46 protein-coding genes, 1 tRNA gene and 2 pseudogenes (1 of these 49 running past the window's edge) are annotated in these 57,671 nt (G+C 59.0%); 24 read left to right on the top strand and 25 right to left on the bottom strand.

All coding sequences use genetic code 11. From position 1 onward, the window contains the following. Positions 1-1,282 (top strand): annotated as a pseudogene (locus FHS09_RS02895) (IS3 family transposase) (it extends 273 nt beyond the left edge of the window). A 299-nt stretch (positions 1,283-1,581) separates the two neighbouring features. Here FHS09_RS02895 and FHS09_RS02890 read toward each other — a convergent pair. The 5 genes from FHS09_RS02890 to FHS09_RS23045 all read right to left on the bottom strand — a co-directional run bounded on the left by FHS09_RS02890 (position 1,582) and on the right by FHS09_RS23045 (position 6,936). Beyond that, positions 1,582-1,965 (bottom strand): hypothetical protein, encoded by a 384-nt coding sequence (locus FHS09_RS02890; protein WP_221191760.1) that lies wholly within the window; start codon positions 1,963-1,965, stop codon positions 1,582-1,584. Between the two features lie 31 nt (positions 1,966-1,996). Continuing rightward, positions 1,997-2,389 (bottom strand): hypothetical protein, encoded by a 393-nt coding sequence (locus tag FHS09_RS02885; protein ID WP_183456508.1) that lies wholly within the window; start codon positions 2,387-2,389, stop codon positions 1,997-1,999. A 2-nt stretch (positions 2,390-2,391) separates the two neighbouring features. Then, positions 2,392-4,038 (bottom strand): DNA/RNA non-specific endonuclease, encoded by a 1,647-nt coding sequence (locus tag FHS09_RS02880; RefSeq protein ID WP_183456506.1) that lies wholly within the window; start codon positions 4,036-4,038, stop codon positions 2,392-2,394. A gap of 1,010 nt (positions 4,039-5,048) precedes the next feature. Next, positions 5,049-6,038: a transposase gene (locus FHS09_RS02875; protein WP_183456504.1), complete on the bottom strand. Its 990-nt coding sequence runs from the start codon at positions 6,036-6,038 to the stop codon at positions 5,049-5,051. A gap of 769 nt (positions 6,039-6,807) precedes the next feature. Then, positions 6,808-6,936: a hypothetical protein gene (locus FHS09_RS23045; protein ID WP_281383056.1), complete on the bottom strand. Its 129-nt coding sequence runs from the start codon at positions 6,934-6,936 to the stop codon at positions 6,808-6,810. A gap of 685 nt (positions 6,937-7,621) precedes the next feature. Between FHS09_RS23045 and FHS09_RS02870 the strand changes: the two genes are divergently transcribed. Continuing rightward, entirely contained in the window at positions 7,622-8,104 is a 483-nt protein-coding gene (locus FHS09_RS02870) for a hypothetical protein (protein ID WP_183456503.1), read from the top strand. A 1-nt stretch (position 8,105) separates the two neighbouring features. Here FHS09_RS02870 and FHS09_RS02865 read toward each other — a convergent pair whose 3' ends face one another. The 4 genes from FHS09_RS02865 to FHS09_RS02850 all read right to left on the bottom strand — a co-directional run bounded on the left by FHS09_RS02865 (position 8,106) and on the right by FHS09_RS02850 (position 15,458). Further along, entirely contained in the window at positions 8,106-10,634 is a 2,529-nt protein-coding gene (locus tag FHS09_RS02865) for a serine/threonine-protein kinase (RefSeq protein WP_183456501.1), read from the bottom strand. Between the two features lie 210 nt (positions 10,635-10,844). Next, complete coding sequence (locus FHS09_RS02860; protein WP_183456499.1) at positions 10,845-13,463, bottom strand: serine/threonine-protein kinase; 2,619 nt, start codon at positions 13,461-13,463, stop codon at positions 10,845-10,847. A gap of 60 nt (positions 13,464-13,523) precedes the next feature. Further along, on the bottom strand, positions 13,524-14,510 hold the full coding sequence (locus FHS09_RS02855) for an FHA domain-containing protein (RefSeq protein ID WP_246394336.1): 987 nt from the start codon (positions 14,508-14,510) through the stop codon (positions 13,524-13,526). Positions 14,511-14,936: 426 nt separating this feature from the next. Further along, positions 14,937-15,458 (bottom strand): MarR family winged helix-turn-helix transcriptional regulator, encoded by a 522-nt coding sequence (locus FHS09_RS02850; protein ID WP_183456759.1) that lies wholly within the window; start codon positions 15,456-15,458, stop codon positions 14,937-14,939. 333 nt (positions 15,459-15,791) lie between these two features. On the opposite strand from FHS09_RS02850, the gene ectA reads away from it, so the two are divergent. The 5 genes from ectA to FHS09_RS02825 all read left to right on the top strand — a co-directional run bounded on the left by ectA (position 15,792) and on the right by FHS09_RS02825 (position 21,470). Beyond that, positions 15,792-16,436 carry a diaminobutyrate acetyltransferase gene (gene ectA / locus FHS09_RS02845; protein WP_246394334.1) on the top strand — a complete coding sequence of 215 codons (645 nt, stop codon included), beginning with the start codon at positions 15,792-15,794 and terminating at the stop codon, positions 16,434-16,436. A gap of 55 nt (positions 16,437-16,491) precedes the next feature. Beyond that, positions 16,492-17,829, top strand: coding sequence for a diaminobutyrate--2-oxoglutarate transaminase (gene ectB, locus FHS09_RS02840; RefSeq protein ID WP_183456497.1), 1,338 nt, complete (start codon positions 16,492-16,494; stop codon positions 17,827-17,829). A gap of 131 nt (positions 17,830-17,960) precedes the next feature. After that, positions 17,961-18,365, top strand: coding sequence for an ectoine synthase (locus tag FHS09_RS02835; protein WP_183456495.1), 405 nt, complete (start codon positions 17,961-17,963; stop codon positions 18,363-18,365). An 81-nt stretch (positions 18,366-18,446) separates the two neighbouring features. Then, complete coding sequence (locus FHS09_RS02830) at positions 18,447-19,892, top strand: aspartate kinase (RefSeq protein WP_183456493.1); 1,446 nt, start codon at positions 18,447-18,449, stop codon at positions 19,890-19,892. Positions 19,893-20,009: 117 nt separating this feature from the next. Beyond that, on the top strand, positions 20,010-21,470 hold the full coding sequence (locus tag FHS09_RS02825; protein WP_183456491.1) for a sodium/proline symporter: 1,461 nt from the start codon (positions 20,010-20,012) through the stop codon (positions 21,468-21,470). A 342-nt stretch (positions 21,471-21,812) separates the two neighbouring features. On the opposite strand, the gene FHS09_RS02820 is transcribed toward FHS09_RS02825, so the two are convergent. The 3 genes from FHS09_RS02820 to FHS09_RS02810 all read right to left on the bottom strand — a co-directional run bounded on the left by FHS09_RS02820 (position 21,813) and on the right by FHS09_RS02810 (position 23,939). Continuing rightward, positions 21,813-22,379: a YceI family protein gene (locus tag FHS09_RS02820; protein WP_183456489.1), complete on the bottom strand. Its 567-nt coding sequence runs from the start codon at positions 22,377-22,379 to the stop codon at positions 21,813-21,815. A gap of 11 nt (positions 22,380-22,390) precedes the next feature. Next, positions 22,391-22,975, bottom strand: coding sequence for a cytochrome b/b6 domain-containing protein (locus FHS09_RS02815; protein ID WP_183456487.1), 585 nt, complete (start codon positions 22,973-22,975; stop codon positions 22,391-22,393). A gap of 301 nt (positions 22,976-23,276) precedes the next feature. Next, positions 23,277-23,939: a hypothetical protein gene (locus FHS09_RS02810; protein WP_183456485.1), complete on the bottom strand. Its 663-nt coding sequence runs from the start codon at positions 23,937-23,939 to the stop codon at positions 23,277-23,279. Between the two features lie 151 nt (positions 23,940-24,090). Here FHS09_RS02810 and FHS09_RS02805 point away from each other — a divergent pair, with 151 nt between their 5' ends. Further along, complete coding sequence (locus tag FHS09_RS02805; protein WP_343057387.1) at positions 24,091-25,602, top strand: dipeptidase; 1,512 nt, start codon at positions 24,091-24,093, stop codon at positions 25,600-25,602. Between the two features lie 258 nt (positions 25,603-25,860). Here the strand turns inward: FHS09_RS02805 and corA are convergent, their stop codons facing one another. Then, positions 25,861-26,814, bottom strand: a complete 954-nt coding sequence (corA, locus tag FHS09_RS02800) for a magnesium/cobalt transporter CorA (RefSeq protein WP_183456483.1) — start codon at positions 26,812-26,814, stop codon at positions 25,861-25,863. Between the two features lie 81 nt (positions 26,815-26,895). Continuing rightward, positions 26,896-27,333, bottom strand: coding sequence for a host attachment protein (locus tag FHS09_RS02795; protein ID WP_183456481.1), 438 nt, complete (start codon positions 27,331-27,333; stop codon positions 26,896-26,898). A 380-nt stretch (positions 27,334-27,713) separates the two neighbouring features. On the opposite strand from FHS09_RS02795, the gene FHS09_RS02790 reads away from it, so the two are divergent. After that, positions 27,714-28,142: an Hsp20/alpha crystallin family protein gene (locus FHS09_RS02790; RefSeq protein ID WP_183456479.1), complete on the top strand. Its 429-nt coding sequence runs from the start codon at positions 27,714-27,716 to the stop codon at positions 28,140-28,142. 87 nt (positions 28,143-28,229) lie between these two features. Continuing rightward, positions 28,230-28,646 (top strand): CBS domain-containing protein, encoded by a 417-nt coding sequence (locus FHS09_RS02785; protein ID WP_183456477.1) that lies wholly within the window; start codon positions 28,230-28,232, stop codon positions 28,644-28,646. Positions 28,647-28,819: 173 nt separating this feature from the next. Here FHS09_RS02785 and FHS09_RS02780 read toward each other — a convergent pair whose 3' ends face one another. Next, positions 28,820-30,340, bottom strand: a complete 1,521-nt coding sequence (locus tag FHS09_RS02780) for a phospholipase D-like domain-containing protein (protein WP_183456475.1) — start codon at positions 30,338-30,340, stop codon at positions 28,820-28,822. 49 nt (positions 30,341-30,389) lie between these two features. Continuing rightward, positions 30,390-31,340 (bottom strand): helix-turn-helix transcriptional regulator, encoded by a 951-nt coding sequence (locus tag FHS09_RS02775; protein WP_183456473.1) that lies wholly within the window; start codon positions 31,338-31,340, stop codon positions 30,390-30,392. Between the two features lie 116 nt (positions 31,341-31,456). On the opposite strand from FHS09_RS02775, the gene FHS09_RS02770 reads away from it, so the two are divergent. Then, positions 31,457-31,861: a GFA family protein gene (locus FHS09_RS02770; RefSeq protein WP_183456471.1), complete on the top strand. Its 405-nt coding sequence runs from the start codon at positions 31,457-31,459 to the stop codon at positions 31,859-31,861. A 339-nt stretch (positions 31,862-32,200) separates the two neighbouring features. Here the strand turns inward: FHS09_RS02770 and FHS09_RS02765 are convergent, their stop codons facing one another. Continuing rightward, the gene (locus FHS09_RS02765) at positions 32,201-32,560 is read right to left on the bottom strand and encodes a hypothetical protein (RefSeq protein ID WP_183456469.1); all 360 of its coding nucleotides are present in this window, start codon (positions 32,558-32,560) and stop codon (positions 32,201-32,203) included. 433 nt (positions 32,561-32,993) lie between these two features. On the opposite strand from FHS09_RS02765, the gene FHS09_RS02760 reads away from it, so the two are divergent. The 5 genes from FHS09_RS02760 to FHS09_RS02740 all read left to right on the top strand — a co-directional run bounded on the left by FHS09_RS02760 (position 32,994) and on the right by FHS09_RS02740 (position 39,956). After that, positions 32,994-34,124: an S-(hydroxymethyl)glutathione dehydrogenase/class III alcohol dehydrogenase gene (locus FHS09_RS02760; protein ID WP_183456467.1), complete on the top strand. Its 1,131-nt coding sequence runs from the start codon at positions 32,994-32,996 to the stop codon at positions 34,122-34,124. A 12-nt stretch (positions 34,125-34,136) separates the two neighbouring features. Then, the gene (gene fghA, locus FHS09_RS02755) at positions 34,137-34,979 is read left to right on the top strand and encodes an S-formylglutathione hydrolase (protein ID WP_183456465.1); all 843 of its coding nucleotides are present in this window, start codon (positions 34,137-34,139) and stop codon (positions 34,977-34,979) included. Between the two features lie 362 nt (positions 34,980-35,341). Continuing rightward, positions 35,342-37,558 (top strand): S9 family peptidase, encoded by a 2,217-nt coding sequence (locus FHS09_RS02750; RefSeq protein ID WP_183456463.1) that lies wholly within the window; start codon positions 35,342-35,344, stop codon positions 37,556-37,558. 363 nt (positions 37,559-37,921) lie between these two features. Next, positions 37,922-39,319, top strand: a complete 1,398-nt coding sequence (locus FHS09_RS02745) for a selenium-binding protein SBP56-related protein (RefSeq protein ID WP_183456461.1) — start codon at positions 37,922-37,924, stop codon at positions 39,317-39,319. A 22-nt stretch (positions 39,320-39,341) separates the two neighbouring features. Then, positions 39,342-39,956 carry a hypothetical protein gene (locus FHS09_RS02740; protein ID WP_183456459.1) on the top strand — a complete coding sequence of 205 codons (615 nt, stop codon included), beginning with the start codon at positions 39,342-39,344 and terminating at the stop codon, positions 39,954-39,956. Positions 39,957-40,139: 183 nt separating this feature from the next. Here FHS09_RS02740 and FHS09_RS02735 read toward each other — a convergent pair whose 3' ends face one another. Next, positions 40,140-40,598 (bottom strand): hypothetical protein, encoded by a 459-nt coding sequence (locus FHS09_RS02735; protein WP_183456457.1) that lies wholly within the window; start codon positions 40,596-40,598, stop codon positions 40,140-40,142. A gap of 74 nt (positions 40,599-40,672) precedes the next feature. On the opposite strand from FHS09_RS02735, the gene FHS09_RS02730 reads away from it, so the two are divergent. The 4 genes from FHS09_RS02730 (at position 40,673) to pelA (ending at position 45,480) form a co-directional block, all read left to right on the top strand. Continuing rightward, positions 40,673-40,746: transfer RNA gene (locus FHS09_RS02730), tRNA-OTHER, on the top strand. Positions 40,747-41,120: 374 nt separating this feature from the next. Beyond that, on the top strand, positions 41,121-42,269 hold the full coding sequence (locus FHS09_RS02725) for a slipin family protein (protein WP_183456455.1): 1,149 nt from the start codon (positions 41,121-41,123) through the stop codon (positions 42,267-42,269). A 166-nt stretch (positions 42,270-42,435) separates the two neighbouring features. After that, positions 42,436-44,166: an NPCBM/NEW2 domain-containing protein gene (locus FHS09_RS02720; RefSeq protein WP_183456453.1), complete on the top strand. Its 1,731-nt coding sequence runs from the start codon at positions 42,436-42,438 to the stop codon at positions 44,164-44,166. Between the two features lie 129 nt (positions 44,167-44,295). Further along, the gene (gene pelA / locus FHS09_RS02715; RefSeq protein ID WP_183456451.1) at positions 44,296-45,480 is read left to right on the top strand and encodes a pectate lyase; all 1,185 of its coding nucleotides are present in this window, start codon (positions 44,296-44,298) and stop codon (positions 45,478-45,480) included. A 122-nt stretch (positions 45,481-45,602) separates the two neighbouring features. On the opposite strand, the gene FHS09_RS02710 is transcribed toward pelA, so the two are convergent. Next, on the bottom strand, positions 45,603-46,205 hold the full coding sequence (locus FHS09_RS02710; protein ID WP_183456449.1) for a glutathione S-transferase family protein: 603 nt from the start codon (positions 46,203-46,205) through the stop codon (positions 45,603-45,605). Between the two features lie 174 nt (positions 46,206-46,379). On the opposite strand from FHS09_RS02710, the gene FHS09_RS02705 reads away from it, so the two are divergent. After that, entirely contained in the window at positions 46,380-47,003 is a 624-nt protein-coding gene (locus FHS09_RS02705; RefSeq protein WP_183456447.1) for a glutathione S-transferase family protein, read from the top strand. A gap of 100 nt (positions 47,004-47,103) precedes the next feature. On the opposite strand, the gene FHS09_RS02700 is transcribed toward FHS09_RS02705, so the two are convergent. The 5 genes from FHS09_RS02700 to FHS09_RS02680 form a co-directional block, all read right to left on the bottom strand. Further along, positions 47,104-47,364, bottom strand: a complete 261-nt coding sequence (locus tag FHS09_RS02700) for an HP1242/YdcH family protein (RefSeq protein ID WP_183456445.1) — start codon at positions 47,362-47,364, stop codon at positions 47,104-47,106. 277 nt (positions 47,365-47,641) lie between these two features. After that, positions 47,642-48,655 (bottom strand): cytochrome d ubiquinol oxidase subunit II, encoded by a 1,014-nt coding sequence (locus FHS09_RS02695; protein WP_183456443.1) that lies wholly within the window; start codon positions 48,653-48,655, stop codon positions 47,642-47,644. Then, a complete protein-coding gene (locus FHS09_RS02690) occupies positions 48,652-50,031 on the bottom strand; it encodes a cytochrome ubiquinol oxidase subunit I (protein WP_183456441.1) in 1,380 nt (459 codons plus the stop codon). The genes FHS09_RS02695 and FHS09_RS02690 overlap by 4 nt, the downstream gene beginning before the upstream one ends. A gap of 93 nt (positions 50,032-50,124) precedes the next feature. Then, on the bottom strand, positions 50,125-50,661 hold the full coding sequence (locus FHS09_RS02685; RefSeq protein ID WP_183456439.1) for a GbsR/MarR family transcriptional regulator: 537 nt from the start codon (positions 50,659-50,661) through the stop codon (positions 50,125-50,127). A 71-nt stretch (positions 50,662-50,732) separates the two neighbouring features. Further along, entirely contained in the window at positions 50,733-51,605 is an 873-nt protein-coding gene (locus FHS09_RS02680; protein WP_183456437.1) for a DUF1853 family protein, read from the bottom strand. A gap of 117 nt (positions 51,606-51,722) precedes the next feature. Here FHS09_RS02680 and FHS09_RS02675 point away from each other — a divergent pair, with 117 nt between their 5' ends. Beyond that, positions 51,723-52,616, top strand: coding sequence for a bile acid:sodium symporter (locus FHS09_RS02675; RefSeq protein ID WP_183456435.1), 894 nt, complete (start codon positions 51,723-51,725; stop codon positions 52,614-52,616). A 325-nt stretch (positions 52,617-52,941) separates the two neighbouring features. Here the strand turns inward: FHS09_RS02675 and FHS09_RS02670 are convergent, their stop codons facing one another. Then, positions 52,942-54,231 carry an MFS transporter gene (locus FHS09_RS02670; protein WP_183456433.1) on the bottom strand — a complete coding sequence of 430 codons (1,290 nt, stop codon included), beginning with the start codon at positions 54,229-54,231 and terminating at the stop codon, positions 52,942-52,944. Positions 54,232-54,376: 145 nt separating this feature from the next. Here FHS09_RS02670 and FHS09_RS02665 point away from each other — a divergent pair, with 145 nt between their 5' ends. Both FHS09_RS02665 and FHS09_RS02660 read left to right on the top strand, forming a co-directional pair. Continuing rightward, the gene (locus tag FHS09_RS02665) at positions 54,377-55,555 is read left to right on the top strand and encodes a S8 family peptidase (RefSeq protein WP_221191759.1); all 1,179 of its coding nucleotides are present in this window, start codon (positions 54,377-54,379) and stop codon (positions 55,553-55,555) included. 511 nt (positions 55,556-56,066) lie between these two features. Continuing rightward, positions 56,067-57,671 (top strand): annotated as a pseudogene (locus tag FHS09_RS02660) (hypothetical protein); the annotation flags it as partial.

Here is a 57,671-nt window from a genome sequence, read left to right as displayed (position 1 = left end):
TACCCGGAGCAGGTACAGGCCTGGAGAGCGGCCTGTATCCAGGGCACACTGACCGATGCCGAGCGTCGCAAACAGGAGCGGGAAGAGGCCCGGCGGGCCAAGAAGCGCATCAAGGAGTTGGAGAAGGATCTTCACCGAAAGGAGAAGGCCCTCGCGGAAATGACAGCGCTGCTGGTGTTGAGAAAAAAGCTGAATGCCCTTTGGGGAGAGGACAGCGGGGAAGAATGACCCCGGCCCCGGAGCGGCGACAACTGATTGGATGGATAGAGGAAGCCGTGGCTGCGGGTGCTCGCAAAGCCCCGACCTGCGCGGAAGTGGGCATCAGCCTGCGTACCCTGCAGCGCTGGACTGCGGAAGGGGCGTCGCAAGAAGACCAGCGCCCCGGTGCACAGAGACCAGAGGCACAGAACAAGCTGGCGGAAGAGGAACGGCAGACGATTCTGGATATGTGCAACAGACCGGAGTTCGCCAGCAAGCCGCCGGGCCAGATAGTGCCCACGCTGGCGGACCGCGGCGAGTATATCGCCTCAGAATCGAGCTTCTATCGGACTTTAAAGGATGCGGACCAACTGCATCATCGCGGACGATCGAAGTCCAAGAAGAAGCGCAAGGCTCCCGCCACCTTTGTGGCCGAGGCGCCCAACCAGGTGTGGACCTGGGACATCACCTATTTGCCGTCATCGGTGAAGGGACTGTATTACTACCTGTATCTGGTGGAAGACATCTATAGCCGCAAGGGCGTGGTCTGGGAGGTGCACGAGAGCGAGTCCGGCGAACATGCGGCGGTGCTGATACAACGGGCCATGCTGCGGGAGCAGTGTTTTTGCAGTCCTCCGGTATTGCACTCCGATAACGGCGCGCCGATGAAGTCGCAGACCTTGCAGGCCAAGCTGTACGATCTGGGCATCCAAGCCTCGCACAGTCGCCCGCGGGTGAGCAACGATAACCCCTACTCGGAATCGTTGTTCCGCACGGTGAAATACTGTCCACGCTGGCCCTCGGAGGGCTTTGCTTCACTGGACGAGGCGAGGCAGTGGGTAGAGAGATTTATGCACTGGTACAACCACGAGCATCTGCATAGTGGCATCAAGTATGTCACCCCGGCGGACAGACATGACGGCAAGGACGTGGCCCTATTATCCGGGCGGGAGAAAGTCTACAAGCTGGCGAGAGAGAGAGAAATCCATCGCGCTGGTCTGGAGAGACAAGGGACTGGACACCGGTAGGGTCCGTGGCATTGAATCCACAGAAAGAAGAGTCAGAAAGCGAAGTCGCAGCGTAACGAAAAAAGGCGACAACTATCTTGAAAAACGCCGGCTCTTCTCCGTCGGGGGGATTTTCCTCGATGATCAGGCGCTGTTGGGCCAGGGCGAGGTAGATTTTTTTCCCGGGGCCGCTGAAGAAGGCCGGCGCACCTGCGTAGGGATCGAACTTTCAAGCTGGCGCCGGTAATGGGGAACGGTAGGATCGGGGAACTGTTGCTCGAAGGAAAGAGCATGTCCGTGTCTGAAGTTGTGTTTGGTGATGGGTCGCTCCTACAAAAAGAGAGAAGTAGCTAAGCTTTTAATAGCGGGTGAAGACTTAATCAAATTTGATTTTGCATTCTGATAATAAAACTTTATTGCGGTCACTAAGTATGAGCTTATCATGAGAAATTTCTGCTACTAACAATCCTAAAGCGTCAGCTCCTCGTTCAATCTGTTGGCGCCACCCACTAATGTCGCCTTTGTAAGAAACGGCAAAGTAACACTCTCCAGAAGGTAAAGTTATTCTGCAGTCTTCATTTATTATACCGCCGCTTTTAGCAATCTGAGGGATTATTTTTCGAACGACTTTCATAAATAAGGCTGCTATATCCATCTTGCCGTTGCAGATTATATATTTGTACTCCCTGCCTTCTGTAATAGACGTTCCAGGTATATTTCTTTCTTTGTCGATGAAGCCTAAGTCTAGAACTTTTTCCATTTTCTTGGTGAAATCCTCGATCGTGTCAGATTTATGAAAAATTCGGTCGCAGTGCCTCGCGCATTTCTTTTAGTTTTCTAGGCACGATCTTCCAGCGATCGGGATTGTCGAACTCAAAATCTATTTTTATCTTCTGCCTCTCGTTTTCCATCTGAATTAAAATCTGCTTAAACTTGCTGCCGCATTGATCGGCTACGGCAGATTGGAACTCATAGATCTTGTTATCCAGGAGTAGGGGATTGTTCTCTATGCTTAGAGAAATTGGCCTCACCTTTTCTCCATTATATAAAAATCCAGAATTTGCTATATGGCCTTCTGAAACGTCAAACACAACTGAGAGTTCTGTCCATTCGTTCTCAAGTACCTTTTTACAATTGAGAACTAGTGACCCTATGTCTTCAATATATTTTTTATCAAGGTTCATGGCTATTCCCCATAGAATTGCATATCTGCTTTGGGTATTCTGTCAAAGGCTTCTCCGGCTGAGTTCGAAAAGTTATGTCGTCGGTCAAATACAATATCGCCTGTTTTTGGGTCAATCACTTCATATTCTGAAATAATGTTTGTAGGGCGTTCGGCCCCGGGCGGCTCTAAGCTGACCTTCAGTTTAACTTCGAACCCTTCATTGGTCCAATCCGCCCACTCGTTCTCCATTTTTTTGTAGGCGCCGCGGTTGAGGTTTGAATTTTGAGGGAACAAGTTTTTCTCACCTTGATCCGACATAAAGCGATGGCCAATAATATGACCTCCCTCATCGCTGTCTAAGCGTGTGTCCCCTCCGACTTCCTGTTGTAATTTTGTTTCTGCGGAAGAGCGCACACCGCCTTTCTCCGATTTGGACAAAGTCGCTTCGACAGATGTCGGTCGTCCCTGCTCATCAATTGTCCATTCGGCTTCATTACCATTATAAGTCTCCTTAACCTTTCTTATCCTTGAGGTAGAGGTGGCTGAAGAGCTATTGCTAGTGGGTTTTGAATCCACGATTTCTTCAACTTCTAGGTCGCTATAAGACGCAGTTCTGTCCTTATCCCCGGGGTTGCTGCGTTTCAGTCGTTGCCTTACTTTCTTGAGGTGCTCGGCAAACTCCATCAACAAGTCACCCACCTTGCGGAATTTGGCAAGGTGCCTGGCTTGGCTGGCGGCGCTGGCTGCGAGGCCGGCGCCGGCGGTGACGGCGGCCAGGACGATGGTGAACAGGATCTCGAAGGCGGCGCTGCCGGAGAGGTTGGTGAGCTCTATGGCGTGCTGGGCGTTGACGTAGTCCTTGGCAAAACGAATGAGATCTGCCCGCAGGGCCGGACTTTCCCAAACCAGATCGGCGATTTCCATTGCCTGATCGAATTGTTCCCGGGTAATGGCGCTGGGATCGAAGCCTAGGGCTTGCACCAGCTCGCGCTTTTCCCCCTTCAGGTGTTCATCGACATAGGCGGTGAGGATGTTCTCGCCGTTTTCCCGGTTGCGCTGCAGGGCACGGTGGCTGGCGTGGATGCTGCGCAGGAGGTGCTGGGTGGGGCTAACGACGTCGCTGACCTCTTTGACCCACTTCGCGAGGTCGACGCCGGCGTTCCAGAGGCCGTTGAAAAAGGCGCCGGTGTAGATGAGGGCGCGGTTGACGTGGGATTCCTGGGCCAGCCTCTGCGTATGTTGGGCGGCCTCAGCCCTTTCCTGGGCGATGATCTGCCGGAGGGCCATGCGTATCTTTTGCAGCAGTTGGGATTGCTGTTCGGCCAGCTCTTCTTCGCCGGGGGGATTTTCCTCGATGATCAGGCGCTGTTGGGTCAGGGCGAGGTAGATTCTTTTCCCCGGGTCGCTGAAAAAGGCCGGCGCACCCGCGTAGGGATCGAGCAGGGGGGTACTTTCAAACTGGCGCCGGTAATGGGGATTGGTAGGGTCGGGGAGCTCTTGGGCGAAGCCGAGAAACTTTTGGCAGACCTGCTCAAGTACCGCATCGTCGAAACTCTGCAGCAATGGCAGGTCGACAAAATGCTCAGTGAAGCCCTGAGGGAGATGCGGCGGATAGTACCATCCTTCTCTTACGCGAAAGCGTACCCCCTGCCGATTCTCAATGTTCAAGTACGACATGTCCGTGTCTTATGGTTGCTCTGGTTGATGGCGATGGTAAGGCAAAGTTTGTGGCTCGATCAATCGAACTTGGTCTCAGAATGGAAGTTGTGGGTGTTGGGGGAGGTCGATCGCGGCCAACGGCCGCTCCTACAGAGGAGGGGTGGTTGAAAATTCGCCAAACCTGTAATGGCGTGTAATGGCGTGTGATCGACCTGTTATCGGTTTATCCGTAGAGTAGCGCCCGGGTTGAGGAGTACAGCGTCGCTCAGTTGTTCAGGCGACCGGTCTATGGATGGACTCTCCTCGACACCGCATCCGATGGACCGGATGCCGTGCCGCACAGGCGCGGCCCGGGTAGGAAGCCATTCAGCGCCAGCTGAATTGCCAGGCCGGCTGGGTATACACAGAGCCTACGTCTGCCCAGCTTGGGATTGGGCCTGGCCGCGGAGCATGGATGCTCCTTCGCTCTTGATAATGTTGTTGTAACCGTCCGATGGTTGGGACCATCATTTTGAGCCGGCAGTGATTTGTTCACTGTCGGCATTTTTCATTCGGGCAATGGCTCGCCACATCCCTGTGGCTCGGCCTTCGGCCAACTGAAGCTGCCCAAATCTGATCCTGCGGATTTGTCCATGGCCCTCGCCCTGCGGGCAGCCTCCGGCTGTGCAAAACGGCTGTCCTGCCGTTTTCTCTTTTTGGCCGAAGCCGAGTTAGAAGCTGATAGGGTGCTGCGCTGGCAAAGATCGGGTTTGAAGCGGAGTGGCAAAACTGATAATTCGCAAGTTCACAGCACCCCCACCATTCACCGAAGTTCACCTCACCGTATACCCACAGTCCGTCTCGGATACCCAGGGTTCGTCTCACAGTTCGGAAAATAGATTGGAAGCTACCGTTGTCCGGGTTCCGTGAATCATGGGGGCCGGTCAGGCTTTGCGCAGTGGTATCAAATAACATCGTCGAGATGCTGCGAAGCCTAGCAGTGAACCTGGAAAGACGTTCTTTACAGGAAAAACAAAAGCTCAGGGAACGGTAGGTGGAGAGAAATAGCGTTCACAGTCTCGGACTCCCTGTGCCCAACACTTGCCGAGCTGTGCACAGGCGCGGCGAAGGGCATGGGCGGAACCCACCAGCGTCTTGAAACGGCTCTCAAAGTTACGGTTGAGATAGAGCCAGTGCTGGGGATCTATCTGCAATCTATCGAGAATCGGCGGCAACTGTTCGGGGATGGCCCCGCGCTTATCTTCGCGCAGGCATCGCCCGGTCCAATCCACCAGCTCCAGATAGTCTTGTAGCCTGAAGGGTAGCCCCGCTGGCATGGGCTCTCGGGGGTTGCCAACAAACGGAAACAGCGCCTGCGGTTGTCGGCGGAATTCTGCGGCTTTGATGCGCTGCTGGACGGAAGTGTGGTCCGATGTCTCCGGCGATTCGGCCATCATCGCGCGAATCGGGTTCAGATCGACATAGGCCAGGCAGGCAGCCAGAGCCCGCTCGTCCAGCAGTGCCTGGGACTTGAAGCGGCCTTCCCAAAAACGGCCGGTGCACCGATCCTCCCGATTAGCCTCGCGGGCGATGGACTCGTTCAGCATACGCATAAACCAGCTGATATCCATGAGTCGTGCCCGCCAGACCTCCGCCAACTCCGTAAGCCTGGCTCGTTCGGCGGCATCCAGGGCCTCATTGCGGGCGAAGCGGTTGGAAAGGGGGGAGCCCTTGCACAGCTGGTGCCAACGCTTCACTACCTCGCGGAGTTCCCAGGCAGCAGCCTGCGCCGCGTCCACGTGGAGTACCACATGGTAGTGATTGCTCATCACCGCATAGGCACCGATGTCCAAGGCGAATATCTGGGACAATTCCAACAACTTGTCTTCGATCCATTGACGGCGGTGCTCGAAGCATTGCCCTGTGCGCTCGTCCCGCCCGCACAGAAAGGCGCGGCGCACGCAGCGGGAGACGCAGTGGTAGTAAGGAGTGGCTTCAAGAGATATCAGTGCTTTGCGTGGGAGTCCCATAGGTGGCTATCTATGTAGGTGGATGGATAACCAGTATTTTGCGTAGATCCGGACAGGGTGCAATAGGGCTGGCGCCATATGCTTTTTGTTTGGTGGGTGTCCAGAATCTGGGTGTTGTCCAGAATCTGGGTGTTGTCCAGAATCTGGGTGTTGTCCAGAATCTGGGTGTTGTTTGGTGGGTGTCCAGAATCTGCATTTCAATAGGGCTGGCGCCATATGCTTTTTGTTTGGTGGGTGTCCAGAATCTGAGAATTTTTTGATGGGTGTCCAGAATTGCTTTGGTTCAGAATCTGGTTTGGTGGGTGTCCAGAATCTGCAGGAAGGGGCTAATATGCCGGAAAGTCTGTGGAGGTGTGGAGGATGGGGTTGAGACGATCCGGCAACTGCCGGACCATCTCTTCAATAGCCGGTCTGGAACGGTGCTTAATACGGCTCTACTTCTACATTCGGGCCAGCTTTTACCTGAGATTTGGCTTTCATGGCAATTTTCCTTTTCTTTGAGATTCAGGGTTCAGTGGTTGCGCAGCGGCTGCACCTATAGCGGATCTATTTCTACAGCTGGGCCGGCTTTCACCTGAGACTTGGCTTTCATAGCACTGCTCCTTTTATTCTGGGTTTGCGGTTTGGATAGATATCTGAGCTGCCCGTGCTCCCTGAAAACAGGGGTTGCCGGCGCGCTCACCATAAAAGACTACCTGCTTTGCCCGGCCGAGTCACCCCTGCACGCCGCAAAAAAAATAAAACTGTGAAATGGTCCCTGTGGCCTCTGTCAATCAGGGGATACGCAATCACTGGCGGAAGCGTGCGTGCTTAATCCAACCATCGCCAGGCGCAGGGTTTCCTGGTAGCTCAGCACCACCAGTTCGGCACCCTGCGGCAGCGCGCTGGCGATATACAAGCAGCTCCTTGTTAATGGGGTAAAGCGAAAGCGTGTCGATAGTCCTGGGTCGGGGCCACTGATGGGCACGCTTCGCTTTGCCCATCCTACAAAAGATCGTTCGCCGGCTGAGAGTGGTTAAAAAGCCACCAAACCTGTAATGGCGTGTAATGGCGTGTGATCGACCTGTTATCGGTTTATCCGTAAAGTAGCGCCTCGGGTTGAGGGCCACAGCGCCGCCGGGTTGTGCAGACGGCCGGTCTATGGCACTCCTCAATACCGCACCCGATGGACCGGATGCCGTGCCGTGTATGGCGCGGCTCGGGTAGGAAGCCCTTCAGTGCCAGCTGAATTGCCAGGCCGGCTGGGTATACACAGAGTCTACGTCTCCCAGCTTGGGAATGGGCCTGGCCGCGGGGCACGGATGCTCCCTTCGCTCTTGATAGTGTTGTTGTAACCGTCTGATGGTTGGGACCATCATTTTGAGCCGGCAGTAACGCGATTGCTGCCGGCGTTTTTTGATTCGGGGCCATCTGTGGGGCCCCCGCCCTGAGGGGGGCCTCGGCTGTCCAAAACGGCGTGTCCGGCCGCTCCTGCCCCAGGTTGGCGACTTTGGTCCTGCCGTTTTGTCCTCTGACAGGGCACAATAAACACAAGCGCGCTCCCGGTGCGCGAAAATAATATTGATACTAGGGAGGAATGCCTGATGCTGAATCCAGCACAAACAAAAACCATTGATGTGAATAGTGGGGAACTGGTGACCTATGAGTTTACCGTCAAGCCAGTGGCGGATGAGGGGAAGGTCTGGGTGATTGAGGATGCCGGCGGCAACCAGATCGATGATATTGTGGCAGTGTTCAAGAGTATCGACGGATCAGGGCATGGCTACGGCTGCGCGGAGCTGAAGTTTACCCTGGAAGGAGTTGGTTGGGAGTGGGATTGGAAGGCTTGTGGGTGGGGCTACCGCCTGCCCGGTATCCAGTTCTGTGAGCGGCCGAAGCATCGGCGCTGTTTCTCCGAATTTCAGTCCTATATCGGTGATGAGAATGCACAGGTTTTGTATGTGCTTCTTGACCCGAAGCACAAGGAAGATGGGTGCAGGCGTAAATATAAGTATTGTTGGGTGGCCAGATACAATGGCCAAAAATACAAATCTGCTGACCCGGCAGTAGAAGTTGAACCGGAATAAATCAGTGACAGAGGGCTTTTGTCACTTTTTTTGAGGTTGCTGGTTGGGTGCAGAGCTTGTGGAAGACTGGCAGGGAAAACCAATCTGCACCCATTCCCTGCTCTAACAGCTGTTCTATATATATACTGGCAGAGTGAGGCTCTCCAGCTAAAGAAAATATTTGTGCCGAAAAGTACTTTATTAAAGTGTCATCTTTTATTTCTTGATTTAGATGGTGAGCTAGAGAAATAGCTTCTTGAATTCTTCCTAGGTAAGCCAGCGCTATTGACCGATACTTTTTATCCCTAATTCCAGTCTTTTCTTCTGTAATCTGGCTGATTTTTCTGAAGTGCTTCTCTGCTTGATTTTCCTTTCCTAGGATGAGGTATATTTCTGCTATGTTGTATAAAGGTAATACATTGTCCGGTGCCATTCTCAGTGCATTAGTGTACGCATCTAGAGCTAATTCATAGCGACCTTGTAGAAAATAAGATACTCCCAAATTGGAGTGGGTTCTCCAGTTGCGAAAAGGTGGTGGAATACTGTTTATGGTCGATTCTGCAGCTGTATATTTCCCCATTTCTACATGGATAGCACCCAGCGTGGCATAGGATGTCCAATGCTCAGGATGGCTTGCGATGCTGTTGGTCAAGGTTTTCTCTGCCTCTTGGTAGTTGCCGCTCCCAAATTGGTTTAAGGCGATCAGGTAGAGGTTCTCAGCGGAGGGGTTTAGTTCGGCAGCCTTGCTAGAATATTTAATTCCGTCTTGATACTCTCCCTGTATATACAAAAACCGAGCATATTTGTTAATCAATTGTGCAGGAGGGAAATTTAAAGCTTGTAGTTTACTTAGAAGCTGATCAAAAGCCTCTCGGTTGCCATCGTAACTGCGTAGCCAAAGTTCAAGCTCTAAGACCACAATCTTATCGATGTTATGTGTCCGGGCACGTTCAAGCATCGCGAGTCCAGATTGGATGTGCGAGAAATTATCTGATGCCACATATAGCTTGGCAGCCGCGCTAGCATGTGCTCGATAGAGGTTAATATTATCTGGGTAGCGTAGAATCAATTCTCCTAGTACCTTAAGATCATTTTCCTTTAGGTCCTTATTATCTAGTCGTGCTGCTATCTTTAGATAACGTTGATAATCGTCATCACTCATCAGGCCTTGTTCTGCCTCATGCTTGAGATAGGCCTGCTCAAACAAATGCGCCCCAGCCTCACTAATCTGATACTCAGACTCCTGCCGCTTCTGCGGCAAAAAGGCAAAGCTGGTCTGGTTCCTGATCAGACTGTCGGCAGCGTCCAATAGCTGTATTTCAATTTCACACCGGGTCCGCGCGCATTCCAAGCTCGGGACCAGCACATCAGTCACCCCCTTCTCCCGCAAGGATTTAATCTGCGCTTCCAAACTTTCCTCAGGCCTCGGCGTAAACGCCACCAGTGCACTACTTTTCAAATGCCCCACAGAACTGGACAGCGCCTGCCGCACCAGCGTATCAGTAAGCTCCGGCGCCTCCCCCTCAATCTGCGCGGGCAGCACGGCAATATACTGCGGCTCTAGCCGATTCAGATAGCTCCAGCCCCAAACACCACCCGCGATTACAACAACCGCCACGGCAAACGCGGCAACCTTACGCCAGTGATTATTGCGCGGCTTGCTGAGCAGCTGGGTGATAGTGGCCGAGAACTCCTCGGTATCCGCATCCGGTTCTCCCACGCGATACATAAATTCCAAGGCATCGTAAACCAGCTGGGCACTCTCCGGGCGCTGGGTGGGGTCCTTGTGTAACAGTTTGTCCAGCAGCACCGCCAGCGGTTCGGGGATTTTCGACCAGGCCTGTTGCGGCGCGGTATGGGGTTCGTTGATCACCCGGCCGGCCAGGGCCAGGAAGTTCCCCTCGCCGGTGTCGAAGGGTTTGGTGCCGCACAGGAGTTCGTAGGCGATGGTGCCCAGGCTGAACAGGTCGCTGCGCAGGTCCAGGGGTTTCCCCTGGATCTGTTCCGGGGACATGGCGCCCAGAGTGCCGGCCACGTGATCTTCCTTGGTGAGGTTGAGGTCCTGCTGGTCCTGGGATTTGGCGATGCCGAAGTCGGTGATCTTGGCTACGCCGTTATTGGTGATCAGGATATTGTCGGGCTTGAGGTCGCGGTGGATGATACCCAGGGCGTGGGCCTCGCCCAGGCCATCGCAGATCTGCATCAGCAGGCCGATCTTTTCCCGCAGCGGGGCGATATGTTCGCGCATCCACTCGCGCAGGGTGGTGCCCTCCACGTATTCCATCACCAGGGCGATGCCGTCGTCCTCCTCCAGCACGTCGTAAAGCTGGACGATATTGCTGTGGTTGAGTTTGGCCAGCAATTGGGCCTCGGACTGGATGCGGCCGCGGGCGGACGCGCTGGTGGCGTCGCGGCGCAGCTTTTTGATGGCCACCGGGCGGTCCAGTTTGGTGTCCTGCGCCAGGTAGACCACGCCCATGCCGCCGGCACCGAGGGTGCGGCCCAGCCGGTAGCGGCCTAACTGTATCTGTTCCGGTTCGGCGGTTTCCATGGGTGTTTATTCTTGTTTCGGGGCTTTGGTGGGCTGCCTGTCCCGCGTTGTTTTACTTCGGAGGAGCCTGCTTGCGGCGCGTATTGTCGCACTTCGCCCGGATTTTTGCATTTGCCGAGCGCATCTCTGTGGTCGGCCCTTCGGGCAGCTTCGCTGCGCTGCGCTAAATCGCTCCGGGCGATTTGTTCGCCTGCAAGCAGGCTCCTACAGTCATATTTTCTGTTGTCTTGCTATCTGGGTGTTTTGTATTCCCTCTGGGCACAGGGCAGGGTATTCCTTGTACAGATCGGCAAAGCCGCTATGGGTACAGACCTTCGCGAAGCGGCTGGTGTGGTACCAGATGGGCGATTGTCCCAATTCCAGGGTTTTACGGATATGGGCCTTGGTGGAGACCAGGTCCTCCGTGGTGATGTAAATCTGCGCGCGTATGTGGTTGACGTAGATATCGTCGGGGGCGTCGCGGCGGATCTTGAACAGGGTTTCCACCGCGCGTTCCGGTTGTCCCAACTGGGCGTAGGCCAGTGCCAATATCAGCTGGTTGTCCCAGCCCTCGCGGTCCCTGTTCAGTTCCACGACGCGCTCGCTCAGCTGTCGGGCTTTTTCGGGTTGTTGTAGTTCCCGGGCAATTTCCGCGCGGTAGAGCAGCGGCTCTACATCGCTGGGGAGGGCGATGTAGAGTTCGTCGAAGCAGTGGTCGGCCTCGACGTAGTTTTTTTCCAGGTAGTGAGCGGTGCACAGGTTGTAGAGGTCCAGGGCGCTCAGGCGGTCGGGGCTGACGGTGCCGAGCAGGCGGATGGTCTCCCCCGTGCGGCCCATGTCCAGTTCGTTGGCGGCGAGCAGGGAGGTCGCGTCGGTATAGTCGCCGTCAATTTCCAGAATTTGCTGCAGGTAGGGTATGGCCGCCGCCATATCGCCGGCGTAGCTGAGCGTCAGCGCTTTTTGCATCAGATGGGTGATACTGGTGCGCATGGCGAGGGCTTTGTCCACGGCATTCAGCGCATGGTCGTAGTCGCCGCGAAGGTGGTGGTAGACGGCTTCCATATAGTAGTAGCGGGCCGGGTCCGGCATGATCATTTTCAGCTGTGCCAGGACCTGCCCGGCTTCCTGCCAGTCGTAGCGCGCATTGGCCAGGAACAACCGTGCCCCAAGTACTTCCGTTGTGCCGGCGATCTGCCCCGGCGCCTTGGCGAGGAACTTGTCCAACCGCTCGATGGAGTCCGTGTTGCGATTGGTATAGCGGTGGTCGTAGGCCAGCTTGCCGTAGAGTTCATAGATGGGGGGGAAGAGCGGGGCCTTTTCCCGCAGCTCTTCCAGGGCATCCAGGGTTTCCTCGGTGACTTCGGCGGTGCGGTAATCGAAACTGTTCGTTTCCAGTTCCAGGTAGCGGCGGTAGTCCTCTTCCCCGATGCTGAGGTTCGGATCCCTGTCGCGAGGGGGGAATTTAGGCAGCAGGTAGTTGACCTGTTGCAACGTCTGCTCGAAGCCTCCCTTGATGCCATTCAGGTTCAGCGAAAGGCTGCGGTGGGCCACGACAAACAGCCCTTCGCTGTCGATCAGCTCCAGGGAGAGATCGCAGAGGGTGGGACCGCAGGAGAAGTCCGGGTTGAGCAGCAATTGTGCGTTGAGCGCCTGGGCCTGGCGCTCCAAGGGCTGGCCGCGCAATGCCTGGGATTCCGAATAGGGCACCAGGTAGAGGCCGTCCCGGTTGGAGAGCCCGTGTTTGATGGCGTTGAGCGCGCTCTGCACCAATAAGCGCGCTTCCCGGCTCTGTTCGGGCATGGTTGCCGGGGATACCAGGGCTATATATTTCCCTTCACTGGTTGAAGAGATCTTCGGCAGCAGAAGGGCGAGTGCGGCGGCGGTAAGCAGCAGGCCGGCGACGGCCGCCGCGATACCGATCCAGGCCCTGCCGGTGGCCGGCTTGCGTTGCCGGCGGCGGTGGAAATCCTCGGCGGTGATGGTCACCGTACGGCTGCCACTGAAACCGGACCTGCGGTTTTCCAGGCTCGCCGCAATGGCCTCCAGTTCCGCAGCCACCGAGGCGGCATTCAGGGGGCGCTGGGCCTGGTCCTTGGCCAGCAGCCGATCCAGCAGTTGACTCAGGGCCCCGGGCAGTTCGGGGTTGAGTTTCGATGCCGGCGGGTGCTGGCTGTTGACGATGCGGTCGACGAGCACATAGGGGCTTTCGCAGTCGCCGAAGGGGTTCTGTTCGCACAGCAGCTGGTAGGCGAGCACGCCCAGGGAGAAGAGGTCGCTGCGGTTGTCCAGCGGTTTGCCCTGGGCCTGTTCCGGCGACATGGCGCCCCAGCTGCCGGCGATGTGCTGTTCGCGGGTGAGGTCGCTGGTTTCGCGCCAGTTCTTGGCGATGCCGAAGTCGCCGATCTTGGCGGTATTGTCGCTGTCGATCAGGATGTTGTCGGCTTTCAGGTCGCGGTGAATGATGCCGATACTGTGGGCCCGGGAGAGGCCGCTACAGATCTGCTTGAGCAGCCGGACTTTCTGGATCAGACCCGGTTTGCGCTCGCGCTGCCAGTAGGTGAGCGAGCAGCCATCCACATACTCCATTACCAGCGCCACGTCGTTCCGCTCTTCCACCACATCGTAGATCTGCACGATGTTGCTGTGGTTGAGCTGTGCCAGCAGCAGGGCTTCCTGGCGAATCCTGAGGTGCGCGGAGCTGCTGCTGGGATTCTTCACCAGTCGCTTGATGGCCACCTGGCGGCCCAGGCGCTCGTCCGTGGCCAGGTAGACCACGCCCATGCCGCCGGAGCCGAGACGGCCGGTGACCAGGTAGCGTCCGATGTAGAAAGGTGGTTGTTCTGTTGGCATGGCGGTTGTCAGTGACCAATGATCAGTTATCGATAGAGTTGCTCTTACTGTTCATGCTGATCACTGTTCATTGACTGTCTCCGCCCCGCTCGTGTGAGCTTCCAGTTGGGACCCCTTATAGATCTCAAACTGGTCGCAGCCCAGGCGGATTTCCCAGGCCCGCCGCTCTACCAGGGACGAGGTGTCGATGGCGTCCGGCAGGGATTCGGCGATCTGCTTACGCGCGCGGAAGAGCTGCATATTCATGCTGTTTGGGGTGAGGCCCAGTTCCTGGGTGGCCACCTGGATGGGAATCCAACCCTGGAATTCCGGGTCCAGCCCCCTGTTTATGTCCCTGATGCGCGCGCGGGCCAGATAGAGGAGCAGGTAGTGGTGGGAGCGGCCGGGCAGCGGGACTTTCACTTTCTCCCGGATCAGCTGCATCTGCACGTGTTCTTCGTGGTAGCTGGAGATGAAGCGCAGTTTGAAGTCGGCGATCGACAACTGCTCCAGGGACAGTTCCTTGGTGGTGCCCTGATTGTCGGCGAGAAACAGTTGCCAGCCGTGGCGGCCGCAGTCGATGCGGTCGCCGTGTTTGACGACGCGGGCGTTTTCGCTGCCGTTGGAATTGCCGGTGAGTTCGTACAGCCACTGGCCGGTGACGGGGTTCAGATGCAGGGTGGCCAGCGGGTCCCGTTCGTCGGGCAACAGGTGATACCGCTCCAGGTATTGCGCTTCGCCGGTGCGCAGGTCGATCAGCAGATTTTCGGGCGCGTCCAGGTTTTCCACTGTCCACAGCGGATTGTCGGCGCGGCCGAAGGCGATTTTGTCCCCTAACTGGAGCTGGTAATTTTTTGCCGGAATCAGCTGCTGGTCATTGACCCAGGTGCCGTTGCGGCTCAGGTCGCGAATATTCCAGTGGGTGCCGGTCCACTGGATGGCGGCGTGGATACCGGAAATTTCCGCGCTGGTTATCCGCGTGTCCACGGCGCCCTGGCGCCGGCCGATGGTGTGGTGTGCCATCAGGTAGACGGGCTGCTCCCTGTCAGGGTGTTGCAGGCATGCCATGTTGTCGGTCCCTTCGCCCCAGTTTTTTATCGAAACAGACAGGTGGTGCAATGGCGGGAGGCGGGCGGTTGCCGCAGGCTAACCGTCGGGAGCCGATAGTGGCTATCGGTTGTTTTTCGCCAGGCGTCTTCCGCGCGCGCTAAACCACTGCCCAGGCCCCATGCAGTGAAGCGTAGTTAGCAGCGCTTTGTGGTGTTGTTATTGCGCCCTGTCTTGAATAGTGAGCGCTAACTCTATGGTTGGCGGTCACTTTTAGTGTTGTTCGTCCATTTATACCGAAGTTCCGGTCGATTGCAACGATTGAGTGCTGAGCGGGGGAATTTTGCCGGAAACTTGCGCTGGCGCGCAAATCATTGTGTGCGATTTCGGATATTCCCCTTGCCGGGACCGGCAACCGTTCGGAAAGTCAATTCCCTGGATTGGGGGTCAATTTCCTTCGTCGGCCTCTTCTTTTTCCGACGGCAACTGGCGGCTGTCCTTGCGGTCCAGGTCGCCGACATCCAGCACCGGTGAGGCGTCGATATGCTCCGCGTCCATCATCAGCGCCACTCGCTGCAGGGATGAGATGATCATCGACTGCTCCCAGTCGCGCAGGTCGCGAAACTGGCGCACGAAGTGCTCCTGCAAGGGGGTGGGGGCGTCGCGAATGATATCCGCGCCCTTATCGGTGAGGTAGGCGTGGACCTTGCGCTTGTCCTCCGAAGAGCGCTCCCGGTACACCAGTTCGCGCTTCTCCAGGCGGTCTAGAATGGTAGTGACCGTCGCCTGGCTGAGACTGATTTCCTTGGCCAGGGCGCCGATGGTGACCTGGCCCTTCTCGCGGATCGCCTGCAGCAGCAGCAATTGCGGGGCGGTGAGGCCGGCGGTTTTCACCAGTTGCTTGGAGTGGAGGTCGGTGGCGCGAATCAGCCGACGCAGGGTAATCAGTACTTCTTCAATTTTGTCCATTAATAGCAGGCTCTGCAGGTCGCGGCGGGAGAATCGCCTGTGGCCGACTTTAGGGGCCTGGTCGCGATTGTCAATTGTCTCGTCCCGCGACCGCCCTTGGGCGCTGCTTTCAGCAGCGTTGCCCGAGGGGGTCAATCTGCGTGACTTGTGATCAGTTTGCATGGAACTCCGTCTTGCGATTTGGTCGTTAGTTAGAGTACTATGCAAAAAATTATTTAGAGTAGTAAATAGTTTTATGTATTAAAGGCCAAATATGACCTAAAAAGTGGGATTTGGACGGAAAAATCTACTTTTTGGCCTTTAAATAAACATTTGACAACTAAAGGTATCGATTTGAGCGCCAACAGCAAAGCGAGAGCTATCGGCCAAACGAGAGCCGTCAGCCAAACAACAGCCACCAGCCAGGCGAGGGAAGAACGGGCTGAAGGAGAAGCCACGGAAGGAGAGGTCCAGGCGCGGCGCAGCGCCAAAGGAGCAGAGCCCCTGCTGCGCCGGCCCCTCAGTGAAGACGGCGCCGCGGTCCACGCACTTATCGGCCGCTGCCCACCCCTGGATGAAAATTCCATCTACTGCAACCTGCTACAGGCCAGCCATTTCGCCGACACCAGCGTCGCCGCTGAGCTGGATGGCAACCTGGTCGGTTTCGTCTCCGGCTACCGGGTGCCCGAGCGCCCGGACACCCTGTTTATCTGGCAGGTGGCGGTCGCCGCCGAGGCCCGCGGACTCGGTCTCGCCGGCCGTATGGTCCGGGAGATCCTGGGCCGCCCCTGCTGCGCCGAAGTGCGCTTCCTGGAAACCACCATCACCCCCGATAACCGCGCTTCCTGGGCGCTGTTCCGCGGCCTCGCGCGCAAACTCGGCGCCGAGTGCGACGAGTCCGTGCTGTTCGATCGCGATCGCCATTTCCGCGGCCGTCACGACAGCGAAACCCTGCTGCGCATAGGCCCATTCACCGGCGCGGCCAAGGGCGCCGGGTGATCCCCTGCCCCTATACCTATTCAATCCTCCAAACTCACCAACAAGGATTGCCATCATGAAAGTTTTTGACGAGATCGAATCGGAAGTACAGAGTTACGCGCGTGCCTTTCCGCGCATTTTCAACCGCGCCCAGGGCGAGTACCTGTACGACGAGGAGGGTAACCAGTACCTGGATTTCCTCGCCGGTGCCGGCACACTCAACTACGGCCACAACAACCCGGTCTTCAAGAAGGCGCTGCTGGAATATATCGAGCGCGACGGCATCACCCACGGCCTGGATCTGCACACCGCGGCCAAGCGCGATTTCCTGGAGACCTTCTACGAGAAGATCCTGCAGCCCCGCGGCCTGAGCTACGTCATGCAGTTCACCGGCCCCACCGGCACCAACGCGGTGGAGGCGGCGATGAAAATCGCGCGCAAGTACAAGGGGCGCGAGAACATCATCTCCTTTACCAACGGCTTCCACGGCGTTACCGCCGGGTCCCTGGCCGCCACCGGCAACTCCCACCACCGCGGTGCCGCCGGCGTGAGCATGGCCGGTGTGACCCGCATGCCTTACGACGGCTACCTGGGTGAAGATATCGACACCACTGCTTACCTGGACAAGGTGTTGTCCGACTCCTCCAGCGGCGTCGACCACCCGGCGGCGGTGATTGTCGAAACCGTGCAGGGTGAGGGCGGTATCAACGCGGCCACCACCACCTGGCTGCGCAATCTTTCCGAAGTGTGCAAGAAACACGACGTGCTGCTGATCATCGACGATATCCAGGCGGGCTGCGGCCGTACCGGCAGCTACTTCAGCTTCGAGGAGTCCGGGGTGGTGCCGGATATTGTCACCCTGTCCAAATCCCTCAGCGGCTACGGCCTGCCCTTCGCTGTCGTGCTGATGCGACCGGAGCTGGACCAGTGGAAACCGGGCGAGCACAACGGCACCTTCCGCGGCAACAACCTGGCCTTTGTCACCGCCACGGCGGCGATCGACCACTACTGGAGCGACGACAAGTTCGCTGCCGAAGTGCTCCGTAAGGGCGACTATATCGAGAAGCGCCTGGAAAAAATCGTGGACAACTACGGCGACGGCAACCTCACCACCCGCGGCCGCGGTATGTTCCGCGGGCTAAACTGCGTAAATGGCGACCTGGCCGGACAAATCACCCGCGAGGCCTTCCGGCACGGACTGGTGATCGAGACCAGCGGCGCCGACGACCACGTGGTGAAAACCCTGTGCCCGCTGACGATCAGTGACGACAACCTGAAAAAGGCGCTGGATATTGTCGAGGCTGCGGTGGCCAAGGTTCTGAAGGGCCAGGACGTACCGGAGGAACACGATTTCTTTGCCGAGGACGGCGGCGAAAACAGTGAGAAAAAAGACGAACTGGCCGGCGCGGCCTGATTCGGCAGAGCACCGGATGGTCACTAAAATTTGGTCATCTCCGAAAGGGGAATAGTAAGTGGGTGCGCCGTGCGTGCGCGGCGCACCCTACGCAGTTTTCCATTGCTATTGAAGTTTGAGAGAGCAGAGTAATGATTGTCAGGAATTTACAGGACGCAGAAAAAACAGCCCGCCGTGTGGTTTCCGAAGGTTGGGAGAGCACGCGGCTGCTGCTGAAGAACGACAATATGGGATTCTCTTTCCATATCACCACCATCTATGAAGGTGCCGAGCTGAATCTGCATTACCAGAACCACCTGGAATCGGTGTACTGCATTTCCGGCGAGGGCGAGGTGGAGACGGTAGTGGATGGAGAGGTCTACCCCATCCAGCCGGGGACTATCTATATCCTGGATAAAAACGACAAGCATATCCTGCGCGCCAAAACGGAAATGAAGATGGCCTGTGTCTTCAACCCGCCGTTGCACGGCAAGGAAGTGCACAATGCCAGCGGCGCCTACGAACTGGAAGCTGAAGAAATCTCCGACAAAAAATGACAGATGTTGCATAGCCCGGGCCGCCCGCTGGCGGCCCGCCTCGACACGAGAGTTCGAAACGACATCCTTGACAGGGAAACCATGAAACTACACACGGTGGAAAAAATCGGCGGCACGTCCATGAGTGACTATGCCGCAGTTCGCGACAACATCATTCTGAAGAACGGCGGGGCGGATCGCGAGGGGGTTTACCAGCGTATCTTCGTGGTCTCCGCCTACGGCGGCATCACCGACATGCTGCTGGAACACAAGAAATCCGGGCGCCCGGGAGTCTTTGCCCTGTTCGCCGGTGCCGAGGAGGAGCGCAGCTGGTCGGAAGCCGTGCACGGCCTCCGCGAGCGCATGGAGGAAATCAACGCCGCGCTGTTTGAAGATCCGGCACTGCGCGGCAAGGCCAATGAGTTTATCGGCGAGCGCCTGGAAGACACGCAGCGCTGCCTCGCGGATCTGGAGCGGCTCTGCCAGCACGGCCACTTTGCCCTCGAGGGCCATCTCGATACCGTCAGCGAGATGCTCGCCAGCCTGGGTGAGACGCACAGCGCCTGGAACACGGCACAGCTGTTGCGCCAGGAGGGCATCGAGGCGCGCTTCGTCGACCTCACCGGCTGGCGGGACAGCGACCACTTGACCCTGGACGAGCGCATCGAGCGCGCCTTCCGCGATATCGATCTCGCCAGGGAACTGCCCATTGTCACCGGCTATGCACATACCCGCGAGGGACTGATGAAAACCTTCGCCCGCGGCTATAGCGAGATGACCTTCAGCCGCATCGCGGTGATCACCGGTGCGCGCGAGGCGATCATTCACAAGGAATACCACCTGAGTAGCGCCGATCCGCGACTGGTGGGGGAAAACCAGGCGGTGCCCATCGGCCGCACCAACTACGACGTGGCGGACCAACTGGCCAACCTGGGCATGGAAGCCATCCACCCCCGCGCCGCCAAGGGGCTGCGTCAGCAGGAAATCCCGCTGCGGGTAATGAACACCTTTGAGCCGGAACACCGCGGCACCCTGGTGACCGGCGACTATGTCAGCGAAACCCCCTGCGTGGAGATTATTGCCGGGCGCAAGAATATCTATGCGGTGGAATGTTTCGACCAGGACATGATGGGCAGTATGACGGCCTATGATCGCACCATCAACGAAATCATCGGGCGCTTTAAAGGCAGCGTGGTTACCAAGGACACCAACGCCAATACCATTACGCATTTTCTGGCCAACAACCTGAAAACTGTAAAGCGTATTCGCAGTGCTATCTGTGAGCAATATCCGGACTGCGATATCCAGGTGCGCAAGGTGGCAGTGGTCTCCGCAATCGGCAGCGATATGAAGGTGCCCGGTATGCTCGCGCGCGCGGTGGCCGCGTTGGCACAATCCGGTATCAGTATTCTTGCGGTGCACCAGTCCATGCGGCAGGTGGATATGCAGTTTGTGGTGAATGAAAGCGATTATGAAGTCGCAGTGAAAAGCCTGCACCACGCGCTGGTGGAGGTTTATGAACACGGCGATGCAATATGCGCGGCCTAAGTCCTCGCCCTAGGTGGTATCCTGGCGCGGAAACATTTTAAAAATAATTAAAACCTTTGCCCGGCACCCCGTGTTTCGGGGTGCCGGTGAGGTTTGATGTCCGAGGGGTGCTATTCCATGCTGCTTGCCAGTTTTCTCGGTTTCCTGTTGATCTTCCTCCTGATCGGCTTTTCGTCGGTGCTGGTCCGCTCCAAGAAGCAGTCCGACTACCTGCTCGCCGGCAGTTCCGTGCCGCCTTCGCTCACCGGTCTTTCCGCGGTGGCCACCAACAATTCCGGCTTTATGTTCATCGGGGTGATCGGCTACACCTACGCCACCGGTTTGCCGGCGTTCACCATGATGGTGGGTTGGATCCTGGGGGACTGGATGGCCGCTACCATGGTGACGCGCAAGGTGCGGCAGATGACCGAGCAACGCGGTACCCTCACCATCCCGGAGCTGTTGTCCCGCTGGGGCGGGGAAAATTTCCAGCTTCTCAAGGTGGTGGCCGCACTGATCGCCGTGGCGTTGCTGGGCGTTTACGCTGCCGCCCAGTTCAAGGCCGGCGGCAAGGCCCTGCAGGCCCTGTTCGGCTGGGATCTGCGCACCGGCGCGATTATCGGCGCGGTGATGGTGCTCTGTTACGGTTTTTCCGGCGGCTTGCGGGCCTCGGTGTGGACCGATGCCGCACAGTCGGTGGTGATGATCGTCGCCATGACGGTGATGCTGGTTGCGGCGGTGTCCACCGTCGGTGGTTGGCAGCCGGCCTGGACCGGTCTGCACGAGGTTTCGCCCAGTTTCTTTCAGTTTTTCCCCGCCGAGTCCGCCGCCAGCGGTTTGAACGGTGCCCTGCTGTTCCTGATTGGCTGGACCTTCGCCGGGGCGGCGGTGATCGGCCAGCCCCATGTGATGGTGCGCTTTATGGCCTGCAATGATGTGAAAAGCATTCGCCGGGCGCGCATCTATTACTATCTTTGGTTCGTGGCCTTCTACACCCTGGCGGTGAGCGTGGGCATGATGGCGCGTCTGCTGATGGACCAGGGGGCGGTGAACCCGTCCCTGGTGATGAACGGCGGTGAGCTGGACGCGGAACTGGCCCTGCCGGTGATGGCGGAGGTGCTGCTGCATCCGGCGGCCACCGGACTGGTGCTGGCGGGGCTTTTTGCGGCCACTATTTCCACTGTGGATTCGTTGATACTAAGCTGCAGCGCCTGCCTGTCCCGGGACCTGATGCCCTCGCGCTGGCACGGCTACGGTACCGCCCGCGTCGCCACGCTGGTGGTGGTTGGCGGGTCTCTGCTGATCGCCCTGTTCGCCAAGGAGAATGTGTTCAACCTGGTGCTGTTCGCCTGGGGTGTGCTGGGCTCTGCCTTCGGTGGTCTATTGGTGGTCTATGCGCTGGGCGGGCGGCCCCGCGAGTCGCTGACCATCGCGATGGTACTGGTGGCTAGCGCGGTGGCCATTGGCTGGCGCATGTCGGGGCTCAATGCGACCATCTTCGAAGTTTTGCCGGCGGTGGTGAGCACCTGGTTGGTATACGGCGTGGGTCGGCTCTGCGGCCTGTCCGGTCCGGCGAAATTATCGAGCGTCGGGGCGTAGGGTGGAATGATGAATGCGGAATGCGGAATGCGGAATGCGGAATGCGGAATGCGGAATGCGGAATGCAGAGTGCGGAGTGCGGAGTGCGGACAAATCTGCCGGGAGCAGATTTACACAGCCGAAGGCTGCCCGCGAAGCGGGTGAAGTGCAGGGACGCACTTCATGAATGATGAATGCAGGAGTGGCCGTTGGCCGTGATTGAAGCAAGAAAAAAGCCCGGCATTGTGCCGGGCTTTTTCGTTGGGGCTTCGCCCCGGAAGGGTTGGTCGCGGCCATGGGCCGCTCCTACGGCATGATGTCAGATCGCGTATTCATTCCGCATTCCGCATTCATCACTCCGCATTAAATCTTAACGCCTTCCACATCCAAAATCATTTCCACGGTCTGTGACGCCGGTCCCAGATCATAGTCGATACCGAAGTCCTTCAGCTTGAACTCAGTGGTGCCGCTGAAACCCTGGCGCTCGCCGCCCCAGGGGTCCTTGCCGCCGCCGATGTTGGTCACATCGATGGTAATTTCCTTGGTGACGCCGTGCAGGGTCAGGTCGCCGGTCAGTTCGGCCTTGCCGTCGCCCAGGGGCTTAAAGCCGGTGCTCTTGAAGGTCGCGGTGGGGAATTTGGAGACGTTAAGGAAATCGGAGCCGCGCAGGTGCTTGTCGCGTTCGGCGTGGTTGCTGTCGAGGCTGGTGGTATCGATTTTCACCTCTACGGAAGAGGATTGCGGGTTTTCTTCGTCGTAGGAGAAGGAGCCGTCGAATTTGTCGAAGCGGCCGTACAGCCAGCTGTAACCCAGGTGCTTGATGCGGAACTGGACAAACGCATGGGCGCCGCTGGTATCGATTTTGTAATCCGCGGCCTGGGCGGTCGTGCCGATCAGCGCGGCAAACAGCAGTGCAGTGAGTTTTTTCATTGGTTGCTTCCTTATTTTGTGATTGCGGGGTTGGAGTTGGCGATTGCGACACCGCGCCCGAGCATTTTGCGCAGGGTGGCGTCGCGGTCGATAAAGTGGTGTTTCAGTGCCGCCAACGCGTGCAGGGCCACCAGGGCCATCAGGCTCCAGGCAAGCACCTCGTGCACCAGCCCGGCGATGTCCTCCTGGCTCTCGATGCCGCGGATCGTCGCCGGCACTTCGAACAGGCCGAACACGTCGATGGGACGGCCATCGGCGGTGGAAATCAGGTAACCGGATAACATGATCGCCAGCAGCAACAGATAGATGACACTGTGAGCCAGGCGCGCCAGTGTTTCCTGCCAGCGTGGGGTTCCGGCCTCCGCCGCCGGACTGGGATTCATGAACTTCCAGGCCAGGCGCACCAGCAGCAGCCCCAGCAGGATGATGCCGACGCCCTTGTGCAGTTCCGGGCCCTGGCGGTACCAGGGGTCGTAGTAGGAAAGCTGGCGCATCCACCAGCCCAGGGCGAACATCCCGATAATGGCGGGAGCCATCAGCCAGTGCAGGGCAATGGCCACCCACCCGTATTCCGTGTTGCTGTTTCTGGCCGGCACGACAGCTCCCCTATTGTCCGCAAGCCGCCCATTATAAAAACTCCGAAGCGACGGAACAGCGAAAAAACCTGAACGAACCTATCGAAAAATTGGCAGGAAAGCCAATTTCGACGCCGAAGGCGCCCGGAGGGTGAGCCACAAGGAAGTGGCGAGTCAAAAATTGGCAGGAAAGCCGATTTTTGTACCTGCTCCCCTCTCCTGCCCGCGGGAGAGGGGCTGGGGGAGAGGGGGGGCCTTCGGCCCGCGTGCGGAGCTGGAGCTCCGCGGTCCCGGGAACCGTTCCCACCAAGGGAAAAGCGGATCAGTGCGCCTGCCGCGCCCCCTCCCGCTCTGCCGCCGCCAGTACCCGCTCCACGGCACTGCGATCGATATCCCCGTTGCGGCGCGCCAGTTCACTTGCCAACCAGGCGGGGGAGAGCCCCGGCTTCGAGCCGTCCAGAGCCAACTGTTCCAGCTCCCAGATCACATTGAGCAGCAGGTGTGCTTTCAATTCACTGTCCGTTTCCTGCGGGGAGGAGAATATCTGCGGCTCCAGTTGTTCCAACTGGCTGCGCTTCACCACCAGTTCGGCAAAAGTGGGATACCAGCGGCTGCTGAAAGGCTCGGGGCGCTGGCTCCGCTCGAAGGTGATACGCAGGCGGTTGCCCTCCGCATCCTCCAGCAGTGGGGTGTCTTGTTCGTAGGCGGGCAGGGCGGGGCGGTGGCGCAATATGCCCGCGATCGCCTGCCAGTCGCTGTGGTTTTCCGGGCACAGGCGCAGGGGCGTCTCCAGTTCGCGGATACCGCGGTCGTCGGCGTAGGCGAGCAATTGGCCGGGGCGGTACCAGTAGAGATCCAGTTGATATTCCTCGGCCAGGTCGGCGAGATCCGCGCTGGTCAGCGGTTCCTCCGCCACAGCGCTCAGGTGGCTTACCGCCTGTTGTATGCTCAGCCACTGTCTGCGGTGGAAAGTTGTCTGTCCCATTGGCGGGTTCCCGGCGTGGCGCTTTTCAGGCTTATTTTAGCAGTTGAGACGGAGGGCCATGGAGCCGCGACGACCAGTGTTGCCGGCGCAGGATTTATCCACGGGTGGCGAGTAGAATCCGATTTCAATAATTTGAAATAAGGAGCCGGCTGTGAAATGCAATTCCCCTGTCTCGCGTTTTTTGCTGTTGCTGTTGATTGTGCCCCTGGCCGCCGCGGCCGATGTGTCCCGGGAGGCCCGGGATACCGCCGACTACGCAGTGCGAAAGTACGAGCCCGCGATGACCGGGACCCTGGCGGAACTGGTGCGTTTCCAGACCGTCGCCCGGGAGGATCTGGCGTTTGAGGAAAACCGGGAATTTACCGGCTTCAAGCGTGCCCTGCGTAACAAGGCTGGGGAGTTGGGCCTGGAGTATCAGGATCACGGCCATGTGGTGGTGATCGCCCTGGGTGAAGGGGAGCGGAAAATCGGCATCGTCACCCACGGCGACGTGCAGCCGGCGGATGCCTCCAAATGGGCCAGGAGCCCTTTCGAACTCGACCGCGAGAGCGAACCGGGCAAACTGATCGGCCGCGGCACCGAGGACGACAAGGGTCCCATCGCCACCGCGCTCTACGCGATGAAGGCGATCAAGGACCGGGAAGTGCCGATGAAGCGGCGTATCGAACTGCTGGTTTACCTGGCGGAGGAGTCCGACTGGGAGCCGTTGAAGGCCTTCCTGAAGGATTACGACATGCCCGAGTACAATATCACCATCGATGCCAGCTACCCGGTGGTGACCGCGGAAAAAGGCTGGAGCGAGGTGCGCGTCACGGCGGCGCCAAAAACCGTGGAGCACAGTGACCGCCCCTACCTGGACGAATTCTACGGCGGCTATTTCCGAAGCCAGGTGCCGGACGAAGCCCACGCCAGGGTGATCAACGCCACTCCTGAGCTGGTGCGGGCAATACGTGCCCGTGCGGATGGGCACCCGCAGATCCGCTACACCTTTGAATCGCCGGACGCCGCGCTGGAGATCACCGCGCGGGGCAAGGCCACTCACAGTTCCGAGCCGGAGCACGGCGTCAACGCCATCGCCTTTCTCGCCGACGCGCTAAAAGTGTACGACTGGCCCGCCAATGCCGCCGGCACCACCGTGCACTACCTGAACGATCTGGTGGGTACCGGCATCGTCGCGGAGCAGTTCGGCGATATCGCCTATACGGACGATTTTATGGGGCCGATGACCGCGGCGGTGACCATGGTCAAGAAGGACGACAGTGGATTGATCACCCATCTCAACCTGCGCCGCCCCACCGGCAAAAGCGCCGGACAACTGGACCGGGAAATACACAAGGCATTGGGTGAATGGCAGAAGCGCCGCGATATCGCGCTGGGTAAAGTGGAGGTGGACCTGGGAGAACCTTACCGGGTGGAAAACGCTCCCCATTTGGAGCCGTTGCTGACGGTGTTCCGTCACTACACGGGTATGGATGACGCGGGCCCGGTGGCCATCGGCGGCTCCACCAATGCCAAACTGCTGCCCAACGCGGTGAGTTTCGGCCCCTCCATGCCGGGGGTGGCTTACAGCGGCCACTCCGAGCACGAGTTCCTCACCGAGGAGCAGTTCCGCCTCAACCTGAAGATGTACACGGCGATGATGGTCGAGATCGCCAATCTGTGATCGAGCTGCTTATAGGTCGAACATCAAGTTAAGAGTCGGCAGGGTGATTTTTTGTAGGATGGGCAAAGCGTAGCGTGCCCATCAAGGCCGGAAAGATGGGCACGTCGCTGCGCTCCGTTGACTCGCGCCATCCATGGCGCTCGCCCGCTTCGCGGGCGCCTGCGGCGTCCAAATCGGCAATCCTGCCGATTTGTGCCCATCCTACAACTGAACTGGATACCGGCCTGCGCCGGTATGAAGAGTTCTATGCCGCCTCCATCACAACCACCCCTTTTTCTTGAAATACCAGTAGGGCGCTATCCCGGACAGTACGATCAGTACCAGAGCGAAAGGATAGCCCAGCAGCCATTTCAGCTCCGGCATGAATTCGAAGTTCATTCCATAGATGCTGGCCACGGTAGTGGGGGGCAGAAAGACCACCGCGGCAATGGAAAACATCTTGATGATGTTGGTCTGTTCGATATTGATAAACCCCTGGGTGGAGTCCATCAGAAAGTTGATCTTGTCGAACAGGAAGGTGGTGTGGGCCATCAGGGTGTCGATATCGCGGATGATGTCCCGCACCGTCTCCTGCAGTTCGTTGTCGATCTTGATATGGCGCTGTAAAAAGGTGATGGAGCGGCGGGTGTCCATCAGGCACAGGCGCACCTTACCGTTGCTGTCCTCCAGCTTGGCCAGTTGGTCGATGGCGTCCTCCAGTTCCGCGGCTTCGTCCTCCAGCACCAGGTGGCTGACCTCGCCCAACTTGAGGTGGATATCCTCCAGGGCGTCCGCCAGGTTTTCCACTTTCTGCTCGAACACCAGTACGCACAGCTCCTGGGCACTGTGCGCCTCCACCTGGCCTCGCCGGGCGCGCATGCGCAGCAGGCGGAAGTCCGCCAGGTCGCTGTCGCGCACGGTAATCAGCCGCTGTGGCTGCAGGAGAAAGGCCACGCTGGCGGTGTTGTGGCGGCCCTCGCTCTGGGTCAGGAAAAGGGAGTGTATGTGAACGCCGGCATGGTCTATGTAGTAGCGTGCCGATGCCTCGATTTCCTCGACATCCTCAGACTCCGGCAGCTCGGTGCGCAGCAGTTGTTCCAGCAGTTTGCGTTCTTCCTCCTGGGGCTCCTGCAGGTCGACCCATACGGCCTCCGTGAGCTGCTTTTCAGTGGCACCCGTGTCGGCGGGCTGCTCGGCGATAGCGCCCCGCCTGATCTCGAAGAGTCTCAGCATTGCCGTGTCCCGTAGTCCTTGTAGTCGATAGGTGGGACATATTTGCAATCCGCGGGGTACAAATCAATATTCGCGGGCCGGTCAGAGCCACGTCGGCAACTGCGCGCGGATCTCCTCCGCCTCGCAGCTCACCAGGTTCTTGCCGGTCTCGCCGGCGATGGTGGCCAGGGTGGGCGGCTTGAGGGCTTCGCGCAGGCTGCCCACCATGTGCGGTTCCGCCACTATGTAGAGTTTTTCGTAGCGCCCCTCCTGCCGCCCGCGCTCCAGGGCGTGGGCGATCTCGCGGGCGAAGGTTCGCCCCGCGCGGTTGTGCAGCTCCCGCACGTTGCCCATAGCATGGCGGCCCTCGCCGCCGCTGTCGAAGGCGCGCCCGGGGGCGTCTGTCTCGATGTCCCGGCCTTTGAGGCGCGTCTCCGGATGGATCATCGTCTCCAGTTCGGTGAGGGCGCCGGCGCGCTTCTGGGCTTCAAACAGGCGTGCGCGGGACTGATTGGCCACGATTACCCATGCAAGTGCCATGAGAATTTCCTCGGTTGTTCTCCCTTAATGCTAGCAGCCTGTCGGACTTAGGACTGCACTGAGCGCGCAGATCTCTGCGCGATCATCGTGGCCCGTGGCGCAATATCCGGGCTAGTTGAAACCGTCGTTGCCGGGAGCCATTAATGGCTGTGAACCGGGAGTTATCAGGAACGAGTTTTTTATAAGGCAATAGTCTTTGAACTGGCATCGGCCGCAGTCGCCCGCTGCGCAGATACTCTAGGAAATTTTTTCAACTTCCCGCTACCGAGTGGCGTCCATTTCTCTAGACTTATTGACGAAACACTAAATCGTGGTTTCCGGGGAATCGTGCCGGAGCCGCGGTGCGGTTTTTTTTCATTTACTCGTAGGAGATTTACACCATGAGCCTTGTACCACGCGGATCGCTATTCGACCTGGACAATATTTTCGAGCAGTTTATGTCCCCTGTGCGCACCATAGGTGAAGGCAAGGAAGGCTTTTTCTCTCCGCGTATCGACGTGCGTGAGACGAAGAAGAATTACGAGATCAGCGCCGAACTTCCCGGCGTTAGTCGCGACGATATCAATGTGACTCTGGAAAACGGTGTGCTCACTCTGGAGGCCGAGGTGCACCGCGAGGAGAAAGAGGAAAAGGAAGGCCGGGTGATTCGCCAGGAGCGGCGTTACGGCAAATTCATGCGCAGCTTCAATCTCGGCTCCGATGTCAGTGAGGACGAGATCGATGCAAATTTCAAAGATGGTGTCCTGACTCTGAAGGCACCCAAGCGCGAAGAAGCGGTACCGCGCAGCCACCGCATTGAAATCCACTGACGGTGCGGGGCTGTTCCCGCGGGGAGGTGGCGATGCTCGCCACCGACCCTACACTGCGGGTTATATAACTGAAGTAGGAGGTATGTGATGAAAGTCAAGCAAGCAATGCACAAAGGGTGCACCTGGTGCTCTCCGGACTCATCCTTGCCAGAAGTGGCAAAGATCCTGCGCGACGAGGATATCGGCTCGGTGCCGATCGGTGAAAATGACAAGCTCATCGGCATGGTGACCGACCGCGATATCTGTTGCCGCGGTGTGGCGGAGGGGCGCGATCTGTCCTCGCTGACCGCCCGGGATGTGATGACCGAGGGAGTCGCCTGGTGCTGGGAGGACGACGACCTGGATTCCGCTCTCCAGAAGATGGAGGAAAACCAGTTGCGTCGCATGCCGGTAATGAACAGCGAGAAGCGCATGGTGGGTATTCTGAGTTTGGGGGATATTACCCACTCAGCGCCTCCCCAGCAGGCCGCGGAATTCGCATCTTCGGTTTCGGCGCACCACTAGAGCCCGCATTTCTCACAAAGGTCCGTAGCGAGGCGGTTCCAGAGTGCGGCATGGCTGGCTTTCGCGACGGGAGCGGCGCGCAGGCGTACTTTGCGGTACGTTGAGCACTCCGAACGAGCGAAAACCAGCCAGGTCGTGCTCTGGGGCAGGAGGAAATGTGGGAGAAATGCGGGCTAGAGAAGATGTTCGATCGGCAGCCAGCTGCCGATTCTCGAACCCAATCTCTGCAACAAGCTGGCACCGGGATCACGGGTCAGCACCTCGCCGTCCTCCCGGTGCCAGTAGATGCTGCCATTGCGCAGCTCCAGCCGGTAGGCGTGATGGGGAATATTTTCGATAAAATTTTCCGCTACTTTGCCCGTTAGCTGTGGTGATTCAATCAGCAGGCCCAGTTCCGTGTTCAGGTAGATGGAGCGCGGGTCCAGGTTGAGCGACCCCACATAGAGCGTCTGCTTGTCCACTGCGAACGCCTTGGCGTGTAGCAGGGAACGGGAGCCCTCCCGCCAGTTGTCCAGCTTATACTTGCGCGCGTTGGACATCTCGTACAGGTGGATGCCCGCCTCCAGCAGCGGCTTGCGGTATTTGCGGTAGGCGCCGTGCACCAGCACCATATCGCTGGACGACAGCGAGGCGGTAAGGATATGAACCTCCACTCCCCGCTGTGCCGCCGCGATCAATTGTCCCAGGTAATAGGGGCCGGGCAGCACATAGGGACTGATAATGATCAGCTGCTGTTTTGCGGCGTTGATGCGCCACAGCAAGTCCCGTTCGGCGTAGCGGCCGGCTTCCGGCGGTGCCAGCGTTATCTTGTCCGGTGGATCGTAGACGGCCAGCGTTTTCCCCCAATACCAGAGTCCGTCGTCGTCACTCAGGGTGCGAATCACCGGTGAGCGTTCCAGGCTCCTGCCGTAGTCGCTGGCCAGCAGTTGCTGCGCATTGCTGTTCAACTCGTCCACGAAATCCTGCTGCTGGGCGAGTGTCGGCCGGTAGTCGATCACCGAGCTGACCGGAAAGCTGTAGCGACTGTTCCAGTAGAGGTCGAACTGGCGAGAGATGTCCGATACCACCGGACCGATGGCGAGCAGGTCCAGGTCGCCGAAGGTGATGGTCTTATCAATGCCGAAATACTGGTTGCTGAGGTTGCGCCCACCGATAAAACTGACTCGGTTGTCCGCGGTGAGGGATTTGTTGTGCATGCGCCGGTGCAGGCGGGGGAAATCCGCCAGCAGTTCCAGTGCGCGCGGCCCTTTGTGGGGAAAGGGATTGAAAAGGCGGATCTGAATATTGGGATGGAGGTCGAGCAACGCCAGCACCCTGTCCGCGTCGCCGGTGGTGAAATCGTCCAGCAGGAAGCGGATGCGCACCCCGCGATTGGCGGCCTCGATCAGTTCGCGGGTGAGCAGCAGGCCGGTTTCGTCGCGGCGAAAAATAAAATACTGGATATCGATGGAGCTCCGCGCCGAGCGAATCGCCGCCAGGCGCACCGCCAGCGCGTTCTGAGCCGAGGTCACCGGGTAGACTCCGCTCAGGCCCCGGTGCGCGGCGGTGAGGCGCCCGGTGATCCGCGCCAGGGGCGCGTCCGCGGGCGGGTCCAACTGGTAGCTGCCGGCTCTGGGCGGGGGATCGGGAAAGACCGCCTGCCCGGAACAGGCGCTCAGGCAGGTGATCAGCAGGAGCAGAGTGATGTGGCGCAAGGCGACTTCCATGTGCCCGTTGGTAACAACAGCGAGTATAGCCGCCGCCTCAAGCTTCCCCGGCGATCGCGAGCAGCTCCCGCGCCAGCGCGCCCAGCTCCTCTTTCAGTTCCTGTGGCCGCTGGATGGAAAACTTGAATGGCAGCCTGGTCAGCTGGCGCGCAAACCATTTGAGACAGCCGGTGCGCGTTTGCAGCAGCACGCCGTCGTCCATGGGGGTGAGTATTCCCATATGGCCGTCCAGTTCCGCACTGGCGGTGGGCAGATCGGTGCGCAGCAGCAGTTCCACCGGGATTGCGCGGGGGATTTCCGCCAGGCTCCGTTTCAGGTAGTCGGCGGCGTCGAAATCCCGCGGCCGCTGAAAGGGCATTTGCAGGGGCTGCAGCTTCCCCATGCGGTCCAGGCGGAAGGAGCGGATGGCGTCGCGCAGGTGGCAGTGGCCCACGGCATACCAGCGGCCGCGGCGGAACACCAGGCCGTAGGGGTTGAAGTTGCGCCGGGTTTGCCGTTCGCGGTTGTCCAGATAACTGAACTGCACACTGTGCAGCGACTGGGCCGCGGCGGCGAGGGTGGCGACCAGTTCGCTGTCGGCGATGGCCTGGGGGGAGAAGTCCAGGGTGACGGTCTCTCTCAGGGCGCGCAGGCGCTGTTTGAGATTCTGCGGCATCACCCTTTCCAGTTTCGCCTGAGCGCTTTCCGCTGCCGGCGCCGCTTCGCGGGCGCCCAATTCGCGCGCCGCCAGAAGCCCCAGGGAAATGGCCAGGGTCTCCTCGTTGGTGAACATCATCGGCGGCAGCTTGAAGCCGGCCACCAGCGAGTAGCCGCCGTAGCGGCCCCGTTCCGCGATGATCGGAATGCCCAGGTCTTCGAGGGTGGCTATATAGCGGCGCAGGGTGCGCCCGTCCACGCCCAGTTGATCCGCCAGCTCGCGACCGCTGAGCTGGCCGCGGCTCTGCAACAGTTCCAGCAGGTAAAGTACGCGGGTGGTGGGGTTTGACATGGGTTTTTGTTGCGCCTCTGGGAGATTTTTTTCCGTCTTTTAGGGCCGAATATATCCTAAATGACCACTACAGTATGCCCGCCATTGATTACATCTTGAGCCAGGGAGACCCAACGATGAAAAAGACCTATTCGGGCAGCTGTCATTGCGGTGAAGTGCAATTTGAAGTGGATCTGGATCTGAGTGCCGGAACCGGCAAGTGCAACTGTTCCATCTGCACCAAACAGCGTGGCTGGGGTGCCATCGTTGCGCCGGGGGATTTTCGCCTGCTGCGGGGAGAGACATCGCTCAGCGACTACCAGTTCGGCGGCAAGGTGGGACACCACCTGTTCTGCAAACGGTGCGGTATCAGGCCTTTCGGGCGGGGGTATGTGGAAGAGATCGGCGGCGATTATGTTTCCATCAACCTCGCCGCGCTGGACGATGTGGAACCGCGGGAACTGATCGAGGCGCCGGTAAAATACTTCGACGGGCGCAACGACAACTGGTGGTGCGAGCCGGCGGAAACCCGCCACCTGTAAGGATATGGACAGGCCCCAGCTTGCGCTTCTGAGGCTGGAAAATAAAAAGAAGTGCATCCCTGCACATCAATACGAGACCGGTGGGCGTATACATCGGTCTGCCCCCGCCCAGAGATGCCGGCTGGGGTTGGGGACCGGCCCTTCCGTGGACCGCGTTCAGCAGGTGGTGGTTTCCGGATGATTGGCAGTTAATCTAAATGCTAATCATTATCGTTAATGATATCCGGAGACATTCTGCTGTACAAGGAGAAATTTGGGGGGTCTGTTTTTTTGCGGTCGGGTGCGGGACAGGGCTGCTCAGGTCCTGGGGATCTGGTTCTGGTACACCCTCTGCCCCCTTTACATTTTTATGGGTGAAAGCCTGTGTTGCCGGAACGGATCGTGCCGCGCCGGATCCTCACCGTAGATCAGCTCGTAGATATCCTTTTGACGTGGCTCGTTCAGTTTCGGGTGTCCCCGGTACAGGCGGGGCAGGGCTTGGCCTCCGGTGAGAAAGGGCATGCCGCGTATCTCCTCGAGCTTGCCAATCAACTGCCGGGTTTCAGTGTCCGCGGATTTCGCCTTTGCCCGTCCCAGTTTTTGCTCCAGGTTGTCGTCGGAAAAGCGCAGGCAGATATCAAATTCCGCCTGCAGCCGTCTGCCCAGTCTGCGCAGAATGGTCAGCGCGTCGGAAGTCATCAGCCAGTAGTTGTTTTTCATCGCTAGGCCCCCTCCTTTACCTGGTCGCGGTTACCCCTTACCGATACAAGCAGGCAAAGTTCGGGCCAATAGTGTCCTGTCTGGTACTAAATAGTGATATCAGCGGGCCGCCTCCTTCTTGCTTGAAACAGCCCTGCATTCACCGCGAATTTCTGCAGAGCTCTATCGAAAGCCTCTTCGATCACAAACCAGCCGTGATATCGGTGATCAGGGATTCAGAAAATACCGGCGCGGCATCTTCGGAGCCGAGCTGCAGCCGGCGGCGAGCGCCGCGCAGGCGATCAGCAGAAGAGCTCTCATTATTTATTCCCGTCCTTCTATGGATTTGTCTATCAGACCACAGCCGGTGCGGGGGGCTGGGTTAAGATGCGTTAACAATTGTTAATCTGGTATGGTGGCCGGAACAGTTCGCCACTACCTGTGAGGGAAATCCATGAAGGATCAGACAATCCATTGCAAGGCCGCTGTGGCCTGGGAGGCGGGCCAGCCGCTCTCCATCGAAACCGTCGAGGTAATGCCGCCGCAAAAAGGTGAAGTGCGTATCAAACTGGTGGCCACCGGCGTGTGCCATACCGATGCCTTTACCCTGTCCGGCGAGGACCCCGAGGGAATCTTTCCGGCCATTCTCGGCCACGAGGGCGGCGGTATCGTGGAATCCGTGGGTGAGGGGGTTACCAGCGTGCAGGTGGGGGATCATGTGATTCCGCTGTACACCCCCGAGTGCGGTGAGTGCAAATTCTGCAAGTCCGGTAAAACCAATCTGTGCCAGAAAATCCGCGAAACCCAGGGCAAAGGGCTGATGCCCGACGGCACCACGCGATTTTCCATTGACGGCCAGCCCATCTATCACTACATGGGCACATCCACATTTTCCGAATATACGGTATTGCCGGAAATAGCCCTGGCCAAGGTGAATCCGCAGGCGCCGCTGAAGGAAGTCTGTCTGCTGGGCTGCGGTGTCACCACGGGCATGGGCGCGGTGATGAATACCGCGAAGGTGGAGCCGGGGGCGACGGTTGCGATATTCGGCCTCGGCGGCATCGGCCTGTCCGCGGTAATCGGGGCAACGATGGCCGGCGCCGAGCGGATTATCGGTATCGACATCAACGAATCCAAGTTTGACCTGGCGCGCAAACTCGGCGCCACCGAATGCATCAATCCCAAGCAGTACGACAAACCGATTCAGGAAGTGATCGTCGAACTGACCGACGGCGGCGTGGACTACTCCTTCGAATGTATCGGCAACGTGAATGTGATGCGCGCGGCGCTGGAGTGCTGCCACAAGGGCTGGGGAGAGTCGGTGATTATCGGCGTGGCCGGTGCCGGCCAGGAAATCTGTACCCGCCCGTTTCAGCTGGTAACTGGTCGCGTGTGGCGCGGCACCGCTTTCGGCGGTGTAAAAGGGCGCTCGGAACTACCGGACTATGTGGAGCGCTACTTGGCGGGGGAATTCAAGCTGGACGACTTTATCACCTACACCATGCCCCTGGAGGAAATTAACCAAGCCTTCGAACTGATGCACGAGGGAAAAAGTATCCGTAGCGTGATTCACTACGATTCATAAGGAAGGACGCAGATGAAACTCGAAGCTGTCAGCAGCACCAAGTCTTTCGACGGCTGGCAAAAACAGTTCCGTCACTATTCGGAAACCCTGCAGTGCGACATGCGCTTTGCGGTCTACCTGCCTCCGCAGATCGAGAAGGGCACCCGTTTCCCGGTGCTCTACTGGCTGTCCGGCCTCACCTGCACCGATGAAAACTTTATGCAGAAGGCCTGCGCCCAGCGCATGGCCGCGGAACTGGGCATTGTGCTCGTGGCCCCGGACACCAGCCCCCGGGGCGAGGACGTGCCGGACGATCCAGGGTACGACCTGGGGCAGGGCGCGGGCTTTTATGTCAACGCCACCCAGGAGCCCTGGAAGCAGCACTACCGCATGTACGACTATGTACTGAAAGAACTGCCCGAACTGGTGGAACAGTACTTTCCGGTGAACGACCGTCGCGCCCTCGCCGGCCACTCCATGGGCGGGCACGGCGCACTGGTGATCGGCCTGAAAAATATGGAGCGCTACACGTCGATTTCGGCGTTCAGCCCCATCTGCAATCCCATCGCCTGTCCCTGGGGAGAAAAGGCTTTTGCCGCCTACCTGGGAGCGGACAAATCCCTGTGGGAAGAGTACGACGCGACGGTGCTGCTAAGCCGCGCCAGGGAGCGGATTCCCATGCTGGTTTCCCAGGGTGATGCGGACGAATTTCTGGAAGAGCAATTGAAACCCCACGCACTGCAGAGCGCAGCGGAAGCCAGCGGCTATCCGCTGAAGGTCGAGCACCACGCCGGTTACGATCACAGCTACTACTTTATTGCCAGCTTTATTGAACAGCATCTTCGCTTTCACGCGGATTTTCTGCTCAGGGGTTGAGTCAGGTCGCCGGATTCAGATTTTCGTCTGGCGAGCTGAGTAAAAAATTATTCCAGAAAAAATAATCCGCTAGAGGGGATAACGCTGCTCACTTGAGCGCTGCTCGTGATGCGAAGGCTCTGCTACGGGTATTACCTTGCGAGACTGTCTGCGAGAGGGACCTCGCGGACAAGCCTACAGGGATGTATTTACGGCGTGTCTCGCAAGGTAATACCCGTAGCTGGGCCGCCCACGACTACGAACCAGCGACTGGGCAATCCCGCCTCAGCGTCAGCCGCCACCCGCGGCTGGCACCGTTTCCGTCTCCGGATTAGAATCTCTCGAAACACTCAACGCCTGTTCACCGTAAAACGAGATTCCCCATGAGAAGAAAGCTTCTGTTTCTGCTGGGCTGCACTTTTGCCGGTTTTTCTTCTGCCGAACAGCTAACCATCGAGAGAATATTCTCCGATCCCGCCCTGAGTGGTACCTCACCCCGGGCCCTGGAATACTCTCCGGACGGCAGCCGGGTCACCTTCCTCAAGGGGCGGGAAACCGATTACAACCGCTATGACCTCTGGGAATACCATATCGACGACGGCGAGACCCGCATGCTGGTGGATTCCGATTCCCTCCACCGGGGAGAGGAGGTGCTCTCCGATGAAGAGAAGGCCCGCCGTGAACGCCAACGTATCTACGGCAGCGGCATCATGGAGTACACCTGGTCCGACGACGGTAAATCGCTGCTGTTCCCCCTCGCCGGCGATATCTATTACTACGATCTGGGAAAAAAATCCGTGCGGCGGCTGACTGAAACCGAGGCCTTCGAAACCGACGTTCGTGTGTCGCCCAAGGGCAGCTATGTTTCCTTTATCCGCGACCAGGATATTTTTATCGTCGACCTGAAAACCGGCAAAGAACGCCAGCTAACCCGCGACGGCGAGGGGCCGGTCAAAAACGGCATGGCGGAATTCGTCGCCCAGGAGGAAATGGACCGCATGACCGGCTACTGGTGGTCGCCGGACGATCGCCATATCGCCTACCTGCAGGTGGCCGAGTCACCGGTGGACGAAGTGACCCGCAGCGAAATCTATGCGGACCGCATCGACATGATCCGGCAGCGCTATCCGGCCGCCGGCCGCCCCAACGTGAAAATCAAATTGGGAGTGCTGGATATCGACTCCGGTGAGACCCGCTGGCTGGATCTGGGCAAAGACGAAGACATCTATATTCCGCGCGTGGATTGGGCGCGGGACAATCTGCTCAGCTATCAGTGGCAGAGCCGCGACCAGCAGACCCTGGAATTGCGCCTGGTGGATATCGTTGGCAACAAAACCCGCACCCTGGTGAAGGAAACCAGCGACACCTGGATCAACCTGCACAGTGACCTGGAATTCCTGGAAGACAGCGACCGCTTTGTCTGGGCCTCCGAGCGCAGCGGTTACAAACACCTGTACCTGTACGATCTCGACGGCAAACTGATCCGCCCCCTGAGCACAGGCGAGTGGAGTGTCGACGCTCTCGCCGCCGTCGACGAAAAGAATGGCCGGGTTTACTTTACCGGGCGTATGGATACGCCGCTGGAACGGCACCTGTACGCGGCGGCGCTGCACACAGAGACGCCGGAGAAGCCGCAGAAGATCTCCAGCCGCCGCGGCATGCACCGCATCGAGTTTGCCCAGGATGGCTCCGGCTATCTGGACGACTTTTCCAGCATCGACACCCCACCCCAAGTGAGCTTGCACAGGGCCAGCGGTGAGCGCATCACCTGGTTGGAAGAGAACGCTGTGAAGGAAGGCCACCCGCTGTTCCCGTACAAAAAGGACTGGATCCGCCCCGAGTTCGGTTCCGTCGATGCGCCCGAGGGCCACAAGCTCTACTACCGCATGTACAAACCCAGCGGCTTCGACCCGAAAAAGCGATACCCGGTGATGGTCTATCTCTATGGCGGCCCCCACGTGCAGCTGGTGACCAACAGTTGGGACAAGCCCTTTAACCAATATATGGCGCAACAGGGCTATATCGTGTTCACCCTGGACAATCGCGGTTCCGCCAATCGCGGCAAAACGTTTGAAGATCCCATCTTCAAGCGCATGGGATCGGTGGAAGTGGAAGACCAGGTCACCGGAGTTAAATTTCTGCGCACACTGCCCTATGTGGACGTGGAGCGCATCGGTGTCTATGGCCACAGCTACGGCGGTTATATGGCGCTGATGACCATGTTCAAGGCTGGCGATTATTTCAAGGCCGGGGTGTCTGGAGCGCCGGTTACCGACTGGTCCCTGTACGACACCCACTACACGGAGCGCTATATGGGTAACCCCAACAGGGATGACAAAGCCTACGAAGCCTCCTCGGTATTTCCCTATGTGGATGGCCTCAAGGGCTCACTGCTGGTCTACCACGGCATGGCGGACGACAATGTGCTGTTTACCAATACCACCAAGTTGATCAAGGTGATGCAGGACAAGGGCATACAGTTTGAGTTGATGACCTACCCGGGCAAGAAGCACAGCCTGCGCGGCAAGCAGACGGGTATCCACCAGTACAGCATGATCAAGAGTTTCTTCGATCGGCAGCTGAAGGGTGCAGCACAGTAATCAAGCAACCGGGCGACCCTGCTGCCGAGGGCTTTTGCGAGACACGCTGCGAATACATCCATGTACGCTCGGCGTGGCATCCATGCCTCCAACGGTCCCGCAAAAAGCCCCCGGTAGCAGGACCGCCCGAGTCCTTAACTTAGTGCCATTGAGATCTGTGCCCGACTTTTTATAGACGGCGGGATTTTATTCCGCCTGCCCTTTGTAGTCTTGATTGCCCCTTCTGCAAATTTGCGGCGGAAAGAAAGGCGCACAATTCCCGCTATCGGCTTCCCCTCGCGATCAGCGATCATCAGCTGTTCCTATACTGCAAACCTCACCGCTATTTTCGCTATCTCAAATTTCTCACGGAGGTTTGTCTCCATGGCGCTGTGGAAACCCGATCCGTCGTTCTATCCCTCGGCCAAAATGGCAATGCAGGCGCCGCCCGAGCGCCACGCCTATGTGGCGGCGCTTAATCCGGACGGTGGAGAAAAACCCGACGCCATCTGTGTGGTCGACCTGGACCCGGATTCCGCGAGCTACAGCCAGGTGGTTGGCGAGCTGGAGTTGCCCTATGTCGGCGACGAACTGCATCATTTCGGCTGGAACGCCTGTAGTTCGGCACTGTGTCCGTTTGCGCCGCATCCGCATCTGGAGCGGCGCTACCTGGTGGTGCCCGGGCTGCGCAGCTCCCGTATCTACATCATCGACACCAAACCGGACCCTCGGCAGCCGCACATTGTAAAAACCCTGGAGCCGGAGGAGGTCATTGGCAAGTCCGGTTACAGCCGCCCGCACACAGTGCATTGCGGGCCGGACGCGATTTACATTTCCGCCATGGGCTCAGCCAAAGGGGACGAAGGTCCCGGCGGTATTTTTATGCTGGACCACTTCAGCTTCAGTGTGGTCGGACCCTGGGAGCTGCACCGCGGTGATCAGGAACTGGCCTACGACTTCTGGTGGCATCTGGCGGAAGATGTGCTGATCAGCAGCGAGTGGGCAAAGCCATCGCAGTTTGAAAACGGCCTGGTGCCGGAGGATCTGCTGGCGAATAAGTACGGCCACCGCATCCACTTTTGGGACCTGCGCAAAAGACGCCTGGCCCAGAGCATCGATATAGGCGCCGAACACCAGATGTTGCTGGAACTGCGCCCGGCCCACGACCCGACCAAGGATTACGGTTTTGCCGGAGTCGTCATCAGTACCGAGGATCTGTCCGCATCCGTATGGACCTGGTATCGCGAGGGCGGTGAGTGGAAAATGAAGAAAACCATTTCCATTCCCGCCGTGCCGGCGGATGAGGAATCCCTGCCCGAAGCGCTGAAGCCGTTCAAGGCGGTGCCGCCGCTGGTGTCGGATATCGATCTCTCCCTTGACGACCGCTTTCTCTACGTGTCCTGCTGGGGCACCGGCGAGTTGCACCAGTACGATGTATCCGATCCTTTCAATCCCCGGCTCACGGGCAAGGTGGAGATCGGTGGAATCGTCGCCAGGAAGGGGCATCCCAAGGCGGACAGGCAATTACTCGGTGCGCCGCAAATGGTGGAAATCAGTCGCGACGGGCGCCGGGTCTATTTCACCAATTCGCTCTACAGCAGCTGGGATGACCAGTTTTATCCCGACAAGATGACGGGTTGGATGGTCAAGGTGAATATCGATCCATCCGGGGGCATGGAACTGGACCCGGATTTTTTCGTCGACTTCGGAAAAACCCGCGTACACCAGGTAAGGCTGGAAGGTGGAGACGCTTCTACCGACTCATACTGTTTCCCTTCCTGAGGGACTCAGCCCCTGGCTGGTCATGATCGCCCTCGGTGCCTTTCACGGGCTCAACCCGGGGATGGGCTGGCTGTTTGCCCTGTCGCTGGGCTTGCAGCAACACAGCGGGCGGGTCATCTGGATATCACTGTTTCCCATTGCTGTCGGACACGCCGCGGCGATTGTCGCCGTGGTGTTGATCGTGCTTGCGGGGCTGCAGGTGATTTCATTCCACAGATTGCAGTGGCTTACCGCTGTACTGCTGCTGGGATTCGGCATCTACAAATTGTTCAACTATTACCGCCACCCACGCTGGGTCGGCATGAAGGTGGGGATGCGCGACCTGTTGTTGTGGTCATTTCTGATGGCGACGGCCCATGGCGCCGGCCTGATGGTTATTCCCGCGTTGCTGGGGGTGGCGGAGGAACAGAAATCCCATCATGCCGGCGGGCATCCGGCGATGCTCGAGGGAGGGGCCATGTTATTGGCGGTGGGTGCCCATACCCTGTCGATGCTGCTGGTGATGGGGGCGGTCGCCTGGATTGTTTACCGCAAGCTTGGCCTGAGTGTACTGCGGCAAAAGTGGATCAATTTTGATTTGATTTGGGCGGTCGCCCTGCTGGTTGTCGGTGGTGTGGCGCTGTGGATGGCGATCTGAACATGAGGACGAGACTTGAGATCTTCTGCAGACAGCCAAAAAAACCTCTCCCTGTTATCACAAAGAATTTTTTCAGGTGTTTTTTAAAATGCTATTGACAGTCTGATGGATAAGCGTAATATGCGCGCCCTCTCAACGAACAGATTATTTTTGAGCACTGAAATGCCATTGATTCCAGGAAGATCAAATACAGCGCTTTGCTGCGAATATTTCGCGGCGCAGTGGCCTGTGCGAAAAGATTTCGTTTAGTGCGCTTTCTCTCGGGAAGGCGCAGGCCTTTCCGGAGATGGGAACCCCAAGTGGATTCCAAAAGCCCGGAAAGTCAATTTCCGGGCTTTTTTTTGCCCAAAATCCGGGGTGCAACCATGTGGTGTAACGATCTTTATCCGTGCAGAGATCCCGCGGGCAATAATTTTGTCCGCTATGGGTTTGTGTTGCCTGTGGGAGGGCAGTTCCCGGTGGCAGAAAATCCGTACCGGAAATTTGATAACTATTTTCTATAGCGCGCTGGGTGACCGGCGCAGGTCGCCGGTTGTGTGGTTTTTCAGAACCCCGTTCGGTGATCCGATCGGTTTTTTTTGATTTTTGGGCGGGGAACCGCCCGTTACAGCGTTTATCGACAATCGGCGCGAACAGCGGCACTGGGTCCAACTCCAGGCTGGCGCGGCGGCCCCTGGCTGGCCGTGTACCGATCGCGGCCGATGCGATAGGCACCTTGCTATCTAGCTCAGAGGTAGAGCAGCGAATTTGTATTCGTTGGTCGCGGGTTCGACTCTCGCGATAGCAGCCATGTCGACTCCAAATCGACTCTTCGGAAAGGCCGGGAGGCCGGGGTTCGAATCCCCACATGCCTGTCACGCATGCAGAAAATCCACCCAGGGGGCCACTGCATCGCGCGCAGTTTGCGCGATGCGCTGCCCGCGACGTCGCCGCCGGCGGGTCTGCCCGCCGCGCGACGCGAGTAAGCCGGAAACACAGCGTGCCAGGAGGCGGCACACACAGGATGTGTGCGATGTGCGACGGCCGATGCCCGTGAGACAGCACCGGGGGAGTGCTGTCGTTCGCCCTGTTGGCACAAACCGGCGGCCCCGCCGCGGGCAGGTGGCTCCCTCTTTATTTTTGCTTTCGGGCTTACCGGAGGCGCGATCTTCAAGGAGAGATGTTATGAAACTTTGGAAAACTATCGATGTAGCGGACAACCAGCGCGCGCTGTTATTCCGGCGTGGCCGCTACCAGTCGCTGCTGATGCCCGGCCGCCACCGGATCGATTTGTTCGGGGGGAAAGTTGCGTTCGAGCACTACGATGCCACCGAACTGGTGATGTCGCGACCGAATATCAAATACCTGTTGCGCGAGCACGCATCGCTTGCGGAGCACCTGGCCCATTACGAGACCGGCGACCGGGAGGTGGCGCTGGTGTACCGGGACGGCAAACTGACGGAATTGCTGGGCCCGGCCAGCGCCCTCACCCTGTGGAAGGGAATCGATGCGGTGCGCGTGGAATCGATCGATATCGATGCCGAGGCGGCTGTCGCTCCCCACCTGGTCGCATTACTGGGCAAGGGGTTGCCGATGCGCCTGCTGCGCAAGGTACAGGAGCTGGTGCACTACGCGGAGGTTCCCGACCGCCATCTGGGCCTGCTGCAGGTCAACGGCAAGCTGGAAAAGATGCTGGAGCCCGGCAGCTACGCCTTCTGGAAACACGGCCGCAACCTGTCGGTGAAGCTGGTGGATTTGCGCCTGCAGGCGATGGAGGTCAACGGCCAGGAAATCCTGACCCGGGACCGGGTTTCCCTGCGGGTAAACCTGTCCGCCGGCTACCGGGTGGTGGATACGCGCACCGCCGTAGAAACCCTGAGTGACTACAGTGCGCATATCTACCGCGTTTTGCAACTGGCGTTGCGCGAGGCGGTGGGTACCCGCCCGCTGGATACGCTGCTCGAGAACAAGGACGCGCTCAACAGCGAGATCCGCCAGGCGGTTGCCGGGGGCCTGCAGGCCTCGGGTATCGAACTGGTCGACGTCGGGGTCAAGGACATCATCCTGCCTGGTGAAATGAAGCTGATCCTGAACCGGGTGGTGGAGGCGGAAAAGGAGGCGGAGGCCAACCTGATCCGCCGCCGCGAGGAAACCCAGGCGATGCGATCGCTGCACAACACCGCGAAGATGATGGACAATAACCCGACCCTGGTGCGGCTGAAAGAACTGGAAGCGCTGGAGCGCGTGACCGGCAAGGTCGACCGGATCTCCGTTTACGGCGGCCTGGATGGCCTGATGAACGAGCTGGTCAAGTTGCGCGGTGTGGGATCTTAGCGAACGCCACCGGGAAACCGGTGGCTTTTTTTTGCCTGGCGCCATATCCCTTTCTTTGGCTGATGAAATGTTAGCGCAAACAAAATGTCGTGATAACATCCCCGCTCTAGAAATGGAACGAGCCCGCAAGGCTTTTCCCCAGGCTTAAAACAATAAGCAAAACGAAATGGAATATTCACCGCTATCCCGGGGCTGGGCCCTGCCTCTCGGCTCCCTGTTTTTCATCTGCGCTCTCTACTGGAACGGCCACGGCAGCGACCTGGGTTATTGGACCAGCTGGATGCAGCAGATGGCCCAGGGCTACGAACATGCCCAGGCCAATTACCCACCCCTGCTACTGCACTGGTTTTGGTTGCTGGAAAAAATATTCGACTTCGCCGGCTTCGAATATCCGCCGGTTTCTCCCGTGCAGCTGAAGTTTTTTGTATTGCTGCCGGTTTTGGCCACACAGCTGTGGCTCTGCCACCGGGTGGAGCGCTCGCTGTGCGAGAGAAATGTACAGCCGTTGAAGAGCCCGGTGTTTTGGGCTGTGGTGGCGAGTCCGGCGCTGCTGCTGGATGGGCCAGTGTGGGGGCAGGTGGACCTCTTGCCCTTCCTGCCCATGTGGCTGTCCCTGGTGTACGCCTTTCGCGCGCGTTTTTTTATTGCCGGCGCCGCATTCGCGTTGGCGTTGCTGTGGAAATTCCAGGCCATCGTCATCCTGCCGGTGCTGGCGGGGCTGTTTATGCGCCGCTGGCGCCTGCAGACCTGGTACTACGCTCCCCAGGCCCTGGCGGGGCTGCTGCTCGTTGGCCTGATCGGCTTCCTGCCGTTTATCTGGGTGGGGCGCTTTGCAGAAATGTTCCATGCCGCCTATCTGGGCAACACCGATATTTTTCCTTTCGCAACCTTTAATGCCGCCAATCTCTGGTATCTGCTCGTGGGCAATATCACTGACATGCACCAGCCGCTGCTGGCCGACGGCGGCTGGCTGACACCGCACAAATTGGGTCTGGTGCTCTTCGCTCTGGTGTCGGTCGTGTGCATGCTGCGCGCCTGGTTGGCCACCGAGCGCTTTGGGCAGGTCGTCGGCCTGGCGATGGTAATGGTGCTGGGCTTTTTTACCCTGGCGCCGTCGATGCACGAGCGCTACCTGTTTCTGCTGGTACCCTTGGCCGCGCTGGGCTGTGCGCGGGGGGAAATCCGCACCGGCTGGCTCCTGCTCGCCAACCTGGCGATCGCCTGCAACATATTGCTGGTATTGCCCCTGGAGGGCGATGCCATCTGGCGGCAGCTCTCCTGGCTGGTGGTTGTTCTCACCTTGTTTGCCCTGGCAACCCTGGGGCTGGGGCTCCGCCTGCCCACCTCCGTGAAGATATCTCACGGAGGTGCCATAGCTGCCGCAGTGGTGGGCGGTTTTATGACTGTGCAGGTTTACCAGCTTCACAGCCTCAACCGGGTGGAGTTCGACCGCCTGGGGCGTGTCTACCTCAGCGATATCAAGGAGTCATACTTCCACCAGGACTGGGGGCGCTTGAGCCGCGACGCCAGCGTCAATAACGATCCGCTGAACATTTACGGACGGAGTTTTGACAAGGGGCTCGGGGTACACGCCTTCTCGAAAGTAGCTTACCGCATTCCGGAGGGGGCAAACTTCTTCCACAGCTACTACGGGCTGGCACGCGCCGGCGAGAGCGGCAGTGTGCGCTTCAGCGTCCTTTTGGACGGCCGCACCGTTTGGTCCAGCGGCGCCGTCGGTTGGCAGCCTCCGAAGCAGGTGCTGTTGCCGCTGCGCGGAGCACGCGAGATAGCACTGCAGGTGGACGGCCTGGGCAGTATCACTTCGGATCACGCGAATTGGGCGGAAGCGGGGCTCTGGCAGACGGCGCCCGGGGGCAGAATCCTGTCTCGCCGATAGATGGGATTGGGCTCCTGGCGGAATTTGCGCTGGAAATATTGGCCTGACCAGTGTCATAATGTTGCCTGACAATACCGTGCCCCTGCGGCGCAGCGATAAACCCCGCGAAAAGAGATAAGAACCCGAACCATGAAAACGTACAGGCTTCTGTCGGTCGGATTACTGGTGTTGGCGACCGTCGCCTGCAATGCGAAAACCCCGGACGAACGTCGGACGGCCGGAACCATGGCCGAATACCGCGAACTGTCCCGGCAGCTGCGCGAGCTGGACCAGCAGCAGATGGCATCAGAATTGCGCGGTGCCGGGCTGCAGAAGCCGGCAGCGGCCATTAAGGCCAAGTACTTCGGCTTCGACCCGGAGCAGAAGTTGGACTTCTACCGCACCGAAGAGGGGCGGCGCATTGCGGATATCGTGCTCAGCTATCAGACCCCGTCCGGCGGCTGGTCCAAGCGCACCGATATGAGCACCGAGCCGCGCAGGCCGGGCCAGGCCTACGGCACCGAGAAAAACTATATTCCCACCTTCGACAACAATGCCACCAGCACCCAGTTCTGGGTGATGGCCAGCGCTTTCAAAGGGACCGGAGACGAGCGCTACGCGAAAGCCGCCGAGCGGGCGCTGCAATTGATACTGCAGGCGCAATACCCCAGCGGCGGCTGGCCCCAGTCCTTTCCGCTGCGGGGCAAGTACCACGACCTGATCACCTTCAACGACAAGGTGGTGTGCGATCTGCTGAAAATCGTCAGCGCCGCCGCGCGGGGGGAGGAGGGGCTGGACTTTCTGCCCGCGCCCCTGCGGGAGCGCGCCGCTGACAGCCTGCGGCGGGGCCTGCAGATGATCGTGGACGCCCAGGTTGTCAGCGATGGCCGCGCTACCATCTGGGGCGCCCAGCTCGACCCGCAGACACTGGCGCCCGCGGCCGCGCGGGCCTTCGAGCCGGTGGCCCTGTCGACCGCGGAGAGCGCGGAGTTGGTGCTATTTCTGATGGAGCTGGAAGAACCGACCGACGATGTCAGGAAGGTCATAGAGAGCGCGCACCAGTGGTTCGCGGAAAACCAGATTCTCGGTTACCGGTGGGAAAAGGGGCAGCACGACTACCGGGAGCTGCTGCCGGATGCGGATGCCAATCCTCTTTGGGCGCGCTTTTACGAACCCGGCGGCGATAGGCCGGTGTTCGGCGATCGCGACGGCAAGGTGTATTACGATGTCCGGGAGCTGTCCCTGGAGCGCAATCTGGGCTACGGCTGGTACACCAAACACCCGCACAAGGTGTTGAAAAAATATGCCAAATGGCGGCAGCGGCACGGCGGTTAGTCGCGGTTTTATAACCCTCTCCGCGACCTCTCCACCGTCAATGTAGGAGCGGCCGCTGGCCGCGATCGATAGTGGCCTTTCCCAAATTCGATCGCGGCCAGCGGCCGCTCCTACAAGAGGGTTTATTCCCGCAACCTGGTCGCGACAAAACTGTCGCGACTCTCCAGCTTGTCCGAAAGCTCCGCCAGTCGCGGATGCCCGCTGCGCCAGTCGATCTCCGGGTGGCGGAAATCCGCATAAGCCAGCGCACAGGCCAGATTGATATGGGCCAGAGTCAGCTGCCCTGGCAGTAGATCGAGATGTTCCGCCAGGTAATCGAGAGTGCGCGCGGTGGCGGCTTGGTATCGCTGCCACCAGAAGTCGGATTTCAGCCCCTGTTGGTCCCGCCCTTTTTCCACCCGCAACAGCACCAACATATCGATCAGGCCGGAACAGACGGAGTAGAAAGTCTTCAGTTCCCAGTCCTTCTCCATCGGCTGTCCCAGCCGGCCGTCTCCCAGCTCCCTATCGAGATAAGCGCAGATCACCTCGCTGTCCATAATCGGCCGGCCGCTGTCCGCGATCAGGCAGGGCACTTTGCCCAGCGGGTTGCTGGCAATAAATTCGCCGGCGTTGTCGAAGGGATGGGATACCTCTTCGCGCAGTTTTTCTTCCAGGCCGTGCTCGCGCAGTGCGATACGCGCGTTGCGCGCGTAGGGGGAGGCGTGGGTGAAGTAGAGTTTCATCGAAGACCCCTGTTGCAGGATGTGAGCGCAGTGTGCTGAACCGTACCGTCGTTGTCGACAGCGGGATGGGTTTTTGCGACGGGCTGCCCGTCCTACAGCTGTTACCGGTAATAGCCCGCATGTTTTACTGGCGCTTGCTGTAGCCTCAGCAATTCATCAATGGAGAAAAGCCCAATGACCAAGGAACTCGTTCTTTACACCAACCCCCAGTCCCGTGGCCGCATCGCGCGCTGGATGCTGGAAGAAGTGGGGGTGCCCTACAGCACGGAGATACTGGAGTACGGCGGCAGCATGAAATCGCCGGAGTATCTGGCCATTAACCCCATGGGCAAGGTGCCCGCTATTCGCCACGGGGACCAGGTGGTAACCGAGGGGGCTGCTATCTGTGCCTACCTGGCGGAAACTTTCCCCGAGGCGGGCTTGGCGCCCCGGCCGGAGGAGCGCGCCAGTTATTACCGCTGGCTGTTTTTTGTCGCCGGTCCCATGGAAGCCGCGATCACCGACCTCAAGGTATTCGGTGTGGAGCCTGAGCCGGAAAAGCAGATGATGGCGGGCTACGGCAGCTACGCCGCCGTGGTCGATAACCTGAGCCACTGGTTCAACACCAACGCCTACGTGACCGGCGAACGCTTTACCGCAGCGGACGTGTATGTGGGGGCACAGGTCAACTGGGGGATCAGTTTCGGCACCCTGGAGAAGCGCCCTGAGCTTATCGACTACGCCGCCCGCGTCGCCGACCGCGATGCCTTCCGCCGCGCCACGGAAATGGACGAGGCGCTGGTGAAGGAAAAGGCGTAGCGCCTTTTTACCTCTGTCCCTGTAGAAGTGGCTCCCGGCAACGGGCTGCGAGCCCGTTCGCGGCCAGCGGCCGCTCCTACAGTGGTGCTGAGCCGGCCTCTCAGATAGCTGGCTGGCCCGCGGCGCCGTTGGCGATAAGGTGGTACAGGTGCTGCTTCAGGTAGGCGCGCCGTTTCTTGAGGCTGTTGTAGTGCTCGTCGTCGGTGCCGATGCCGCTTTCCTGCAGGCCGCGGATTTCCTTGTCGAGCCGTTCGTACTCCCGTCTGTCGATTCTGAACCCCAAGTCCTCGGCAGCCAGGCGTTTGATGGTCTCAATATGTTCGGGGAAGTCATGTTCGAGGGTGTGGGCAGTGATCGGCATGGAGGCATCTCCTTTGGCTGGAAATGGGGGCCGCCAGTCAATGGTAGTGTGCCCGAGGGGCTGCCCGCCTGTCGACGTAATCAGGCGCCAGTCGGGGCAGGCAAATCTTCACACTAAACTAAGTGATAATTCTTCTCATTTAGAGTGGGTCCCAGGCGCACCGAAGTCGTAGGATGGGCAAAGCGCAGCGTGCCCATCAGGCGGCCAGTGATGGGCACGCTGCGCTTTGCCCATCCTAAGGGTATTGTTGTCCCCTGCTTAGTTCGGACCACTGGGCTCAGTGATAGTGCAACTCGGTCGCCTTGCCGTGGAACACCCTATACGCATAGATGGTATAGGCCAGTATCAGGGGCACCACGATCACCGCGCCCACCAGGATAAATATCAGCGACTCGGTGGCGCTGGCGGCCTCCCAGATGGTGATTTTACCCGGCACGATTTCCGGGAAGAAACTGAACGCCAGGGCTGTGAAAGACAGAAGAAAAATCAGCAGCACATTCACAAAGGGAATCCAGCAGTGCCGATCGTCCACCTTCGGCAGGCGCCGGAGCAGAATCTCGTTGGCGCCGAAGGCGAAAAAGCACAGCATCGGGATCAGCAGCACAAACATCACCAGCGGAAAAGTGAACCAGCGGTCGAATACCCCGGGATTGACCATCGGGTTGACCAGGGAGACCGCAACCACTCCGACGAAGGCCGCCCGCCCGGCGAGGTGCGTCCAGCGAATCGCACGGCCCTGCAGTTTGCCCTCGGTTTTCATAATCAGCCACGCGGAACCGATATAGCTGTAGGCCGCGGTCACACCCAGCGCGCTCAGCGCGGAAAACAGCTGCGACGGCCAGCCGGGCTCGAAGCCCATCACGTACTGGCCGAGCATATAGCCCTGGGTCAGGGTGGTGAGCAGCGAGCCGATCTTGAAGGTGCGGTCCCAGATCAGCTTTTGATCCACCGCCGCCTTGGCGCGGAAGTCAAATGCGACCCCGCGCAATATCAGGCCCAGCAGCATGATCGCCACCGGAATATACAGGTGGGTCAGGATAAAGCTGTGCGCGATGGGAAAGGCGATCAGCAGCAGTCCGATCGCCAGCACCAGCCAGGTCTCGTTGGCGTCCCAGAAGGGGCCGATGGAGGCGATCATGGTGTCCCGTTGGGCCTCGTCCTCCTTCCCCATGGGCAGCAGAATTCCCACGCCCAGGTCGTAGCCGTCGAGCACCGCGTAGAGCAATATCGCGAGCCCCATCAGGCCGATAAAAACAACCGGCAGCCATTCGCTTGCAGTGAGTTCGTTCATTGTGTGTTGTCTCCAGCGGATTGCGGCAGGTTGGTGAGGTTGCCACCGCGGACAGGCTCCGCCGTTTCGAATTCCTCGACTTCCACCGATTTCAGGGCCATCACCCGCAGGGTGTGGATATACGCCCACATCAGCACCACGTAGACTGTCAGGTAGAGGGCCAGGGAAAAGCCCACGTTGGATGGCGGCACCGGTGTTATCGCGTCGGCGGTTCTGAGCACTCCGCTCACCAGCCAGGGCTGGCGCCCTATCTCGGTTACATACCAGCCGGCCAGGGTGGCCAGCCAGCCGGAGAAGGTCATCGCCACCACCACCTTGAGCATCCAGCGGGGCAGTTCCCCGCGTCGGTACAGGAACCAGCAGCCGGTCCATGCCGTCAGCAGCATCAGCACACCGACGCCGACCATAATGCGAAAGCCGTAGAACAGCGGTTTCACCGGCGGGTGATCGTCTTCGAAATCATTGAGCCCCTGGACCTCCCCGTCGAGGCTATGGGTCAGGATCAGGCTGGCGATTTTGGGCAGGGCTATTTCGAAATGGTTGCTCCTGGTCTCCTCGTCCGGAACCGCAAACAGGAGTAGGGGGACGCTCGCTTCCGTTTCCCAGATCCCCTCCATGGCGGCGATTTTCTGCGGCTGGTGTTCCAGGGTGTTGAGCCCGTGCAGGTCGCCGACAAATACCTGGGTGGGGGCGAGGATTGCCGCTACTATCAATCCGGTTTTCAGCGCCAGGCGCGGCGCCCGTTTCTCGTCGCCCTTGAGGATGCGGTAGGCGGAGAGTCCGGCGACAAAAAAGGACGCGGTGAGGCCGGAAGCCAGCAACATATGAGTAAGCCGATAGGGGAAAGACGGATTGAAGATCACTGCCAGCCAGTTTGCGGCATGGGCCACGCCATCGCGCATCTCAAAGCCGGCCGGTGTCTGCATCCAGGAGTTGAGCGCCAGTATCCAAAAGGCGGACAGGGTGGTGCCTATGGCTACGATCAGTGCGGAAAAGGTATGGACCTTGCTCGGCACCCGATTCATCCCAAAGAGCATAATGCCCAGGAAGGTCGCCTCCAGGAAAAACGCGGTCAGCACCTCGTAGCCCAGCAGCGGCCCGGCGATATTGCCCACGGTTTCCATGTAGCCCGGCCAGTTGGTGCCGAACTGGAAGGACATGGTGATGCCGCTGACCACACCCAGGGCGAAGTTGAGCGCGAATACCTTCACCCAGAAGCGGTAGGCGCGCATCCACACCGGGTTGTCCGTCTGGTCGAAGCGCAATTTGAAAAAGAAAAGAAACCAGCCCAGGGCGATGGTGATGGCGGGGAAGAGAATATGGAAGCTGATATTGGCTGCGAACTGAATTCTCGACAGCATCAGGGTGTCCAGCATAAAGACCTCTGCGGTATCGTGGTCGGGACTTGCGTGCTCCCCTCTCCCCTTGGGGGAGAGAGGCTGGGGGAGAGGGGACCCAGGATCTGCCCCTCAGCTCTTTTTACCTTTGAGCGCGAGCAGCTTGCTGATCCCCGAGCCCAGCTTCATCAGTTTTAGCAGGTCCTTCTGCTCCAGCCTGCTCAAAGTGTTGGCAAACCGGTCCAACAGTTCCAGCAGGTCGTACACCTCCTGCATCTTTTCCTGCGCCCGGGCCTCCTGCTCGTCCTGTGGGTCGTTCAGCAGCAGTTGGCGCAACAGTGACAGGGTAGGGTCCAGCTCGCGCTTGCGCCGCTCCTCGAACACGGTGCGCGCCATATCCCAGATGGAGCCGGCGGCGGTAAAGTAGTCTTTCCGGTCCCCGGGTAAGTGATGCAGTTCCACCAGGCGCCAAGCCTGCAGTTCCTTCAGCCCCATGCTCACATTGCCGCGGCTGATCTTCAGCGCCTGCGCCAGCTGGTCCGCGTTCAGCGGTTCGGACTGGATGGTCAGCAGCGCCAGCATCTGCCCGACGGTGCGGTTGAAGCCCCAGCGGCTGCCCATCTCTCCAAAATGCAATACGAAGGCCTGGGCCTGGCTGGTCAGTTTCATAGATTTCTTAATTTTCAGAAATTTCTGAAAATTATAAACCTAAAGGGGTAACTGTCAATCCTCCCGACGGGCTATCGAAGGGTATTCAGCGCGGATTGATACCAGCCGTCGGGCACGATAAAGCCGCGGGTCCGCTCCCTGCCACCGACGAGCCCGGCGACGCAGAGCGGCCTGTGCAGCCCTCCGCTTTCGAGCATTTCCGCGAGTGCTGTGCAGGCGCAGGATTGCAAAATCCTGTACCCCTCGTCCGCCAGCCAACCCTCTTTGGGCAGCGTCACCCAGCGGTAGGCTTCGGTGGCAAAACGTTGCCGGAACTCGCCCGGCGCCGCCCACCAATGGCTGGTGGGGTTGATGTCTGCGTCCAGCGGCTGGTTACTGTCGGCAAGGCGGCGAAACAGGCGGCCGGGCATCAGTGTCCACTGGCGCTCGATCAGAATGCCCTCTTGCTGCAGGATCGCTTTCGCCGCCGGCTGTTCGATCACCGGCAGCTGGTGATCGCGCATCCGTGCCAGTTTGATATCCAGCCGGTCGCGCAGGCCCGGGCCAACCCAGAAGTCATTATCCGCCTGCAGATAAAACTTTATCGCCAGCTCCCAGTGCTCGGTGCTGTCGGTGGGCAGGTGCCGCACCACAAAGTCCAGTTCGCCCAGGGTGCGGCCGCCGTCGCGTAAAGGCAGATTGCGCTGACGTAATTCGTAGTGGGGGTGGTGGGTGAAGGTAAAGCTCCAGAGGTTTTCAAAATACACACCCAGGCGTTTGCTCGGCCTGCTTGCGACAAAGGTCTCCAGCTCCCGCTGCAGTCTGTTGCGGATTTCCTCCCGGGAGAAAAAGGACAGCAGCTGCTCCCGGCGTTCATCCGGCAGCCAGGGCAGGCCCCAACCCCCGACAATGGAGGGAGTGCTCACCGACCAAATTAGGTTGGTCCAGTGGTTGGGTTCGACCATTGAATCCGTTCGGACCATCTGTTGCCTCGATGAGTGGGGCCAGCTACCGCGGCGCTTTCCCCTGAGCTGTGCTAACTTTCAATGCGAATAAAAAATAATGCCTTAAAGGAGGCCGATGTGGAATCAGGACCATTGATCTCGATCGGCCTGCCGATCTCCCTGTTTATCATCATGACCGGTATCGGCATGACCCTGACCGCCCGGGATTTTCACCAGGTGACGGTGAAACCGACCGGGTTGATCGTTGGAACCATTGCGCAAATTCTTGTCATGCCTCTGGTTGCTTTCGCCCTTTGCTGGATACTGGGCCTGCCGCCGGCAATAGCTGTCGGGTTGGTGGTTATCGCCGCCTGTCCTGGTGGCACCACCTCCAATCTGTTCACCTTGCTGGCGCGCGGGAATGTGGCGCTTTCGATTGTGCTCACGGTGTCCGCAAGCATGATCACAATTCTGTCCCTGCCGTTCTTCACCAATTACGCGCTGCAGGCCTATTTCGGCACCCAGCGGGAAATCGTGCTGCCGTTCGTCAGAACCGCCGCCACGCTTTCAGCCATAGTGCTGCTGCCGGTAGTGATCGGCATGGGGGTGCGCGCCTGGCTGCCGCGGCTCGCCAGTCGCGCCGAGGGCGCGGTGAGTATATTTGGCGGCTTGGTGCTGGCGGTACTGGTAATCGGCCTGGTGTACGGGATTCGCGACCGCTTTGTGGAACTCCTGGTGCAGGCCGGCCCCTCCGCCATTCTGCTCAATCTTGTCGGCGTCGCCGTCGGCCTGCTCTCCAGCCGTGCGGCCGGCCTGTCCCGGCGCGAGGCGCTGGCAGTGGCCACCGAGTTGGGCGTCAAGAACGGCACTCTCGGCCTGATGGTGACACTGACGTTGCTGCATTCCAGCGAGATGTCGATTCCCTCCGCGGTCTACGGCGTGCTGATGTTTCCGATCGGCTTCCTGCTGGCGGCCTATGGCCGGAGGGTTATTCCGGCCACTAAAGGCACTAATGCGGCTGAGCCCGCTTAAGCCCTCATCTGGCACGCCGCTCTGGTGGGAGCGGCGGCTCAGTCCAATTTATTACTGTTGCGGCGCAGGGTAGGCTGAGGTCCTCATCGGCGGCCTTGTCGTCCAGAGGATTTGAGGGCCCTGGCTGGCGTCGGTGGAAGTTGATATAAACTTTTATTTTAACTTTCCATGGAAAAGTAAAATAAGGGAGGCTGCTATTTCAACTTGCTGTGACCTGAGAGGGCGGGCTCGATCTGTCGTCGCTGTGGACATATGCGCTGGTCGTGTCGAAATCTTGTCGGTTTTTCGACATGACGGTCCGCGGACTCAGGCGCTCCAGAGTTTGTCAGGAGTCCGATAAAGACCGCTTGTTCCCAAACGCCGAGTCCGGCAGCCTCCAAAGCATCACCCCGCCCGCCACAAACAGCAGAATCACCGCCAACATCGAATAGCGCACGTCGCCGAACCAGGCTCCGGAGAGCCCGAACAGCGGTGGGCCAATCAGTGCGGCGAACTTGCCCATCAGGTTGTAGAAACCGAAAAACTCGCCGCTCATGTGGGCGGGGATCAATAGCGCGTAGCAGGAGCGACTCAGCGCCTGCACACCACCCTGCACCAGTCCCACCAGGATTGCGATTGCGAAGAATTCCCAGGGCGAGCGGATCAGTGCGCCCCAGATACACACCAGGATGTATACCGCCAGGCCGATAGTGATTCCCCGCCGCGGGCCTATGCGGTGGCCCAGATGGCCGAAGGCGATGGCCGCGGGGAAGCCGATAAACTGCACCAGAAGCAGCGCGGTGATCAACTGGTCGCGCTCGAAACCCAGCGCGCGGCCGTAGGCCACCGCCATGCGGATCACCGTGCCCACGCCATCGATGTAGAGCCAGTAGGCGAGCAGGAAGATACACACCGACCGGTAGCGGCGCAGGTTGCCCAGGGTGGTGCGCAGCTGCGTGAACCCCCGAAGCCAGGCCGAACCACCGCCCGCTGCGCCGACGGCCGGAGGCTCCGGCACCAACAACAGCAGTGGTATGGAAAACACAGCCCACCAGAGTGCTGTGGCCACAAATGCGGCCAGCGCCGCTTGGGTGCTGTCGGCAAAGCCAAAAGCTTCCGGCCTGAGTGCTGCGACCACACAGCCGAGATACATCAGGCCGCCGCCGAGATATCCCAACCCGTACCCCAGTCCGGATACCGTGTGCCACTGTTCCGGCGGCGCCACACTGGTCAGCAGCGCGTCGTACAGCAGGTTGGCCCCCATAAAGCCGACTGTGGCGCAGATAAACAGCAGCGACGCCGACAGCCAGGCTCCTCCCGGAACACCGGCGAGCAGTGCGGTGGCGATCATCCCCGCCAGTGCGAACAGAAACAACAGACGCTTGCGCGCTCCGGCGGCATCCGCCAGCGCGCCGACCAGTGGCGCGCTCAGAACAATCACCAGCGAAGCCGCGGAGTTACTCCAGCCCAAACGCAGGTTGGTCACTTCCGGTGCCACTCCGGTATTCCAAAAATCCTGGAACAACAGCGGAAAAAATCCCGCCAGCACCACGGTGGCGAAGGCAGAGTTTGCCCAGTCGTAGAGAGCCCAGCCCCAGATGGCGCGCCGACCGCGCCTTGTGCCAATGCCCCGCATAAATTCTTCCGTGACCAGATCGGCGTGTTCCCGCTCAGCATAGCTGCCTCTGACTGGGCCAAAAAAGGGCGTTCATTTTCCCCTGCCGGGGAAAGGGGCTCTTATGCTTGCTGGAGTTCTTACACAGCTTCCGGGAGGAGCGGTCATGTCCGAGCGATTTATCGTATTGCAGAGTTTCAGCGCGGTGGTCCCCGCCAGCGCGAGCATGGGCGGGGTCGCCATCGCACATGCGCCGGCTGAGACCCTGTCGCTGACCGAGGTGGACCTGAGCAAGGCCGAGCACGCGAGCCTGCGGCACGACCCGCGTACCCGGGCCATAGCGCGAGCCATGCCGATGAAGCTCATAGAGCCCGTCGAGTCCGAGGCGGTCGCGGACCCCCAGGCCGGTGGGGAGACCTGGGGCGTGAAGGCGGTGGGCGCGCCGGATTCGCCGTTCAGTGGCGACGGCATCACCGTGGCGGTGCTCGATACCGGCATAGACCCGGACCACCCGGCGTTCCAAGGTGTGGAACTGGTGCGCAGGAACTTCACCGATGGCGATGACGACGACCAGCACGGCCACGGAACCCACTGCGCCGGCACCATTTTCGGCCGCAGCGTGAACGGCCTGCGCATCGGCGTTGCTCCTGGAGTCAGGCGCGCGCTGATCGGCAAGGTGCTGGGGCCGGGTGGTGGCTCCTCTGCGAGTATCGCCCACGCCATTCAGTGGGCGGTCGAGGAGGGCGCCCATGTGATCTCCATGTCCCTGGGAATCGACTTTCCGGGCTTTGTCGACGAGTTGGTGCACCGGGAGGGCCTGGACGTCAACCCGGCCACCTCCATCGCCCTTGAACAGTACCGCGCCAACGTCAATCTATTCAATGAACTGGCTGGCTTCGTGAACTCCATCGGTGCTTTCGGCAATGGATCGATCATCGTCGCCGCCTCCGGCAATGAGAGTAACAGACCCCAGTTCGAAATTGCGGTGGCTCCACCGGCGGCGGGCACCGGCATCGTCGCTGTGGGCGCCTTGCAACAGGGAACCGACGGCCTGCGCGTGGCCTCGTTTTCAAACACCGAAGTGGACGTGTCCGCCCCCGGCGTGGGGGTGATCTCCGCACGGCCGGGCGGCGGCCTGGTGTCCATGAGCGGCACCAGCATGGCCACCCCCCACACCGCCGGCGTGGCGGCGCTGTGGGCGGAAAAACTCAAGAAACAAAACGGCGGCATCGAGAGCGGGGCGCTGCTCGCGCAGTTGGTTGCCCGCGCAGACCGCGCACCGTTGGCCGAAGGCGCTGAAGAAGAGGATGTGGGCAGTGGTATAGTGCGGGCGCCGCTGGAATAAGAGTTTATACTTGGCCCCGGTGCGGCTAATATTCTCCACGCTCGCTTCGCAGAGTGCATGGTTCTCCATTGCCTGAGCGAATTGGCCTAGGTGGTGAAGGCGGAGTGACCCAGCTATAGAGGGCCCAACTGCAGATGTTCTGTCAACTTCCTGCATAACCTCCTCCATGAAGGACAGTAGGTTTACTGTGCTTAGCAAAGTGTTCGAGAGCAGGAGTGATCGGCCTCAGCTTGGAAGTGCTTGCAGTTTCCCCGGCTTGGCTATTGCTGTGTGCTTTGTTGCTAATCGATAGTCTTTGATATGTGGGTTTGAAACGTACTACTGGCCAAATGCTGTGAATTAAATATTGCAGTGCTTGTTTTTTAATATTTCTGTCACTCCATCCAATTTCTTTATCTGCAGACCCCCATTGATATATAGTAGTCGCCCTTGCTTCTGTACCGGGCTGCGCCCTTGTGCAGTTTGACAGGAAATCTATAAAAGATACTTAAGGACTTGGGGGCTGTAGGCCATGGACCATTCGTTCGTCAATCGATTCTTCTCATTCTTTTTTTCCTCCACTTTTTCCATACTCTTTGCGATCACACTGTTTAGTAACTGGTCCTATGCGGATGAACCGGATTCCGATGCGGATGGCATGCCGGATTACTGGGAGATTATGTACGGCCTGGACGCCTCCTATGCAGGCGATGCCCAGACAAACCGGGATATGGATCTTCTGCTCAACCTGGCTGAATTCCAGCTTCTGACCAATCCCGAGCGGGAAGATACGGACTGGGATGGTGTTAACGATGACCAGGACCCATGGTCCACCGATGGTCGCTACGCTCATGATGCCGATAGCGATGGCCTGCCTGACGGTTGGGAGCAGGCCCGTGGACTGTCGGCCGCGGATCCCAGCGATGCGGAATCTGACCTCGACGGCGATCAGCTGACTAATCTCCAGGAGTTTCAGCTGGGCACTCGCATCGATTTGGCTGACACCGACAGAGACGGAGAGATCGACAGCCTGGACGTATGGCCGTTGAATCCGGCTTACAAGCACGATTTTGACGGGGATGGCTTACCTAACCAGTACGAACAGCTGCGTCCATTTTTGGATGAAAGCTATCCCGGCGATGCGCAGGACGATATTGATGGCGATCTGTTAACTGCGCTTCGGGAGTTCGAGCAGGGCACCGATCCGGAAAATCCGGATTCGGATCTTGACGGAATAATTGACGGAGAGGATATAGCCCCTACCAATCCTCAATATCAACGGGACCAGGACGGCGACGGCGCGCCTGATGAATGGGAAGTGCAGTTCGGGTTCTCGCCTTCCAATCCTTACGATGTCGTGAATCCCTATGACGGTGACAATGACGATGTTTCGCCGCTGACTGAATTCGAGCTGGGAACCGATCCCCGACTGGACGATTCAGATATGGACGGTATCTGGGATGGCCAGGACCGTTTTCCTTTGGATGCGAAATACTCCAAGGATGAGGATTTTGATGGAATCCCGGCCATGTGGGAGTCCATGAACGGAACCGATGATCAAAATCCCAGTGACGCCGGCATGGATTCTGATGGCGATTCTTTAAGCAACCTTTACGAATTCTTGCTGGCTACCAATCCGAATAACCCGGACACCGACAACGACGGCGAACCGGATGGCTTCGACTGGTGGCCCCTAGATCCCAGCAAAGCCAGGGACATGGACGGCGACGGCATCCCCGACGCCTGGGAAATCACCCACGGCTTAAATGAGCATGACCCCAACGATGCGACTTGGGACGACGACGGCGACGGCCTCAGCAACCTGGCAGAATACCAAGCCGGCACCCGCCTCGACTTCCACGACAGCGACAATGATGGCGTGCCGGATGGGCAGGACGTCGAACCACTGAATGCCGTGTATAAAAGCGACCTTGACGACGACGGCTTGCCCACTGCCTACGAAGAGAAATACTTCTTCCTGGCCGATAGCAACCCGGACGACGCCGCGGAAGACCTCGACGGAGACGGCCTCAGCAATCTCCAGGAATACACCGCCGGCACCAACCCGGAAGACCCGGACAGCGACCGCGACGGCACAATGGACGGCGAAGACCCGGTCCCGACCAATCCCAAATAC

Source organism: Microbulbifer rhizosphaerae, assembly GCF_014191725.1.
Lineage (GTDB): Bacteria > Pseudomonadota > Gammaproteobacteria > Pseudomonadales > Cellvibrionaceae > Microbulbifer > Microbulbifer rhizosphaerae.
This window is presented reverse-complemented; position numbering and strand designations above follow the sequence as displayed.

Excerpts from the sequence above, each read along its gene's own strand:
- FHS09_RS02705 (WP_183456447.1), top strand. The coding sequence starts at position 46,380 with ATGACCAAGGAACTCGTTCTTTACACCAACCCCCAGTCCCGTGGCCGC.
- FHS09_RS02855 (WP_246394336.1), bottom strand. The coding sequence starts at position 14,510 with ATGGCATGCCTGCAACACCCTGACAGGGAGCAGCCCGTCTACCTGATG.
- corA (WP_183456483.1), bottom strand. The coding sequence starts at position 26,814 with ATGCTGAGACTCTTCGAGATCAGGCGGGGCGCTATCGCCGAGCAGCCC.
- FHS09_RS02745 (WP_183456461.1), top strand. The coding sequence starts at position 37,922 with ATGGCGCTGTGGAAACCCGATCCGTCGTTCTATCCCTCGGCCAAAATG.
- FHS09_RS02725 (WP_183456455.1), top strand. The coding sequence starts at position 41,121 with ATGAAACTTTGGAAAACTATCGATGTAGCGGACAACCAGCGCGCGCTG.
- FHS09_RS02775 (WP_183456473.1), bottom strand. The coding sequence starts at position 31,340 with ATGTCAAACCCCACCACCCGCGTACTTTACCTGCTGGAACTGTTGCAG.
- FHS09_RS02870 (WP_183456503.1), top strand. The coding sequence starts at position 7,622 with ATGCTGAATCCAGCACAAACAAAAACCATTGATGTGAATAGTGGGGAA.
- FHS09_RS02820 (WP_183456489.1), bottom strand. The coding sequence starts at position 22,379 with ATGAAAAAACTCACTGCACTGCTGTTTGCCGCGCTGATCGGCACGACC.
- FHS09_RS02680 (WP_183456437.1), bottom strand. The coding sequence starts at position 51,605 with ATGGTCGAACCCAACCACTGGACCAACCTAATTTGGTCGGTGAGCACT.
- pelA (WP_183456451.1), top strand. The coding sequence starts at position 44,296 with ATGAAAACGTACAGGCTTCTGTCGGTCGGATTACTGGTGTTGGCGACC.
- FHS09_RS02865 (WP_183456501.1), bottom strand. The coding sequence starts at position 10,634 with ATGGAAACCGCCGAACCGGAACAGATACAGTTAGGCCGCTACCGGCTG.
- FHS09_RS02785 (WP_183456477.1), top strand. The coding sequence starts at position 28,230 with ATGAAAGTCAAGCAAGCAATGCACAAAGGGTGCACCTGGTGCTCTCCG.
- FHS09_RS02700 (WP_183456445.1), bottom strand. The coding sequence starts at position 47,364 with ATGCCGATCACTGCCCACACCCTCGAACATGACTTCCCCGAACATATT.
- FHS09_RS02825 (WP_183456491.1), top strand. The coding sequence starts at position 20,010 with ATGCTGCTTGCCAGTTTTCTCGGTTTCCTGTTGATCTTCCTCCTGATC.
- FHS09_RS02670 (WP_183456433.1), bottom strand. The coding sequence starts at position 54,231 with ATGCGGGGCATTGGCACAAGGCGCGGTCGGCGCGCCATCTGGGGCTGG.
- FHS09_RS02835 (WP_183456495.1), top strand. The coding sequence starts at position 17,961 with ATGATTGTCAGGAATTTACAGGACGCAGAAAAAACAGCCCGCCGTGTG.
- fghA (WP_183456465.1), top strand. The coding sequence starts at position 34,137 with ATGAAACTCGAAGCTGTCAGCAGCACCAAGTCTTTCGACGGCTGGCAA.
- FHS09_RS02875 (WP_183456504.1), bottom strand. The coding sequence starts at position 6,038 with ATGGGACTCCCACGCAAAGCACTGATATCTCTTGAAGCCACTCCTTAC.
- FHS09_RS02860 (WP_183456499.1), bottom strand. The coding sequence starts at position 13,463 with ATGCCAACAGAACAACCACCTTTCTACATCGGACGCTACCTGGTCACC.
- FHS09_RS02790 (WP_183456479.1), top strand. The coding sequence starts at position 27,714 with ATGAGCCTTGTACCACGCGGATCGCTATTCGACCTGGACAATATTTTC.
- FHS09_RS02710 (WP_183456449.1), bottom strand. The coding sequence starts at position 46,205 with ATGAAACTCTACTTCACCCACGCCTCCCCCTACGCGCGCAACGCGCGT.
- FHS09_RS02740 (WP_183456459.1), top strand. The coding sequence starts at position 39,342 with ATGATCGCCCTCGGTGCCTTTCACGGGCTCAACCCGGGGATGGGCTGG.
- FHS09_RS02690 (WP_183456441.1), bottom strand. The coding sequence starts at position 50,031 with ATGCTGGACACCCTGATGCTGTCGAGAATTCAGTTCGCAGCCAATATC.
- FHS09_RS02720 (WP_183456453.1), top strand. The coding sequence starts at position 42,436 with ATGGAATATTCACCGCTATCCCGGGGCTGGGCCCTGCCTCTCGGCTCC.
- FHS09_RS02760 (WP_183456467.1), top strand. The coding sequence starts at position 32,994 with ATGAAGGATCAGACAATCCATTGCAAGGCCGCTGTGGCCTGGGAGGCG.
- FHS09_RS02695 (WP_183456443.1), bottom strand. The coding sequence starts at position 48,655 with ATGAACGAACTCACTGCAAGCGAATGGCTGCCGGTTGTTTTTATCGGC.
- FHS09_RS02750 (WP_183456463.1), top strand. The coding sequence starts at position 35,342 with ATGAGAAGAAAGCTTCTGTTTCTGCTGGGCTGCACTTTTGCCGGTTTT.
- FHS09_RS02810 (WP_183456485.1), bottom strand. The coding sequence starts at position 23,939 with ATGGGACAGACAACTTTCCACCGCAGACAGTGGCTGAGCATACAACAG.
- ectB (WP_183456497.1), top strand. The coding sequence starts at position 16,492 with ATGAAAGTTTTTGACGAGATCGAATCGGAAGTACAGAGTTACGCGCGT.
- FHS09_RS02795 (WP_183456481.1), bottom strand. The coding sequence starts at position 27,333 with ATGGCACTTGCATGGGTAATCGTGGCCAATCAGTCCCGCGCACGCCTG.
- FHS09_RS02665 (WP_221191759.1), top strand. The coding sequence starts at position 54,377 with ATGTCCGAGCGATTTATCGTATTGCAGAGTTTCAGCGCGGTGGTCCCC.
- FHS09_RS02850 (WP_183456759.1), bottom strand. The coding sequence starts at position 15,458 with ATGGACAAAATTGAAGAAGTACTGATTACCCTGCGTCGGCTGATTCGC.
- FHS09_RS02685 (WP_183456439.1), bottom strand. The coding sequence starts at position 50,661 with ATGAAACTGACCAGCCAGGCCCAGGCCTTCGTATTGCATTTTGGAGAG.
- FHS09_RS02885 (WP_183456508.1), bottom strand. The coding sequence starts at position 2,389 with ATGAACCTTGATAAAAAATATATTGAAGACATAGGGTCACTAGTTCTC.
- FHS09_RS02765 (WP_183456469.1), bottom strand. The coding sequence starts at position 32,560 with ATGAAAAACAACTACTGGCTGATGACTTCCGACGCGCTGACCATTCTG.
- FHS09_RS02890 (WP_221191760.1), bottom strand. The coding sequence starts at position 1,965 with ATGGAAAAAGTTCTAGACTTAGGCTTCATCGACAAAGAAAGAAATATA.
- FHS09_RS02770 (WP_183456471.1), top strand. The coding sequence starts at position 31,457 with ATGAAAAAGACCTATTCGGGCAGCTGTCATTGCGGTGAAGTGCAATTT.
- FHS09_RS02830 (WP_183456493.1), top strand. The coding sequence starts at position 18,447 with ATGAAACTACACACGGTGGAAAAAATCGGCGGCACGTCCATGAGTGAC.